52 protein-coding genes are annotated in these 54872 nt (G+C 68.6%); 29 read left to right on the forward strand and 23 right to left on the reverse strand.

What is annotated here, in order from left to right; all coding sequences use genetic code 11:
- Nucleotides 1-440 precede the first annotated feature (440 nt).
- The 5 genes from NNZ72_RS06380 (at nt 441) to NNZ72_RS06400 (ending at nt 5012) form a co-directional block, all read left to right on the forward strand.
- The gene (locus tag NNZ72_RS06380; RefSeq protein ID WP_257314237.1) at nt 441-1553 is read left to right on the forward strand and encodes an extensin-like domain-containing protein; all 1113 of its coding nucleotides are present in this window, start codon (nt 441-443) and stop codon (nt 1551-1553) included.
- Nucleotides 1541-2326, forward strand: coding sequence for an aminoglycoside adenylyltransferase domain-containing protein (locus tag NNZ72_RS06385; protein ID WP_257314238.1), 786 nt, complete (start codon nt 1541-1543; stop codon nt 2324-2326). Before NNZ72_RS06380 ends, NNZ72_RS06385 begins: the two co-directional genes overlap by 13 nt.
- An 88-nt stretch (nt 2327-2414) precedes the next feature.
- Nucleotides 2415-3236, forward strand: coding sequence for a sulfite exporter TauE/SafE family protein (locus tag NNZ72_RS06390; protein WP_257314241.1), 822 nt, complete (start codon nt 2415-2417; stop codon nt 3234-3236).
- Nucleotides 3237-3327: 91 nt separating this feature from the next.
- Nucleotides 3328-4254 carry an ABC transporter ATP-binding protein gene (locus NNZ72_RS06395; RefSeq protein WP_257314244.1) on the forward strand — a complete coding sequence of 309 codons (927 nt, stop codon included), beginning with the start codon at nt 3328-3330 and terminating at the stop codon, nt 4252-4254.
- A complete protein-coding gene (locus tag NNZ72_RS06400; protein ID WP_257314246.1) occupies nt 4251-5012 on the forward strand; it encodes an ABC transporter permease in 762 nt (253 codons plus the stop codon). The genes NNZ72_RS06395 and NNZ72_RS06400 overlap by 4 nt, the downstream gene beginning before the upstream one ends.
- Nucleotides 5013-5017: 5 nt before the next feature.
- Here NNZ72_RS06400 and NNZ72_RS06405 read toward each other — a convergent pair whose 3' ends face one another.
- The 6 genes from NNZ72_RS06405 to NNZ72_RS06430 form a co-directional block, all read right to left on the reverse strand.
- Entirely contained in the window at nt 5018-6445 is a 1428-nt protein-coding gene (locus NNZ72_RS06405; protein ID WP_257314248.1) for a glycosyltransferase family protein, read from the reverse strand.
- 25 nt (nt 6446-6470) lie between these two features.
- Complete coding sequence (locus NNZ72_RS06410) at nt 6471-7460, reverse strand: glycosyltransferase family 2 protein (protein ID WP_257314251.1); 990 nt, start codon at nt 7458-7460, stop codon at nt 6471-6473.
- Nucleotides 7457-7819, reverse strand: coding sequence for a GtrA family protein (locus NNZ72_RS06415; RefSeq protein WP_257314254.1), 363 nt, complete (start codon nt 7817-7819; stop codon nt 7457-7459). Before NNZ72_RS06415 ends, NNZ72_RS06410 begins: the two co-directional genes overlap by 4 nt.
- Nucleotides 7820-7990: 171 nt before the next feature.
- Nucleotides 7991-8692, reverse strand: coding sequence for a TIGR02281 family clan AA aspartic protease (locus NNZ72_RS06420; protein WP_257314257.1), 702 nt, complete (start codon nt 8690-8692; stop codon nt 7991-7993).
- Nucleotides 8689-8910, reverse strand: a complete 222-nt coding sequence (locus NNZ72_RS06425) for a DUF1289 domain-containing protein (protein WP_257314260.1) — start codon at nt 8908-8910, stop codon at nt 8689-8691. Before NNZ72_RS06425 ends, NNZ72_RS06420 begins: the two co-directional genes overlap by 4 nt.
- Nucleotides 8911-8976: 66 nt before the next feature.
- On the reverse strand, nt 8977-9759 hold the full coding sequence (locus tag NNZ72_RS06430) for an adenosylcobinamide-GDP ribazoletransferase (RefSeq protein WP_257314262.1): 783 nt from the start codon (nt 9757-9759) through the stop codon (nt 8977-8979).
- A 279-nt stretch (nt 9760-10038) separates the two neighbouring features.
- On the opposite strand from NNZ72_RS06430, the gene cobT reads away from it, so the two are divergent.
- Complete coding sequence (gene cobT, locus NNZ72_RS06435; protein ID WP_257314265.1) at nt 10039-11055, forward strand: nicotinate-nucleotide--dimethylbenzimidazole phosphoribosyltransferase; 1017 nt, start codon at nt 10039-10041, stop codon at nt 11053-11055.
- A 13-nt stretch (nt 11056-11068) separates the two neighbouring features.
- Complete coding sequence (locus tag NNZ72_RS06440; protein ID WP_257314269.1) at nt 11069-11452, forward strand: diacylglycerol kinase; 384 nt, start codon at nt 11069-11071, stop codon at nt 11450-11452.
- A gap of 7 nt (nt 11453-11459) precedes the next feature.
- Here NNZ72_RS06440 and NNZ72_RS06445 read toward each other — a convergent pair whose 3' ends face one another.
- A complete protein-coding gene (locus tag NNZ72_RS06445) occupies nt 11460-12995 on the reverse strand; it encodes a sensor histidine kinase (RefSeq protein WP_257314272.1) in 1536 nt (511 codons plus the stop codon).
- A 113-nt stretch (nt 12996-13108) separates the two neighbouring features.
- Here NNZ72_RS06445 and NNZ72_RS06450 point away from each other — a divergent pair, with 113 nt between their 5' ends.
- From NNZ72_RS06450 to NNZ72_RS06460, 3 genes are all read left to right on the forward strand, one after another.
- Complete coding sequence (locus tag NNZ72_RS06450; RefSeq protein WP_257314275.1) at nt 13109-13675, forward strand: thermonuclease family protein; 567 nt, start codon at nt 13109-13111, stop codon at nt 13673-13675.
- Nucleotides 13676-13688: 13 nt separating this feature from the next.
- Complete coding sequence (locus tag NNZ72_RS06455) at nt 13689-14309, forward strand: uracil-DNA glycosylase family protein (protein WP_257314277.1); 621 nt, start codon at nt 13689-13691, stop codon at nt 14307-14309.
- Nucleotides 14310-14374: 65 nt separating this feature from the next.
- Nucleotides 14375-14863, forward strand: coding sequence for an Lrp/AsnC family transcriptional regulator (locus NNZ72_RS06460; RefSeq protein ID WP_257314281.1), 489 nt, complete (start codon nt 14375-14377; stop codon nt 14861-14863).
- Nucleotides 14864-14871: 8 nt separating this feature from the next.
- On the opposite strand, the gene NNZ72_RS06465 is transcribed toward NNZ72_RS06460, so the two are convergent.
- The 3 genes from NNZ72_RS06465 to NNZ72_RS06475 all read right to left on the reverse strand — a co-directional run bounded on the left by NNZ72_RS06465 (nt 14872) and on the right by NNZ72_RS06475 (nt 17536).
- Nucleotides 14872-15558 (reverse strand): DNA alkylation repair protein, encoded by a 687-nt coding sequence (locus NNZ72_RS06465; protein WP_257314282.1) that lies wholly within the window; start codon nt 15556-15558, stop codon nt 14872-14874.
- Entirely contained in the window at nt 15555-16445 is an 891-nt protein-coding gene (locus NNZ72_RS06470) for an NAD(P)-dependent oxidoreductase (RefSeq protein WP_257314535.1), read from the reverse strand. The genes NNZ72_RS06465 and NNZ72_RS06470 overlap by 4 nt, the downstream gene beginning before the upstream one ends.
- 275 nt (nt 16446-16720) lie before the next feature.
- Nucleotides 16721-17536, reverse strand: a complete 816-nt coding sequence (locus tag NNZ72_RS06475; protein ID WP_257314284.1) for a class I SAM-dependent methyltransferase — start codon at nt 17534-17536, stop codon at nt 16721-16723.
- Nucleotides 17537-17663: 127 nt separating this feature from the next.
- Between NNZ72_RS06475 and NNZ72_RS06480 the strand changes: the two genes are divergently transcribed.
- On the forward strand, nt 17664-18392 hold the full coding sequence (locus NNZ72_RS06480; RefSeq protein ID WP_371747728.1) for a DUF2270 domain-containing protein: 729 nt from the start codon (nt 17664-17666) through the stop codon (nt 18390-18392).
- A 60-nt stretch (nt 18393-18452) separates the two neighbouring features.
- Here NNZ72_RS06480 and NNZ72_RS06485 read toward each other — a convergent pair whose 3' ends face one another.
- From NNZ72_RS06485 to NNZ72_RS06500, 4 genes are all read right to left on the reverse strand, one after another.
- The gene (locus NNZ72_RS06485) at nt 18453-18731 is read right to left on the reverse strand and encodes an usg protein (protein WP_257314289.1); all 279 of its coding nucleotides are present in this window, start codon (nt 18729-18731) and stop codon (nt 18453-18455) included.
- Between the two features lie 149 nt (nt 18732-18880).
- Nucleotides 18881-19711 (reverse strand): ABC transporter permease, encoded by an 831-nt coding sequence (locus NNZ72_RS06490; protein ID WP_257314290.1) that lies wholly within the window; start codon nt 19709-19711, stop codon nt 18881-18883.
- Nucleotides 19708-20511 (reverse strand): ABC transporter permease, encoded by an 804-nt coding sequence (locus NNZ72_RS06495; protein WP_257314291.1) that lies wholly within the window; start codon nt 20509-20511, stop codon nt 19708-19710. The genes NNZ72_RS06490 and NNZ72_RS06495 overlap by 4 nt, the downstream gene beginning before the upstream one ends.
- Nucleotides 20512-20672: 161 nt before the next feature.
- A complete protein-coding gene (locus NNZ72_RS06500; RefSeq protein WP_257314292.1) occupies nt 20673-21455 on the reverse strand; it encodes an ABC transporter substrate-binding protein in 783 nt (260 codons plus the stop codon).
- A gap of 282 nt (nt 21456-21737) precedes the next feature.
- Here NNZ72_RS06500 and NNZ72_RS06505 point away from each other — a divergent pair, with 282 nt between their 5' ends.
- Nucleotides 21738-23720: an OmpA family protein gene (locus NNZ72_RS06505; RefSeq protein ID WP_257314293.1), complete on the forward strand. Its 1983-nt coding sequence runs from the start codon at nt 21738-21740 to the stop codon at nt 23718-23720.
- Nucleotides 23721-23779: 59 nt separating this feature from the next.
- On the opposite strand, the gene NNZ72_RS06510 is transcribed toward NNZ72_RS06505, so the two are convergent.
- Together NNZ72_RS06510 and moaA are read right to left on the reverse strand one after the other, a co-directional pair.
- Nucleotides 23780-24421, reverse strand: a complete 642-nt coding sequence (locus NNZ72_RS06510; RefSeq protein WP_257314294.1) for a DUF1176 domain-containing protein — start codon at nt 24419-24421, stop codon at nt 23780-23782.
- 22 nt (nt 24422-24443) lie between these two features.
- Nucleotides 24444-25430 carry a GTP 3',8-cyclase MoaA gene (moaA, locus tag NNZ72_RS06515; protein WP_257314537.1) on the reverse strand — a complete coding sequence of 329 codons (987 nt, stop codon included), beginning with the start codon at nt 25428-25430 and terminating at the stop codon, nt 24444-24446.
- 182 nt (nt 25431-25612) lie between these two features.
- Here moaA and NNZ72_RS06520 point away from each other — a divergent pair, with 182 nt between their 5' ends.
- The 3 genes from NNZ72_RS06520 (at nt 25613) to NNZ72_RS06530 (ending at nt 27219) form a co-directional block, all read left to right on the forward strand.
- Nucleotides 25613-25987: a gamma-butyrobetaine hydroxylase family protein gene (locus NNZ72_RS06520; protein WP_257314295.1), complete on the forward strand. Its 375-nt coding sequence runs from the start codon at nt 25613-25615 to the stop codon at nt 25985-25987.
- A 64-nt stretch (nt 25988-26051) separates the two neighbouring features.
- Nucleotides 26052-26438, forward strand: coding sequence for a hypothetical protein (locus NNZ72_RS06525; RefSeq protein ID WP_257314296.1), 387 nt, complete (start codon nt 26052-26054; stop codon nt 26436-26438).
- Between the two features lie 118 nt (nt 26439-26556).
- Entirely contained in the window at nt 26557-27219 is a 663-nt protein-coding gene (locus NNZ72_RS06530) for a M15 family metallopeptidase (RefSeq protein ID WP_257314297.1), read from the forward strand.
- An 8-nt stretch (nt 27220-27227) separates the two neighbouring features.
- Here the strand turns inward: NNZ72_RS06530 and NNZ72_RS06535 are convergent, their stop codons facing one another.
- From NNZ72_RS06535 to fumC, 3 genes are all read right to left on the reverse strand, one after another.
- Entirely contained in the window at nt 27228-27863 is a 636-nt protein-coding gene (locus tag NNZ72_RS06535) for a L,D-transpeptidase (protein WP_257314298.1), read from the reverse strand.
- A gap of 168 nt (nt 27864-28031) precedes the next feature.
- The gene (locus NNZ72_RS06540) at nt 28032-29102 is read right to left on the reverse strand and encodes a GGDEF domain-containing protein (protein ID WP_257314299.1); all 1071 of its coding nucleotides are present in this window, start codon (nt 29100-29102) and stop codon (nt 28032-28034) included.
- Between the two features lie 167 nt (nt 29103-29269).
- Nucleotides 29270-30679 (reverse strand): class II fumarate hydratase, encoded by a 1410-nt coding sequence (fumC, locus tag NNZ72_RS06545; RefSeq protein ID WP_257314300.1) that lies wholly within the window; start codon nt 30677-30679, stop codon nt 29270-29272.
- Nucleotides 30680-31121: 442 nt separating this feature from the next.
- On the opposite strand from fumC, the gene NNZ72_RS06550 reads away from it, so the two are divergent.
- Nucleotides 31122-33014, forward strand: a complete 1893-nt coding sequence (locus NNZ72_RS06550; protein WP_257314301.1) for a L,D-transpeptidase family protein — start codon at nt 31122-31124, stop codon at nt 33012-33014.
- A gap of 147 nt (nt 33015-33161) precedes the next feature.
- Here NNZ72_RS06550 and NNZ72_RS06555 read toward each other — a convergent pair whose 3' ends face one another.
- Nucleotides 33162-33836 carry an HAD family hydrolase gene (locus tag NNZ72_RS06555; RefSeq protein ID WP_257314302.1) on the reverse strand — a complete coding sequence of 225 codons (675 nt, stop codon included), beginning with the start codon at nt 33834-33836 and terminating at the stop codon, nt 33162-33164.
- 201 nt (nt 33837-34037) lie between these two features.
- On the opposite strand from NNZ72_RS06555, the gene rpiA reads away from it, so the two are divergent.
- The 5 genes from rpiA to NNZ72_RS06580 all read left to right on the forward strand — a co-directional run bounded on the left by rpiA (nt 34038) and on the right by NNZ72_RS06580 (nt 38796).
- Complete coding sequence (rpiA, locus tag NNZ72_RS06560) at nt 34038-34736, forward strand: ribose-5-phosphate isomerase RpiA (RefSeq protein WP_257314305.1); 699 nt, start codon at nt 34038-34040, stop codon at nt 34734-34736.
- An 18-nt stretch (nt 34737-34754) separates the two neighbouring features.
- Nucleotides 34755-35291, forward strand: a complete 537-nt coding sequence (locus tag NNZ72_RS06565) for a DUF2059 domain-containing protein (RefSeq protein ID WP_257314306.1) — start codon at nt 34755-34757, stop codon at nt 35289-35291.
- 115 nt (nt 35292-35406) lie between these two features.
- Nucleotides 35407-36795: a glutathione-disulfide reductase gene (gene gor / locus NNZ72_RS06570; RefSeq protein ID WP_257314308.1), complete on the forward strand. Its 1389-nt coding sequence runs from the start codon at nt 35407-35409 to the stop codon at nt 36793-36795.
- 108 nt (nt 36796-36903) lie between these two features.
- Nucleotides 36904-38277, forward strand: coding sequence for a class II 3-deoxy-7-phosphoheptulonate synthase (locus tag NNZ72_RS06575; protein ID WP_257314309.1), 1374 nt, complete (start codon nt 36904-36906; stop codon nt 38275-38277).
- Between the two features lie 123 nt (nt 38278-38400).
- A complete protein-coding gene (locus NNZ72_RS06580) occupies nt 38401-38796 on the forward strand; it encodes a GFA family protein (protein WP_257314310.1) in 396 nt (131 codons plus the stop codon).
- Between the two features lie 9 nt (nt 38797-38805).
- Here NNZ72_RS06580 and NNZ72_RS06585 read toward each other — a convergent pair whose 3' ends face one another.
- Nucleotides 38806-40779, reverse strand: coding sequence for an LTA synthase family protein (locus NNZ72_RS06585; protein ID WP_257314311.1), 1974 nt, complete (start codon nt 40777-40779; stop codon nt 38806-38808).
- A gap of 183 nt (nt 40780-40962) precedes the next feature.
- Between NNZ72_RS06585 and NNZ72_RS06590 the strand changes: the two genes are divergently transcribed.
- Together NNZ72_RS06590 and NNZ72_RS06595 are read left to right on the forward strand one after the other, a co-directional pair.
- Nucleotides 40963-42642, forward strand: coding sequence for an NAD+ synthase (locus tag NNZ72_RS06590; RefSeq protein WP_257314313.1), 1680 nt, complete (start codon nt 40963-40965; stop codon nt 42640-42642).
- A 2-nt stretch (nt 42643-42644) separates the two neighbouring features.
- Nucleotides 42645-43472, forward strand: coding sequence for a TolB family protein (locus NNZ72_RS06595; RefSeq protein ID WP_257314314.1), 828 nt, complete (start codon nt 42645-42647; stop codon nt 43470-43472).
- Nucleotides 43473-43541: 69 nt separating this feature from the next.
- Here the strand turns inward: NNZ72_RS06595 and NNZ72_RS06600 are convergent, their stop codons facing one another.
- Nucleotides 43542-44684: a DUF2865 domain-containing protein gene (locus NNZ72_RS06600; RefSeq protein ID WP_257314315.1), complete on the reverse strand. Its 1143-nt coding sequence runs from the start codon at nt 44682-44684 to the stop codon at nt 43542-43544.
- A gap of 208 nt (nt 44685-44892) precedes the next feature.
- Here NNZ72_RS06600 and NNZ72_RS06605 point away from each other — a divergent pair, with 208 nt between their 5' ends.
- The gene (locus NNZ72_RS06605) at nt 44893-45954 is read left to right on the forward strand and encodes a phytanoyl-CoA dioxygenase family protein (RefSeq protein ID WP_257314317.1); all 1062 of its coding nucleotides are present in this window, start codon (nt 44893-44895) and stop codon (nt 45952-45954) included.
- A gap of 489 nt (nt 45955-46443) precedes the next feature.
- Here the strand turns inward: NNZ72_RS06605 and NNZ72_RS06610 are convergent, their stop codons facing one another.
- Nucleotides 46444-48756 (reverse strand): NADP-dependent malic enzyme, encoded by a 2313-nt coding sequence (locus NNZ72_RS06610; RefSeq protein ID WP_257314319.1) that lies wholly within the window; start codon nt 48754-48756, stop codon nt 46444-46446.
- Between the two features lie 199 nt (nt 48757-48955).
- Between NNZ72_RS06610 and NNZ72_RS06615 the strand changes: the two genes are divergently transcribed.
- The 5 genes from NNZ72_RS06615 to NNZ72_RS06635 all read left to right on the forward strand — a co-directional run bounded on the left by NNZ72_RS06615 (nt 48956) and on the right by NNZ72_RS06635 (nt 54309).
- Nucleotides 48956-50167 carry an MFS transporter gene (locus NNZ72_RS06615; protein WP_257314324.1) on the forward strand — a complete coding sequence of 404 codons (1212 nt, stop codon included), beginning with the start codon at nt 48956-48958 and terminating at the stop codon, nt 50165-50167.
- A 144-nt stretch (nt 50168-50311) separates the two neighbouring features.
- Nucleotides 50312-51433, forward strand: a complete 1122-nt coding sequence (locus NNZ72_RS06620; protein WP_257314538.1) for an ABC transporter permease — start codon at nt 50312-50314, stop codon at nt 51431-51433.
- 8 nt (nt 51434-51441) lie between these two features.
- Nucleotides 51442-52227, forward strand: a complete 786-nt coding sequence (locus NNZ72_RS06625) for an ABC transporter ATP-binding protein (RefSeq protein ID WP_257314326.1) — start codon at nt 51442-51444, stop codon at nt 52225-52227.
- Nucleotides 52228-52248: 21 nt separating this feature from the next.
- Nucleotides 52249-53619: an MlaD family protein gene (locus NNZ72_RS06630; RefSeq protein WP_257314328.1), complete on the forward strand. Its 1371-nt coding sequence runs from the start codon at nt 52249-52251 to the stop codon at nt 53617-53619.
- Between the two features lie 72 nt (nt 53620-53691).
- On the forward strand, nt 53692-54309 hold the full coding sequence (locus tag NNZ72_RS06635) for an ABC-type transport auxiliary lipoprotein family protein (protein WP_257314329.1): 618 nt from the start codon (nt 53692-53694) through the stop codon (nt 54307-54309).
- Nucleotides 54310-54872: the final 563 nt, after the last annotated feature.

Raw genomic sequence — 54872 nt, forward strand, 5'->3', positions numbered from 1 at the left:
AACCACCACAATGACAAGAGGCCGGAACATCGTAACCGATGTTCCGGCCTTCCAATGTATAAGGCCCCGGCGCGGCAAGCGCCGGGGCCTTTCCTTGCCCCTCGCCCTAACCCTCCCTCCGCAAGCGGGGAGAGGGGACCTGCCTTGCATGCGCGTTGAGGATCGAGGGAAACGGTACGGCAGGTTTCCTTCTCCCTGCCCGCGGGGAGAAGGTGCCGGCAGGCGGATGAGGGGCGTGGCATCCCGCGCGCCATCCTTCCCCGCACCGGCGGGCCGGGCGACAACCGTTCGTTTACCTTGTTCCCGTAAATTCCTCCGTATTTGCAAGGCCATGGCCGAAAGGCCGTGCAGGCGCCCGGCGCGGTCCGAATGCGGCCGGATGCGGCGTGCACCATGGCGGCACATCGCGCCGGATCTCCCGGCCGGAAGCGGAAGTGACAATGGGTATTGCGTCTGTTCCTCGTCTGTTGAGGCCGCTCGGGCTGCTCGCGCTGCCCTTCCTGCTTTCCACCTGCTCCGGCGGCATGATCCCGCCCGACGACATCGACGGCGCGGGCGTCGGCGCGATCCAGCCGGTGCGCGAGACGGCCGTCGCCCGGACGGCGGACGCCCGGCCGGCCGAGAGCCAGCCGCTGCCGCGGATCGACAGCGACGAGGCGATGGGGATCGGCGAGCCGGTGCAGGCCTCGATGGGCGTGCTCGCCGTGCCGGAGGGCGGGGTGAACATGGACGAGGGGCTCGGTGTCGGCCGCGTGCAGGGCCTCGCCGAGGCTGAGGCCGAGGAGATCGCCGAGGGCGGCGCGACGCAGGTCGTGGTCGATGGCATCGGCACCGACACGCCGCGCCAGGTCGGCGAGCCGGTCTCCATCCCGATGACCGAGGCGGGAAGCGAGGGCTACCTGCGCGTTCCGGACAAGGCGGGGGGCGGCGGCGAGCAGGTCGCCTTCATCCCGCGCCTTTCCGACCCGATGCAGGTGCCCGAGGGCATGGGCGGCATGCCGGCGTCGGAAAAGGCCTGCCGGCAGCGGCTGCGCCAGCTCGGCGTGGTGTTTCGCGACGTGCCGCGCATCGCGCGCGGGAAATCCTGCGGCATCGACTGGCCGGTGGAGCTCTCCGGCCTGTCGGGCGGCATCAGGATCAAGCCGGCGGCGCAGGTGAACTGCCAGATCACGGAGGCCTTCGCGCGCTGGGTGAAGCAGGAGCTCGTGCCGGCGACGCGGCTGCGCTATCTCTCCGGCGTCGGCGCCATCCACCAGATGTCGTCCTATTCCTGCCGGACCATGAACTCGCGCCGCGGTGCGGCCATGTCGGAGCATGCCAGGGGCAACGCCATCGACGTCGGCAAGATCGTGCTGAAGAACGGCAAGGCCATCGCCATCGAGCCCAAGGGCTTCTTCGCCTTCCGCGAGAAGGGCCTCCTGAAGTCGGTGCGCGGCGACAGCTGCAAGTATTTCTCCACCGTGCTCGGTCCCGGCAGCGACCGCTACCACAAGGACCATTTCCACTTCGACCTGAGGGTGCGCAAGTCGGGATACCGGCATTGCAGCCTGTAGACGGGGCAGGGGAGATTCCCGAGCAGGCGCAGGCCGCGTCGGAAACCCTGCGCGGCCTGTTCGGCGATGCGCTGCGCGCAGTCTACCTGCACGGCTCCGCCGTCTCCGGCGGGCTGCGGCCCGGCAGCGACGTCGACCTCCTCGCCGTCCTCGACCGGCCCATGGCGGAGGCCGAGCGCGAAAGCCTTCTTTCCGCCCTGCTGCGGCTTTCCGGCCGCCATCCCGCCCCGCGCGGCGGCCCGCGCTGCATCGAGGTGATGGTGTTCCTGACGGCGGACCTCGCGGCGGCGGATTATCCGGCGCGCGTCGAGTTCCTCTACGGCGAATGGCTGCGGCAGGCCTTCGCGGCCGGGCAGCGTCCCGTGCCCGTTCGCGATCCGGAAAACACGCTCGTGCTGGCGCAGGCGCGGCGGCAGGCCCGGCCGCTGATCGGCCCTGCGGCCGGAACGCTCCTGCCGGACATCCCGGCCGGGCAGGTCCGCCGGGCGATGCGCGACGCGCTTCCCGCGCTTCTCGCCGGCCTCGAGGACGACGCGCGCAACGTGCTGCTGACGCTCGCGCGGATGTGGCGGACCGCCGAGACGGGCGCCTTCGTCGCCAAGGGCGACGCCGCGGCGTGGGCGGCGGCGCGGATGCCGGCCGGCGAGGCGGAGACGCTGGCCGCCGCGCGCGCGGCCTATCTCGGCGGGACCGCGGACGAGCGGGCGGACCGGCAGGCCGCGGTGCGGGCGACGGCGGCCTATCTGCAGCGGCGCGTGACGGCGCTTCTGTGATCGCCGGTTGAAATCGGCCGCGGTTTGATGACAGTTGCCGCGCGCCCCCGCGAAATTCCTCGCGAGTCGCCCGCCTTCCGGAGTTCCCATGCCGCCCGTCGCCGATCTCGTCCTGTTCGCGCTCGCGCTTGCCGCCGCGGGCGTCGTCTCCGGCCTGCTCGCCGGCATCTTCGGCATCGGCGGCGGGGCGATCCTCGTGCCGGTGTTCTACCAGGTGTTCGGCTATCTCGACGTGCCGGAGGCGGTGCGCATGCATCTGTCCGTCGGCACCTCGATCGCCATCATCGTGCCGACCTCGCTGCGCTCCTTCACCGCGCACCGCCAGCGCGGCGCCGTCGACACCGGCCTGCTGAAGAGCTGGATCGTGGCGCTGCCGGCGGGCGCGATCCTCGCCTCGGTGATCGCGGCGATGATCTCCAGCGTGGGCCTGCGCCTCGTCTTCGTCGCCGTCGCGCTTCTCGTGGCGTTGCGCATGCTGTTCAACCGCGACCACTGGCGCGTCGGCGACCATTTGCCGACCGGTCTCGCCAACCAGGCCGCCGGCGTCGTCATCGGCACGCTCTCCGGGCTGATGGGCATCGGCGGCGGCGTGCTCAACAACACCTACATGACCGCCTTCGGCCGGCCGATCCACCAGGCGGTGGCGACCTCGTCGGGCGTCGGCGTGCTGATCTCGATCCCCGGCATCTTCGGCTATATCTGGGCCGGCTGGGGGCTTGCCGGCCTGCCGCCGTTCTCGACCGGCTTCATCAACTGGGCGGCCGTGGCGCTGATCATCCCGATCGCGCTCGTCGTCACGCCCTGGGGCGTGCGGCTCGCGCATGCGCTGAGCAAGCGGCAACTGGAGGTCGGCTTCGGCGTCTTCCTGATCTTCGTGTCGATCCGCTTCCTCGTCAGCATCTATGCCTGAGCTTTTTCTGCGGGGAAGGGTGCAATCGCCGGCGGGATGGACCATATAGGGTGTCCTTCCGCATGACTTTCCTCAATTTTGGACCCGTCCCATGGCGCCCATCGTCTCCATCCGCAACCTCACGAAAAGCTACGCCACGGGCTTCACGGCGCTGAAGGGCGTCGACCTCGACATCGAGGAGGGCGAGATCCTCGCGCTGCTCGGGCCGAACGGCGCCGGCAAGACGACGATGATCTCCATCGTCTGCGGCATCGTCACGCCGAGCGGCGGCACGGTGACGGTGGCCGGCAACGACGTGATCCGCGACTTCCGCAAGACGCGCTCGATCATCGGCCTCGTGCCGCAGGAGCTGACGCTCGACGCCTTCGAGACGGTGTGGAACACCGTCGCCTTCTCGCGCGGCCTGCACGGCTGCCGGCCGGACCCGGCGCTGATCGAGAGGATCCTGCGCGACCTCTCGCTTTACGACAAGAAGGACACGATGCTGCGGCACCTGTCCGGCGGCATGCGCCGGCGCGTGCTGATCGCCAAGGCGCTCTCCTACGAGCCGAAGGTGCTGTTCCTCGACGAGCCGACGGCGGGCGTCGACGTCTCGCTGCGCAAGGACATGTGGCAGCTCGTGGAGCGGCTGCGCGCCTCCGGCGTCACGATCATCCTGACGACCCACTATATCGAGGAGGCCGAGGAGATCGCCGACCGCATCGGCGTCATCAACCACGGCGAGATCCTGCTGGTCGAGGACAAGAGGGCGCTGATGGCCAAGCTCGGCCGCAAGCAGCTGACCGTCGAGCTCGCCGAGCCGGTGGCGGCCGTGCCGGAGGCGCTGTCGCCCTACGGCGTCGCGCTGCGCGACGACGGCACGCGGCTCGTCTACGAGTTCGACAGGGCGGGCGAGCGCACCGGCATCGCCTCGCTGCTGTCGGCGCTGTCGCAGGCGGGGCTCCGGGTCAGGGACGTCTCCACCGAGCAGAGCTCGCTTGAGGATATTTTCGTGGCGCTGGTGGGAGAAGGCAAATGAACCTCGAGGCGATCCGGTCCATCTACATGTTCGAGATGGCGCGCATGCGCCGCACGCTGCTGCAGAGCGTCGTCTCGCCGGTCATCACGACCTCGCTCTACTTCGTCGTCTTCGGCGCGGCGATCGGCTCGCGCATGCAGGAGGTCGAGGGCGTCTCCTACGGCGCCTTCATCGCGCCGGGCCTGATCATGCTGACGCTGCTCAACCAGTGCATCGGCAACGGCTCCTTCGGCATCTACTTCCCGAAGTTCACGGGCACGATCTACGAGATCCTGTCGGCGCCGGTGTCGATGATCGAGATCGTCATCGGCTATGTCGGCGCGGCGGCGACCAAGGGGCTGATCGTCGGCGCGATCATCCTCGCCACGGCCTCGTTCTTCGTCGACATCTCGATCGCGCACCCGTTCGTGATGGTGCTGTTCTTCGTGCTGACGGCGGTGAGCTTCAGCCTGTTCGGCTTCATGATCGGCATCTGGGCGAAGGACTTCGAGCAGCTCAACCTGTTCCCGATGCTGATCATCCCGCCGCTCGTCTTCCTCGGCGGCAGCTTCTACTCGATCAGCATGCTGCCGCCCTTCTGGCAGGCGGTGAGCCATTTCAACCCGGTGCTCTACCTCGTCTCCGGCTTCCGCTGGAGCTTCTACGAGATCGCCGACGTGAGCCCGGTGGTGAGCTTCCTGACGGTGCTCGCCTTCCTCGCCGTCTGTCTTGCCATCACGGCCTGGATCTTCAAGACCGGCTACAAGCTGAAGAACTGAGCTGCCTATTCGGCTCCGGCCGGCTGCGCGTTGCGCCGGTAGAGCTCGTAGCCCGTCTGCAGTCCTCCGTCGCCGGCGGAGCGCAGCACCCGGGCGTAGCCGTCGGCGAGCGCCTCGCAGGACGCCCAGTCCCGCCCGCCGGCCGCGCACCAGCCGTCATCGGTCATGACGAAGGCCGGCGCCTCCGCCAGCCGGGCGCGGTAGTAGCCGTCCTCTCCCGCGCCGTGGATGATTTCCGCATGGTCCATCCAGACCAGCGGCTGGAACGGGGTCGCGCCGGAATAGTAGAGAGGCTCGATCGGCGCGCGCATCGACATCACCTTCTCCGTGCCGACGATGTCCGAGATCTGCAGGTAGGGTCGCAGAAAGTCGTCCATCACATAGGCCTCGCCGCCGCGATAGGAGACGAATTTCGCGACATAGGCGAGGGATACGAGGGTGACGGCGACGCAGAGAAGCCCGTACCGCAGGTTCGACCGGTAATCCACCATCAGGACGATGACGGCGGCCGGTGCGGCGAGCGTGTAGAGATAGTGCGGGAAGAACTTGCCGCTGAGGAAGAGCGTCGCGGCCGATCCGAGCAGGAGCAGCGCCAGCGCCCTGGCCGCGTCGCGTCTTGCCGGCTCGAAGACCGGAAACAGCGCGAGGAGCCCGGGCGCGGCCAGGATGGCGAGCTTGGCGAGGTAGACCGCGTCCGGCGCGCCCGTCTCGCTCGCATAGCCCGTCAGGAAGCGCCGCTGCAGATCGAAGTACCGCGCCACGTCCATTCCGCCGATGAAGGCGGCGAGAAGCAGGGCGCCCATCAGGAGGATGCAGGCGAGGCCGTAGGCGGCCAGCCGGGCGGCGAAGGCGGGGACCGACCGCAACGACGTCCAGAGGGAGAAGACGAGCGCCGGAAACAGCGCGACGCCGCAGACGTAGTTGATGTTGAAGGCCGCGACCGCGGCCATGGCGGAAAGCAGGAGGTATCCGGAGCGGTCCCGGGAGCGGAGCGCGAAATGGATGGCGACGAGCTCGAAGGGGACGAAGAGAAGCTCGGAATTGCCGCTGTAGCCGACGCTGCCGACGGCGAAGGCGGCGACGACGAACAGGACGAGCGGCAGGCCGAGGGAGCGGTCGAGAAACAGGCGCCAGACGAGGAGCGCGCTGAGGGCGAGCAGGACGGCCGATGCGGCCTGGAAGACGTAGAGGTGCACGTCCAGGAAGGAAAGGAGGCCGTAGAAGAAGTAGATCAGCAGCGGCTTGTGGTCGAACGCGAAATCGTACGGCAGGAGCCCGTGCTGGTAGATGCCCTTCCCGACGAGGACATAGATCAGCGGGTCGTGGTCCTTGAGGGGCGCGTTGAACTGGGCCGCGAAATAGAGCGCGAGCGCGAGGCAGAGCCACGTGGCGAAAAGCCGGCCGCGGGCGAACTGGCAGAGGATCGTGGGCACGGCGGGTTTCCCGGTTGCGAGGGTGTCAGCGTGCGATTTCGACCGGACGCAGATGCCTCTTGGAGGCGTTCCGGCGGGCCGGCTGGATGTCCTGGCAGCCGATGACCTCGCGGATCAGGTAGCGGGGCCTGCGCTTGCTCTCGATGTAGATGCGGCCGATATATTCGCCGATTACGCCGATGCCGATGATCTGCACGCCGCCGAGGAACAGGATCGCGGTGATCAGCGAGGGATAGCCGGGCACCGGATTGCCGTTGACCAGCTTGTCGGCGGCCATCCAGAAGGCATAGGCGATGCTGACCAGGGAGATCGAAAGACCGATATAGGTCCAGATGCGCAGCGGCAGGGTGGAGAAGCTGGTGATGCCTTCCAGCGCCAGGTTCCACAGTTTCCAGCCGTTGAACTTGCTGGCCCCGGCCACGCGCGCCGGGCGCGAATATTCGACGATCTCCGTCCTGCCGCCGACCCAGGAGAGGATGCCCTTCATGAAGATGTTCCGCTCGGGCATCTGCTTGATGCACTCCACGGTCTGCCTCGACAGGAGCCTGAAGTCGCCGACGTTCTCCTCGATGCGCGGATGGCTGATGGCGTTGTGGAACTTGTAGAACAGCGACGCGGTGCCCCGCTTCAGCCGGCTGTCCGAGCTCCGTTCGCGGCGCTTGCCGAGAACGACGTCGGCGCCGGCGAGCCAGCGGCCGATCATCAGCGGAATGACCTCGATCGGGTCCTGCAGGTCGACGTCGATCGGGATCACGGCGTCGCCGCCGGCGATCTCCAGCCCGGCGAAGAGCGCCGCCTCCTTGCCGAAGTTGCGGGTGAGGTCGACGGCCACCACGAGGGGGTCGACATGGGCGAGCCGGTCGATGATCGCGAGCGTCTCGTCCCGGCTGCCGTCGTTGACGAAGACGATCTCGACCTCGTGGTCGTGCAAGGGCGCAAAGCCGCGCACGCGCTCGTAAAAGACCGGGATCGCCTCCTGCTCGTTGAAGACCGGCACGACCAGCGAGATTTTCATTTTTCGGCTCCGAAGACGAGAAATTTCGAGGTGATGAAACCAACTGCGAGGCTGACGGACGAGAACACGACCAGCGTCACGAGAGGCGGGAGATCGTACCGCTCCGAGATCGCGCCGGTCGCCGCCGCCAGTCCCCCCAAAATCGCGATGAACAGGGCATACCGGCCGACGCGCATCCTGGACTTGAAGGTGAATGCCGCATTCGCGAAGTAGCTGAACGTCACCGCGAAGGCGAATGCCGCTATATTGGAGGCGGCCTGGCTGAAACCGTAGAATTTTAATAAAATAAGAAATATTATCCAGTGTATTAAGGTGTTCAGCAGCCCTATCAGATTGTATGAAACGAATTGAAGAAGCACTTCGATATCCCGCGCCGATATCCTTAATGCTTTATTGCTAGGTTATATTCCGGCCGCTGTCATGCGCGATCGATCGTCAAGGTTAATCCGGCCGCCGGCGGGTCCGCTCCGTCTCTTTGTTTCCACGCAATTGCGGACGCAAAACCGCTACGCACTTTTGCTGGAATTGCTCTAATCCCTCAGCCGCAGCTCGTCGCGGGTGATCTCGATCGCGCCCAATGTCTCCAGGAAGCTCATGCCGAGCAGGCTCTGGTCGAGCCGGCCTTCCTCGGCCACCATGGCGCGGACGTTGCGCCGCACGATCGGGCCGATCGCCACCTCGCCGAGACGGACCGGGGCGGCGCGGGCGCGGCCGTTGGCGGTGGAGACGGAAATCGAATAGGTGAGGCCGGACAGGTCGATGCCGACGCGGGCGGCATCCTCCTGCGAGAGGACGACGGCGCTGGCGCCGGTGTCGACCAGCATGCGCAGCACCGTGCCGTCGATCGCGGCGTCGGCCTGGAAATGGCCGCCGAGGCCCTTGTGGACGACGAGGATGCTGCTGCCGTCGGCCCCGCTCGTCACCGTGGCGCGGCCGGGCACGAGGCCCGCCGTCATGCGGCCGGCGAAATCCTGCAGGTCGGCGCGGTAGAGATAGCCGGCGGCGAGCGCGAGGATGATCACCAGCCAGAGGGCGGCCTGCCGGGCCGTCTCGCCGAGGCCGCGGCGGCCGGCGACGAGGAGGCCGCTGCCGATCAGCGCGGCGATCGCGGAAAGCTGCACGAGGCGGCCGAAATCGTCGTTGTCCATGCCGAGCGTGCGACCGCCCTCGTGGTTGAGCACGAGCAGGGCGAGGCCGGCGCCGAGGATGGCAAGAAGCAGATAGAACCTCATGCCTCGCCGCGCTCCCGCGCCATGCGGGCGCGGCGGGTCTCGCGCCGGGGCTTGCGCTCGACGGTGGCGAGGCGGGCGGGAAGCTCGGCCATGATCGCCCTCCGCTCGTCGGACGTGTAGAGCGTCCAGGCGCCGATCTCGTCGCGCGTGCGGCCGCAGCCGAAACAGTAGCCGGTCACCATGTCGATGGAACAGACGAGGATGCAGGGGGATTCCATGACGCCGCCGCTTTCCTTCCTTTCGTCCTCATGCAAGATTTGCCGGACGTGCTCTATATCGGCGCGTCAGAGCGTCAGCGCAAGGGCGAAGAGCAGGGCCGCCTCGGCGAGCTGCTGGGTGGCGCCGATCGTGTCGCCGGTATGGCCGCCGATCTTGCCCATCACGACGCGGTTGAAGCCGAGGACGGCGGCGAGCGCGCCGGCGAGCGCGAGCACGAGCGAAAACAGCGTGGCATGCGGCAGGAGCAGGACGACGGCGAGCGCCGTGCCGGAAGCGAGCGCCAGACGCGTCGCCGCCGGCTGCGGCTCGCCGACGGAGGCGGCCACGCCGTCACGGCGGGCCGGCGGCAGCAGCGACCAGTGCCAGACCATCGCCGTGCGGCTCGCCGCCGCGACGGCGACGAGCGCCATGCCGAGGCCGGACGGCGTGAGCGCCGCCGCGAGCCCGGCGATGGCGGCGGCGCGCAGGCCGAAGGAGAGCACGAGCGCGACGACGCCGTAGGCGCCGGCACGGCTGTCCTTCATGATGGCGAGCGCGCCCTCCCGGTCCCTGCCGCCGCCGATGCCGTCGGCGCTGTCGGAGAGGCCGTCCTCGTGCAGCGCGCCGGTGACGAGCGTGGCGAGCGCGAGCGTGGCGAAGGCGAGGAGGGCCGGCGGGGCACCGACGGCGGCGAGGATCGCGGCAAAGGCCGCGGCCGGCAGCGCGATCAGCGCGCCGGCGAGCGGGAAGGCGCGCACCGCCCGGCTCAGCCGCCCGTCATGGCCGGCGAAATGGCGCTCCGGCACCGGCAGGCGCGACAGGAAGGCGACGGAGCGGGCGGTGTCGTCGATGAAAGAGGGGATGTCCACGTTCGAGGGTCCTTCTGATGTCGCGCGATGGCGGGTGCCTTCGCCGCGTCGTCCGCTCCCCGACGGGGAGGCCGCCGCGACGTGGCGGGTGGTGCGATCCGCCGGCGTGCACGGGTCCGGGCCGCCCGCCCGGGCCTTCCCCGCCGAGGGGAGGGCAAGGCGGGCGGGAGGCATCCGACATCGCATGGCGCAAATGCGGTTGTCGGACTCGCGCCCGGCCTCTATTAGGAGACACCAAATGCCTGCCTTTGAAAGCCCGAACCCGAGGAATTCCCCAAGATGAGTGCCAGCGGCCTGCCGTTCGATGACTTCCGTGAATTGCTGCGCAACCTGCCGGGGCCGGATTCGGCGGCGCTTTCGGCCGCGCGCGCGCGCGACGCCGAGCTCACCAAGCCGCCGGGCGCGCTCGGCCGGCTGGAGGAGATCGCCTTCTGGCTCGCCGCCTGGACCGGGCGCAAGCCCGCCGTCACGCGCCCGCTCGTCGCCATCTTCGCCGGCAACCACGGCGTCACCAAGCAGGCCATCACGCCCTTCCCGCCGTCGGTGACGGCGCAGATGGTGGAGAATTTCGCCGCCGGCGGTGCGGCGATCAACCAGATCTGCATCGCCCACGACCTCGGCCTCAAGGTCTTCGACCTCGCGCTCGACTATCCGACCGCCGACATCACCGAGGCGCCGGCGCTGTCGGAGCGCGACTGCGCGGCGACCATGGCCTTCGGCATGGAGGCGGTGGCCGGCGGCACGGATCTGCTCTGCATCGGCGAGATGGGCATCGGCAACACGACGATCGCCGCGGCGATCAACCTCGCGCTCTACGGCGGCACGGCCGAGGAGTGGGTCGGGCCCGGCACCGGCTCCACCGGCCCGCTCCTGGAGCGCAAGATCGCCGCCGTCGAGAAGGCGGTGGCGCTTCACCGCGCGCATCTCGCCGACCCGCTGGAGGTGCTGCGCCGGCTCGGCGGGCGCGAGCTCGCGGCCATGGCCGGCGCGATCCTGGCCGCGCGCATGCAGAAGATCCCCGTCATCATCGACGGCTACGTGGCGACTGCGGCGGGCGCGGTCCTGCGCGCCGCCAATCCGTCCGCCCTCGACCATTGCCTGATCGGCCACGTCTCGGCCGAGCCCGGCCACCTGAAATCGATCGAGAAGCTCGGCAAGACGCCGCTGCTCGCCCTCGGCATGCGGCTCGGCGAGGGCACGGGGGCCGCACTTGCCGCCGGCATCGTCAAGGCGGCGGCGGCCTGCCATTCCGGCATGGCGACCTTCGCGCAGGCCGGCGTCAGCAACCAGGCGTGAGCGGGCGGCACCGATGCAGGAGGGACCGATCCGCAAGAAGACCGGCTTCAGGCATTTCCTGGCCGCCGCCACCTATTCGGCCGGCGGCGCGCGGCGGCTGATCGGCGAGGCGGCCTTCCGCCAGGAGGTCGCGGCCTTCCTCGCGACGCTCGCCGTCTTCGCGCTCGTCGGCGCAACCGCGCTGCACTATGCGGCGATGACCCTGCTGTTCCTGCTGATGATGGCCTTCGAGGCGATCAACACGGCGATCGAGGAGATCGTCGACCGGCTTTCGCCGGAGATCTCCGACATGGCGCGGCACGCCAAGGACCTCGGCTCCTTCGCCTGCTTCTGCATGATCCTCGCCAACGGCGGCTGGGCCGCCTATGTGGTGATCGTCTCGCTATTCTTCCAATGACAAGGGATCAGGCGAAGCTCTTCCTGCGCGGCTTGACCGCCCGGGTCTCCTCGACGGCGGGCAGGCTCTGCAGCACGCGCTTGGCGGGCAGGATGGCGATCGCCTCGGTGCCCTCGCGCAGCTTCGATTTGAGGATGAACTCGCCGTTGTGCTTGGCGAGGATGGCCTGGACGATCGGCAGGCCGAGGCCGGTGCCCTGCTCGGCGCTCTTGATGGCGATCGAGCCCTGGCCGAAGGCGGAGAGCACGACGGGGATCTCGTCCTCGGGGATGCCGGGGCCGTTGTCCCTGATCGAGACATATTGCCCGCCGCCGGCCGTCCAGCCCGCCTTGACGAGGATCTCGCCGCCCTGCGGGGTGAACTTGACGGCGTTCGACAGCAGGTTCAGCACGACCTGGCGCAGCGCCTTCTCGTCGGCCCAGAGCGCCGGCATGCCGGTCTCGAACTGCTGGGTGATGGCGATGTTCTTCTGGCGCGCGCGCAGCTGCACCATGCCGATGCAGTCGTCGGCGATGTCGACGAGGCTCACCGTCTCCTCCGACAGGTCGTACTTGCCGGCCTCGATGCGCGAGAGGTCGAGTATCTCGTTGATGAGGTTGAGGAGATGCTGGCCGGAGCGGTGGATGTCGGTCGTGTATTCCTTGTAGGTCGGGTTGTCGAGCGGGCCGAGCACCTCCGTCGACATCACCTCGGAGAAGCCGAGGATGGCGTTGAGCGGCGTGCGCAGCTCGTGCGACATGGAGGCGAGGAAGCGCGACTTGGCGAGGTTCGCCTCCTCCGCGCGCCGGCGCGCCTCGTCGGACATGGACTTGGCGACCTCCAGCTCGGCGATCAGGTCGTCCTTCTCCGACTGCGAGGAGAGGAGCTGGGCGCTGGTGTGGCGCAGGCGGTGGGTCATGAAGACGAGGAAGATCAGCGCGGCGGCGACGATCGCCGCCATGCCGATCGCCGCCGGGTCGGGCCGCAGCACCGCGACGGCGGCGAGCGCCGCCACCGTCGGCGCGAAGGCGTAGAGCACGGCGTGGCGCAGCATCAGCGTGCCCATCGCGGTCACGGCGAGCGCGACGAGCAGCGCCGAGCCCTTGTAGAGCTCGAAGGTCGAGCCGGTGCAGGCGTCGCAGCTCTGCACCGCGAAGACCGCCCAGGCGAGGCCCATGCCGACCTGCGCGGCGATGAAGCGGCGCTGCCAGCGGCGGGCGTTGTCGGGGGTGATCTCCTGGCCGCGGGCGCGGCGCGTGACGATGAGCCCGAGCGCGTGGACGCTGAGCGCCAGGATCGCCCAGGCGACGAGCCCGGTCTCCTGCGTCAGGTAGACGCCGACGACGGCCACCAGCAGCACCACGACCGGCACGGCGAGCGCGCTCTGGACGGCGGAGGCGATGTGGAGCTGCAGCATCTCGCGCTCGAAGCCGGGCGAGATCCCCGTGGCGGTCTGCAGGCGGTCGCGGGTCGCACGGACGGCGCGCGAGACAGCCTTGTTCCTGTGGCTGCGCGACTTGTCGACGATGATCTTGTCGGTCGAGGTACTGACGCCGGTACTCATCACGGATTGCAACGGTTGCGATACCGTTGAATTCTAGGGTGGAATCCTTAAGAAGATGCTGCCGCGAATAAACCATTCGCGAACCATTCCGATGTTTTCCGAGGACCGATGCCATGGGCCTTTCGAGGCGCGCCCGCGACGCCGGTGTCGCCATCGCCATCCTGGCGCTGACCGGGCTCGTCGTGCTGCGCGTCTCCGGCGGGCAGGGCGAGGCGGTGACGGGCATCGCGCGCGCCGTCGACGGCGACACGCTGACGCTCGGCCGCCACCGCATCCGCCTCGTCGGCATCGACGCGCCGGAGCTGGCGCAGACCTGCCGGCGCGACGGCGCCGAATGGCGCTGCGGGGCGGCCGCGCGCGGCCGGCTCGGCGAGTTGCTGCGGGCAGGGCCCGTCACCTGCGAGGCGCGGCGCAACGACCGCTACGGCCGCATGCTCGCCCGCTGCACGACGGCCGGCGGCGACCTCGGTGCACGGCTGGTGCGCGAGGGGCTCGCCGTCGCCTATGGCGGCTACGAGGAGGAGGAGGCGCTGGCGCAGGCCGAGCGCGGCGGGCTGTGGGGTGCCGAGTTCGAGCGGCCGCAGGACTGGCGCCGCCTCACCGGCCGGCCCTCCGAGGAGCGGCACCCGGCGGAGCCGGGAGTCCTCGACAGGATGCGCGGGGTCCTCGGGCTGGAATGAACGGACGGACGCCATGACGGAGGACATCGCCGCGCTGAGCGCCGCCATCGCCGCCTGCCGCCTCTGTCGCGACGCGCCGGCGCGCGGGGACCCGCTGCCGCACGAGCCGCGGCCGGTGGCGGTGCTGTCGGCCACCGCGCGCATCCTGATCGCCGGGCAGGCGCCGGGGCTCAGGGTGCACGAGAGCGGCCTGCCCTTCAACGACGCCTCGGGCGACCGGCTGCGCGACTGGCTCGGCGTGACGCGCGAGGCGTTCTACGATCCCTCGAAATTCGCCATCGTGCCGATGGGATTCTGCTTTCCCGGCTACGACGCCAAGGGCAGCGACCTGTCGCCCCGGCGCGAATGCGCGCCGCTCTGGCGGGCGCGGGTGATGGCGGCCATGCCGCAGGTCGAGCTGGTGCTGGCGATCGGCCAGTACGCGCAGGCCTGGCACCTCGGCAGCGCGCGGGCGAAGGGCATGACGGAGACGGTGCGCGACTGGCGCCGGCATCTTTTCGGCGACGATCCGCCGGCCGTGCTGGCGCTGCCCCACCCGAGCTGGCGCAACACCGCCTGGCTGAAGCGCAATCCGTGGTTTGCCGACGAAGTGCTGCCGGAACTGCGAAAGCGGGTGAAAACTCTGGCCTTCTGAAACGTATTTCTTTCATTTCCCGTCTTTCCGGGTATATGAGAAAAATAAATTTCGTGAGGAGACCCATGGACCGCCTGGACCGCAAGATCCTGCGCCTGCTGCAGGAAGATTCCACCCTCGCCGTCGCCGACGTCGCCAAGAAGGTCGGCCTGTCGACCACGCCCTGCTGGCGGCGCATCCAGAAGATGGAGGAGGACGGCGTCATCCGCAAGCGGGTGGCGCTGCTCGACCCGGTCAAGGTCAACACGCGCGTCACGGTCTTCGTGTCGATCCGCACCAATGCCCATTCGATCGAGTGGCTGAAGCGCTTCTCCGAGGTGGTCGGCGAGTTCCCCGAGGTGGTCGAGTTCTACCGCATGAGCGGCGACGTCGACTACCTGCTGCGCGTCGTCGTGCCGGACATCGCCGCCTACGACGCTTTCTACAAGCGGCTGATCGCCCGCATCGAGATCCGCGACGTCTCCTCCGCCTTCGCCATGGAGCAGATCAAGTACACGACCGAGCTGCCGCTCGACTACATGGTGGTGGACAACCAGAAGAGCGGCGAGGAATAGGCCGTCGCTCAGCGTTTGATCCGGGCGATCCGCTTCTCGTCCGTCAGCGCGCGCAGCGCGTCGCGGCCGATCCAGCGCGCGGTGCGGTCCTCGCTTCCGGCGAGTTTTTGCGCGAGCGCCAGCGCCGGGGCGTGACAGGCACGGGAGCGCTTGCCGACGTTGCGCAGCGCCCAGTTGACCGCCTTGCGGACGAAGTTGCGCGGGTCGGTCGCGTGCCGCGCGACGAGATCGAGCCAGCCGATCAGCGTGGCGTCCGGTTCTTGTTTCAGGTGGACGGCGGCGCCGGCGATCATCGCGAAGGCGGTGCGCCGCACGAATTCGCGCTCGTCCTCCGCGAATTCGGCGATCAGCCCGGTGAGGCCGGCCGAAACGAAGATGTCGGCCGCGCCGTCGACGATCTCCCAGGAATCGAAATCGCCGGCGAGGCGGCGTGCCTCGTCCGGCGTCAGCTTTTTCGGCTCCAGCGTGTAGAGCGCGAGCATGCGCGCCTCGCGCACGTCCGTCTCCCAGAGGCGGAAGGCGCGGGCATGGTCCCTGCCGACGGTGCGGGCGATCCGGGCGAGATTCGGGTTGGAAATGCCGAGCGCCGTGTCGGTGACGATGCCGTAGCGCCCCATGCCGGCGACGGTCTCCTCCGAGCGCAGGCTGCGCAGATGCGCCAGGATCTCGCCGGCGCCGGAGGAGGGGCCGATCATCTGCGTTCCAGCCGCGCCAGCAGCGAGGACGTGTCCCAGCGGCTGCCGCCCATCTCCTGCACGTCGGCATAGAACTGGTCGACCAGCGCGGTGACGGGGAGCTTGGCGCCGTTGCGGCGGGCCTCGGAAAGCACGATGTCGAGGTCCTTGCGCATCCAGTCGACGGCGAAGCCGTGGTCGTATTTGCCGGCGTTCATCGTCTTGTGGCGGTTCTCCATCTGCCAGGAGCCGGCGGCCCCCTTGGAGATCACCTCGACCACCTTCTCGATGTCGAGGCCGGCCTTCTTGCCGAAATGGATGCCTTCTGCGAGGCCCTGGACGAGGCCGGCGATGCAGATCTGGTTGATCATCTTGGTGAGCTGGCCGGCGCCCGCCGGGCCCATCAGGCCGACCATGCGGGCATAGGCGTCGATCACCGGCCGCGCCTTTTCAAACGTCGCCTCGTCGCCGCCGCACATGACGGTGAGCACGCCGTTCTCCGCCCCCGCCTGGCCGCCGGAGACCGGGGCGTCGACGAAGCCGCAGCCCTTCTCCTTCGCCGCCGCGTCGAGCTCGCGGGCGACCTCGGCCGAGGCGGTGGTGTTGTCGACGAGGATCGCGCCGGGCTTCATGCCTTCCAGCACGCCGCCCTTCGCGACCGTCACCGAGCGCAGGTCGTCGTCGTTGCCGACGCAGGTGAAGACGAAATCGGCGTCCTTCGCGGCCTCCGCCGGCGTGCGGAACGCCTTGCCGCCGAATTCGGCGGCCCATTTCTCCGCCTTGGCGAAGGTGCGGTTGTAGACCGCGACGTCATGGCCGCCCTTGACCTTCAGATGACCCGCCATGGGATAGCCCATGACGCCGAGACCGATGAATGCGACTTTTGCCATGCCGTAACCTCCTGCAATGCGATGGCGAAGGTGTAGCGGATCGGCGGCAGAGTCGGAAGGGTTGTTGTGTCGGGAAGGATGTTACGCCGTCATACCCCCCTCTGCCCTGCCGGGCATCTCCCCCTCAAGGGGGGAGATCGGATGGAGCGCCGTCTCGCCCGTCTTGGGCGATGCAATTTGAGCGAGGTTTCCGCCACTTGCCGATCTCCCCCCTTGAGGGGAGATGGCCGGCAGGGCAGAGGGGGGTAACAAGACCGGGACGCGTCCCGTGTTCTCTACAAGCCGAGGGTCTGTCAGCCGCGATATTTCGCGATCACCAGATGGCCGGCGATCGGCTCGCCTTCCTCCATGCGCACGGTGATGCCGGTCATCTCCACGAGGTCGAAGCCGGTCTCGTCGAGGCGCTGGCGGACATAGGCCGCGGCATGGGCGAAGCGCTGGTGCGGGCCGACCATGAAGGGGCGGCCGCCGAAGGTCTCTTCGGGCAGCGTCTCCGAGGAAAAGGCGAAGAGGCCGCCGGGCACGAGATTGTCGGCGGCGCCGAAGAACAGCGGCTCCAGCGCGCCGAGATAGGGCAGCACGTCGGTCGCGGTGACGAGGTCGAAGGGCTCGTCCTCGTTGTCGTCGAGGAAGTCGACGGCCTCGGCGACGTAGAGCGTCTCGTAGAGGTCCTTGTCGTGAGCGACCTCGACCATGTTCTCCGAGAGGTCGACGCCGGTGATGTCGTCGGCCATGTCGCGCAGCGCCCCGCCGGTGAGCCCCGTGCCGCAGCCGAGGTCGAGCACGCGCGCGAACGGGCCGAGGCCGAGCGCCTGCAGGCGCTGGCGCAGAAGCAGCGGCACGCAGTAGCCGAGCTGGTCGACCAGCACGGTGTCGAAGACCTCGGCATGCTGGTCGAAGAGCGTGGCGACATAGGCGTCGGGCGCCTTTTCCGGCGTGTCGCCGCGGCCCATCGAGGCGAGCCGGACGGCCGCGCCGCCGTGGTCCTCGGGGTCGATGGCGAGAACCTCCGCATAGGCGCGGGCGGCGGCGTCGAAATCGCCGGCCTTTTCCAGGGCAAGCGCGCGGTTGTAGGCGTCGGCGAGCGCCTCTTCGTCGATCTTCTTCATGGGGGCGTCTCATAGGCCTGGACACGCGCTTTGGCAATGGCGGCGCGCGCGGCCGAATTAGACGTTTATCAATCGATGAAAGAGGCGCATGATCGCCGCAAGACCAAAAAGACCAGGGAGGAATGCCATGCCCGCCGATATGCCCCCGCTGCCGCTTCCCGCCGAGGCGATGCGGCGGGGAAGTCCGTCGCTGCCGGCGACGCCGGTCGAGACGATCAATACGATGGTGCACTACTACCGCGGCGAGCTCGGCCGGATGGCCGGCTGGCGCGACCGCATCGACCGCACGACCAACTGGGCGATCACCGTCGTCGCGGCGCTGCTCTCCGTCTCGCTGTCGACGCCGACCTCGCATCACGGCGTGCTGCTCTTCGCCATGCTGCTCGTGACCCTGCTGCTCCTGATCGAGGCGCGGCGCTACCGCTTCTTCGACGTCTACCGGGCGCGGGTGCGCCAGCTCGAGCGGGTCTATTTCGCGGAGATCCTCAACCCGCGCGGCGGGCTTGCGGCGGACTGGGCGGCGCCGATCGCGGCAAGCCTGCGCGAGCCGGAGTTCCTGATCAGCTACCGCGACGCGGCCTGCCGGCGGCTCCGGCGCAACTATTGCTGGATGTACCTCATCCTGCTGCTCGCCTGGGGCCTGAAGATCTCGTCCACCAGCATGCAGACGTCCGTGGCGCCGGGCCGGGACATGGCGATCGCCTTCGAGCACGTCGTCGCCAATGCCGCGCTGGGGCCGATCGGCGGCGGCGTGGTGCTCGTCCTCATCGCGCTGTTCTACGCGCTGATCGCCTACGGCTCGCTCAGGGTCGACCTGTCGGACACCGAGCTCGCGCACGGCTCCGTGCATGTGTGAGCGTTTTGCGCCAGTCCGGACGGAAAGCCGCTTCGCACGTTTCCCGGACCTGCCTGCCGCTCAGTTGATGACGAACTCGCCCTTCAGCGCGCGCCATTCCGTCGCCGAGATCAGGCGGCGGTGGACGTAGCGCACCGAATGCAGCGGGCCGTCGAGCTTCTCCTGCCAGAACTTCAGGAAGCTCTTCATCTCCGGGAAATCGGGGGCGATGTCGTAGTGCTGCCAGATATAGGTCTGCAGGAGCTTCGGATGGTCGGGCATGCGGTAGAGGATCTGCGCCGTGGTCATGCCGTAGCCCCTGAGCTGCAGGGCCATGTCGCCTGTCGTCGTCTGTGTCATCGCGGGACCTCATCCGTTGCCAGTGATGGTCCCTCGGATTGAAAGGCCGACAGGGTTAATCGAGTCTTGACGTTTTCCCGGAAGCGGAAATATTTCTTTGAAATCAGGGTGTTGGCAGCACCCTTCGCCGAGTGCTGCCAGATTTGCGCCTAGCGCTTCAGGTGGCGGGTGAGGCGGGCCTCGAGCCAGGCCCAGAGATTGCGCAGCAGCTCGACGATCAGCAGGTAGAGCAGCGCCGCCCAGAGATAGGCCTGGTAGTCGAAGGTGCGCGAGAAGGCGCGGCGCGTCTCGCCCATCAGGTCGAAGACCGTGACGATGGCGACGATGGCCGAGCCCTTGATCATCAGGATGATCTCGTTGCCGTAGGGCCTGAGCGCGACGATGAGCGCCTGCGGCAGGATCACCTTGAAGAAGGCGACGCGGGCGGGAAGGCCGAGGGCCGCCGCGCCCTCGTGCTGGCCGCGCGGCACGCTCTCGATCGCGCCGCGCAGGATCTCGGCCTGGTAGGCGGCGGTGTTGAGCGTGAAGGTGAGCAGCGCGCAGTTCCAGGCGTCGCGGAAGAACCACCAGAGCCCGAGCGCCTTCAGCTCGCTGGAGAAGCTGCCGAGCCCGTAATAGACGAGGAAGAGCTGGGTGAGCAGCGGCGTGCCGCGGAAGAAGTAGACATAGGCGTAGGCGAACCAGGAGAAGACCGGGTTCTTCGACATGCGCGCGAAGGCGAGCGGCAGGGAGAGCACGCCGCCGAGCACGACCGAAAGGCCGACGAGCAGCAGCGTCACGCCGAGGCCGGAGAGGTAGCTTGGCCCGTAGCGGGAAAATTTCTCCGGGTCCCAGCCGTTGACGACCATCATGAAGATGCCGATCGACAGCGCCAGCCACACGCCCAGGAAGACGTTGCCGAAGAAGCGGCCGGCGGTGAAGGCGCGGGGCGGGGCGGGCGGCGGCGCCTGCGGTGCGATGAGGGTGGTGACGTGGCTCATCGGGCGGCCTCCGAACGCTTCGTCCAGCCCTCGATGCCGGAGAAGACCAGCGAGGAGAGGAAGGCCAGCACGAGGAAGAGCAGGCAGGCGATGGCGTAGAACTCGAAGGCCTGCTTGGTGACGCGGGCGGCGACGCCCGTCTGGCGCAGGATGTCGGGCAGGCCGATGACGGAGACGAGCGCGGTGTCCTTGAGCAGGACCATCCAGAGATTGCCGAGGCCGGGAAGGGCGATGCGGATCAGCTGCGGCAGGACGATGAGGCGCATGGTGCGGCCGTGGTGCAGGCCGAGCGCGTAGCCCGCCTCGTACTGGCCGCGCGGGATCGCCTTGAAGGCCGACAGCAGCACCTCCGAGCAATAGGCGGAGAAGACCACGCCGAGCGCGATCATGCCGGCGAAGAAGGCGTTGATCTCGACGGCGCCCGGATAGCCGACGGCGCTCATCAGGTTCTGCACGAGGATCTGCAGGCCGTAATAGATGATGAAGAGGGTGAGCAGCTCCGGCAGACCGCGGAAGAGCGTGGTGTAGATGTTGGCGGAAAGCCTGAGCGAGCGCTCCTCCGACTGCTTGGCGAGCGCGATGAAGAAGCCCGCCACCAGGCCGACCGGCAGCGTCGCCAGCGCCAGGCTGGCGGTGACGAGGAAGCCGAGCGCGATCTCGTCGCCCCATCCGGTGTCGCCGCAGGCCAACAGCGTATTCTTGGCGAAGAGTGAGAAGATGCCGACCGGCCCGCACAGGGGATCGATGATCCCGAGGAATGCGGATGCCGCCTCGGCGATGGCGGCGAAAAGTCCGCTCATGCCAGAAGAACCCCCGATGCGCGTTGCGCTTCTTATATGTCCCGGCGCTTGCCGCGCGCGGTTTATCGCGGAGTTTTCGGGCAAAAAAGGCGGGAGGGCAAGCCCTTCCGCCTTTGCATTCTGCTGATGGGGTCAGAAAAACCCCGCATGAAGCGGGACGATCAGTCGCCGTAGACGTCGAAGTCGAAATACTTGGCGTTGATTTCCTGGTACTTGCCGCTGGCGCGGATGGCGGCGATCGCCGCGGTGAACTTGTCGGCGAGCTCCGTCTCGCCCTTGCGCACCGCGATCCCCGCGCCCTCGCCGTTGATGACCGGGTCGACCGGCAGCGTGCCGAGCAGCTTGCAGCAGGCGCCGTCGTCGGACTTCAGCCATTCCGACAGCACCACCACGTCGTCGATCACGCCGTCGACGCGGCCGTTGGCGACGTCGAGCTTGTATTCGTCGGCGGTCGGGTAGAGCTTGATCTCGGCGCCCTTCAGGTGCGCCTCGGCATAGTTGGCGTGGGTCGTCGAGCCCTGCGCGCCGAGCGTCTTGCCGTCGAAGGCCTCGTAGGTCGCCTCGGTCAGCTCCGAATCCTTCGGCACGACGATCGCCGGCGGGGTGTTGTAGTACTTCTTGGAGAAGTCCACCTGCTGCTTGCGCTCGTCGGTGATCGACATGGAGGCGATGATGGCGTCGAACTTCTTGGCGATCAGCGCCGGGATGATGCCGTCCCAGTCCTGCGTCACGAAGGTGCACTCGGCCTTCATCTCCTCGCACAGCGCCTTGGCGATGTCGATGTCGAAGCCGGTCAGCGTGCCGTCGGCCTCCAGGTTGTTGAAGGGCGGGTAGGCGCCTTCGGTGCCGATCACGATCTTCTCGCCCTCGGCCATCGCGGCGGTGGAAAAGAGCGCGACGACGGCCGCCGAGGCGGCGAGCGTGAGACGTTTGGAAATACGCATTTCGGTCCTCTCTGTTGCAGGCTCTCCGGTCTTTTGTTGTTTTCCGGGCCTTGGTTCCAAGCGGGCAGGGCTGCCCGCCTGACGGCGATAATCGTCCGTTTTTCTCCGGAAAATCAACCGTGTTGCGCCGTTTCGTCCGGAACTTTCGCATTCATCGTGAATTCATATGCGGATTGCTAGTTTGGCGGCACGATGAACGGGCCCGACGGCGGAATCACAAAACCGCCCCGAAGACCTGATCGAACTGCGGACATCTCTTTTCGAGCAAACGAGGAAAGCTCCATGGGTAAACGAACGAGACTTCTGGCCACGGTGGCGCTGCCGATCGCGTCCCTCGTCTGGCAGCCGGTGCAGGCGGCGCCGGTCCGCCCGGTCGTGGCGATCGACCATGCGTCCGCTGTCGTCACGGTGCAGGCGGAAGGCGGGGCCAGCGAGGAGGAGCTCCTGCGCAAGCGCAAGAAGCAGCGCGAGGAGCGGCAGGACGATCGCCAGAAGACGCGCGAGGAGCGCCGCCAGAAGCAGCGTGATTCCGCCGAGGGCGAGCAGCGCCAGCAGGATCGCCAGAAGGCGCGCGAGGAACGGCGCGAGAGGCAGCGCGACGCCGCCGAGGGCGAGCAGCGCCAGAAGACGCGCGAGGAGCGGCGCGAGAAACAGCGCGACGCCGCCGAGCAGGAGCAGCGCCAGCAGGATCGCCAGAAGGCGCGCGAGGAACGGCGCGAGAAGCAGCGCGGTGCCGCCGAGAAGGAGCAGCGGCAGGACGATCGCCAGAAGGCGCGCCAGGAACGGCGCGAGAAGCAGCGCGACGCCGCCGAGAAGGAGCAGCGCCAGGAAGAGCAGCGCCAGAAGGCCCGCGACGAAAAGCGCCAGAAGGAGCGCGACGCGGCCGAGAAGGCGAAGGAACGCGACGCCAAGCGCGACGCCGCCGAGAAGCGGGAGCGGCAGGAGGACCGGAAGGCCCAGGACGCCAAGAGCAAGCGCGACCGCACGACGGCCATCAAGGAAGAGGAACAGCGCAAGGCCGAGGAGGCCAAGCGCAAGAAGGAGCGCGAGGCCGCCGAGGCGGACAGGAAGCGTGGCGAGGAGGACGCCGGCAACCGGCCGCGCCGCAAGCGCGACGTCGAGCGCGAGCGCATCGCCCGCGACCCGAGCAAGACGTCCGACACGATCGAGCTGCCCTACGAGCGCGGGACCGCCGTGCTCGACAGCGACAAGGACGCCGACAACCGCCGCGACAGGTCGCGCGACGAGACGCGCCGCAAGCGCGCCGAGGAGCGCGCCAAGGTGCGGGTGCGCGTGCCGCGCTCCGACGCCGACGCGCAGATCGGCCGCAGGGCCGAGCGCTACGAATCGGTCGAGCGCGAGCGCGGCGAACGCCGGGACCGCCGTCCGGAATTCGAGAACCGCGGCGGCTGGCGCGTCGAGCGCCGCGTGGACGACCGCCAAGTGATCAACTTCAACGACCGCATCATCGTGCGGTCCGACGACAGCCGGCGGCTGTCGCGCCAGGCGCGCGAGACCTATTACGAGGAGCTGCCGCGCGGCCGCGTCCGCGAGGTGATCGTGCGGCCGAACGGCGACCGCGTCGTGACGATCCGCGACCGCTACGGCGAGATCATCCAGCGTTCGCGCATCGATCGCTCGGGCCGTGAATACGTGATGTTCTACGCCCCGGAGATCGACCGCGAGAGCCGGCCGACCTTCGTCGATCCGGGCCTGCGCCTGCCGCCGATGCGGCTCGCCGTTCCGCTCGACGACTACATCGCCGACACGTCCTCCGAGGCGCCGCGCGACTATCGCGAGTTTCTCGAGCGGCCGCCGGTGGAGGAGGTGGAGCGCGTCTACACGCTGGACGAGGTCAAGTATTCGGCCCGCATCCGCGACAAGGTGCGGCGCATCGACCTCGACACCATCACCTTTGCGACCGGCAGCGCGGACGTTTCGATGAACCAGGCGGCGACGCTGCGCAAGGTGGCCGACGCGATCAACCAGATCCTCGACGAGGATCCGGGCGAGACCTTCCTAATCGAGGGGCATACCGATGCCGTCGGCTCGGAGGAATCGAACCTGGTGCTCTCCGATGAGCGGGCGGAATCGGTCGCCGACATCCTGACCGACGCCTACGGCATCCCGCCGGAGAACCTCGCCACGCAGGGCTACGGCGAGCGCTTCCTGAAGATCGCGACGGACGGGCCGGAACAGCTCAACCGCCGCGTGACGATCCGCCGCGTGACGCCGCTGGTCAAGCCGGTCGCGATGGCGCAGTAGGAAGGGGCGTCGCCCCGGGACACGAAGGCCGCCGGAGCGATCCGGCGGCCTTTTTCGCGTCACTCCGCGGCGTCGTAGACCACGTGGCCCCTGGCGCCGTCCGCCGGCGATCCGTCATAGGTCGGGTCGACCTCGAAGCGGGTCAGCACGAAGCCGCCGTCGCGGAAGGTCCAGGTGCCGCTGTCCCAGGCGTCGCCGAGGCCCCGCCAGGCGCCGACGCTCGTGACCGTCAGGGTCCTCTCGTCGAAGCGGGAGTTCACGAGCTGCAGCGCCGCGCCGAATCCCTTCACGCCGGGCGGTGCCTTCAGCGTCGTCATCTCTTCGTCGGCATAAGCGTAGTCGAGCTCCGGCCGGGCGAAGGCGAGGAGCCTCAGGCCCTCCTCGTCGCTCGTCTTCAGCACGAAGGCGTGGCGGACGTTGTAGGCGCCGGCGACGCAGAAGAGCTGGTAGAGCTCCGCCTCGATCTCCGGCTCGTCGGCGGACTGACGGGCCGCGCGGTAGGTGAAGCGGTGGAAGAAATGGCCGAAGCCGTCGTCGTCGGGGCCGGCCATCGGCACCTCGGCCATGTCGTTCATCGTGCATTCCGGGCCGAGCGCGGCCCTGGCGAGCGCTTCGGCCGCGGCAAGGCCCGCCGGCCGTTCCGCGGCGGCGGCAAGCGCGGGGAGGGTCGAGACGAGGGCGGCAAGCAGGATGGTCTTCATGGCGGTCCCCGCGTCCGGAAGGTCAGCCGCCGGTGACGCTCATGTGGCGGGCGACGGCCGGGCGGTTCTGCCGGCCGATGACGAAGTCGTGGCCCTTCGGCTTGCGGCCGATCGCCTCGTCGATCGCCCGGTGCAGCAGCGCGTCGTCGTCCGAGGCGCGCAGCGGCAGGCGCAGGTCGGCCGCGTCCTCCTGGCCGAGGCACATGTAGAGCGTTCCCGTGCAGGTGAGGCGGACGCGGTTGCAGCTTTCGCAGAAATTGTGCGTCATCGGCGTGATGAAGCCGAGCCGCCCGCCGGTCTCGGCGACGTGGACGTAGCGGGCGGGGCCGCCGGTGCGCCAGGCGTCGTCCGTCAGCGTGAAGTCCTCGGCGAGGCGCGCGCGCATTTCGGAGAGCGGCAGGTAGCGGTCGGTGCGGTCCTCCTCGATCTCGCCCATCGGCATGGTCTCGATCAGCGTCAGGTCCATGCCGCGCCCGTGCGCCCAGCGCATCAGGTCGGGGATCTCGCGGTCGTTGAAGTCCTTGAGGGCGACGGCGTTGATCTTGACGCTGAGGCCCGCGGCCTGCGCCGCGTCGAGGCCCTCCATGACCTTCGAGAGGTCGCCCCAGCGGGTGACCGTCCGGAATTTCTCGGGATCGAGCGTGTCGAGCGAGACGTTGATGCGGCGCACGCCGCAATCGGCGAGCTCGGCGGCGTACCGCGAGAGCTGCGAGCCGTTGGTCGTCAGCGTCAGCTCGTCGAGGCGGCCCTCTTCGACATGGCGACCGAGCTCGCGCACGAGGTAGAGGATGTTCTTGCGCACCAGCGGCTCGCCGCCGGTCAGCCGCAGCTTGCGCACGCCGCGGGCGATGAAGGCGGAACAGAGCCGGTTCAGTTCCTCCAGCGTCAGCAGGTCCTTCTTCGGCAGGAAGGTCATGTTCTCCGCCATGCAATAGGTGCAGCGGAAGTCGCAGCGGTCCGTCACGGAGACGCGCAGATAGGTGATCGCCCGGCCGAAGGGGTCGATCATCGGGCCGGCGGAGGGCGTCAGGGCGCCGGCCTGGCGAAATTGTCCCGCATGGGTGTTCACGCTTCATCCTCCGTTCCGGCCGCGTCGGACAGCCTCGCAGCCGATTATGGCATCAATTTCACGCTTGCACATCCCCGGCCTGCGGCATAGTCCTTCGCTGGGAAGCAAGGGAATGCGGGACGATGAGCGATCTGTGGCCGACGGAACTCAGGGTGTCGAAGGACCGCCAGCGCCTCGTCGTCACCTTCAACGACGGCGCGAGCTTCGATCTCTCCGCCGAGCTCCTGCGCGTGCTGTCGCCCTCGGCCGAGGTGCAGGGCCACGGGCCGGGCCAGAAGGTGACGGTGCCGGGCAAGCGCAACGTCGCGATCATCTCGATGACGCCGACCGGCAATTATGCGGTGCGCATCGGCTTCGACGACATGCACGACACCGGCATCTACACCTGGGCCTACCTGCGCGAGCTCGGCGAGAAGGGCGCGGAACTCTTCGCCGCCTACGAGCGCGAGCTTGCCGAGAAGGGCATGAGCCGCGACCGCTCGGAAAGGCCGCGCTAGGATGGTGCGAATAGGCGGCGGCCGCCGGCCGTCTTCCGTTGGGACGCATTGCAAGGAGCATGTCATGCGGAGAGGGATTTTGGCGGCGGCGCTCGCCGCCGGGCTCGGGCTTGCCGGGGGCGCGGCGCGGGCCGACGATCTGATCGAGACCTACAATGCCTATATCGGCCAGGACGATCTCTACAATTCCGGCAACCAGCGCCTGAGGGAGCCCTGGCAGGTCATCCGCCAGGACCGCGCCAACGTGCACCGGTTCGGCATCCGCCAGCCCGGCGACGACGTCGACGGCTTCTTCGGCTCGGCCCGCAACCGCGAACTCGCCGAGCGGATGATCCGCCGCGGCCGGATCGAGCGGTCCGCGGCGCGCCGCCTGCTCCAGGGCGACGTGCGGGTCTACGTGGAAATCTGGCGCGGGCCGGGAGGCGACTATCTCAACATCACGGTGGATTGAGCGGGCCGGCCTGCTCGGGCTTCTTCTGCTCGCCGCTCTGCCGCTGCGCGCGGCGGAGCCGGACCTCGCGGCGCGCCTGCGGCTGCTGGCCGACGCCTATCCGGAGACGATCGCCGGCGTGGAGGGCGGGAGCCTCGTCTTCCGCGACGGCGGGCCGGCGATGGCGATAGACGACGGCAGGGCGAAGAGCCACCAGGAGGCGCTCGCCGCCGGCGATATCGAGGACAGCCTTTCCCAGCTCTACCCGCTCGGCGCCTGCGAGCGGGCGCCGGAGGTCGATTTCGACCCGGGCCGCATCCGCAGCGACGCGCTGATGATGCGGCTCTACGGCCGCTCGGCGCGCGCCGTCGAGGCGGACCTCGTGCCGGTGACGTGGTTCGGCGGCACCGTGCGCGTCACCAGGCGGCAGGGTGCGGCGGCGGCGCTGGAGCGGGTGCGCGACGCGCTCGCGGGGCGGCCGGCGCTGGCGCGCTATCTCGCGCCGTCGGCCGGCACCTTCAACTGGCGCAAGGTGGCGGGGGCGGCCAACATGTCGGTGCACAGCTTCGGCGCGGCGATCGACCTCAACACGAAATTCGCCGACTACTGGGTCTGGGCCGGCGGCAAGCCCGGCAACGTGCCGTCCCACCGCAACAGGTATCCGCTCGAGATCGTCGCGGCCTTCGAGGCGGAGGGCTTCATCTGGGGCGGGCGCTGGTACCACTACGACACCATGCATTTCGAATACCGCCCCGAGCTGATCGCGATCGCCAGGGCGGCGGGCGCTTCCGCCTGCCGCTGATCCCGCCGTCAGTCGCGGACGATCACCGTCGCGCCGATCCGGACCTGGGCGTAGAGGTGCTCGACGTCCTCGTTGGCCATGCGGATGCAGCCGGAGGACTGCGCCTTGCCGAGCGAGGAGGGCTGGTTGGTGCCGTGGATGCGGTAGATGGTCGAGCCGAGGTAGAGGGCGCGCGCGCCGAGCGGGTTGTCGAGGCCGCCGTCCATCGACACCGGCAGGATCTTGCCCTTCCTCGCCTCGCGGGCGCGCATGTCCTCCGGCGGCGTCCAGGTCGGCCATTCGACCTTGCGCGTGACCTTCTGCGAGCCGGTCCAGACGAAGCCCTCGCGGCCGATGCTGACGGCGTACTTCATCGCGATGCCGTGGCCGAGCACGTGGTAGAGGCGGCGCTCGGAATTGTCGACGACGATCGTGCCGGGCGCGAGCGTCTCCGGGAAGGCGACGAGCTCGCGGGCGATCGGCGCGCGGCTGACGGCGGCGAGTTTTCTCGCGGAGGCGACCGGCTTCCCGCCGGACAGCACCTGCAGCCATCCGGTCTTCTGCGCGGTCGCGGCGAGTGCGGCGACTTCGATCGGCCGGTCGGCCGATGCCGCCGCGGTGGCGGACAGGAGGCCGGCGAGGAGGGCGAGGGCGATGGTCTTCATGGCGTTGATCCCCGTTTCTTGCGCCGGCGCGGTCATGCCCGGCTTTCGTCTTCCGATGGGGATCTTGTAGGAGACGCCGCCCGGCGGCGGTGTTCCGGCGGGAACAGGCACCGGAAAGCGGAACGGCGCCCCGCGGGCGCCGTTCCGGAAAAGGGGGAAGAGGGGTGTCTATTTGCGGTAGATGAGCCAGCTCTTGGAAAAGTCCTTCTTCATGCCCTCCTCGAAGGCCATGGTGCGGTTGCGCCCGCCGTTCTTGGCGCAGTAGAGGGCGATGTCGGCCTTGGAATAGAGCTCGCCCGGGCCTTCCGCCTCGGAGGCCATGCACAGGCCGAGCGAGATGGTGATCGGGCCGTAGTTGACGCCGGTCCTGGAATTCTTGAAGGGCGTGTTCTCGAGCGCGATGCGGATGCGCTCGGCGATCGTCATCGCCTCCTCCTCGGTGTTGCCCTCGATCACCAGCGCGAACTCCTCGCCGCCGGCGCGGGCGACGAAGATGTCCTTGCGCACGTTGGCGCGGATGAGGCTCGCCACCGAGGCGAGGATCTTGTCGCCGACGGGATGGCCGTAGGTGTCGTTGATCTTCTTGAAATGGTCGATGTCGGCGAGGATCAGCGCGGTGACGTTGCGCGTCATCGAGGTGTTGTAGATCGCCGAGAGCTTGTCGTCGAAGGCGCGGCGGTTGGAGAGCTGGGTCAGCGAATCGGTGTTGGCGATGCGCTTGTACTCGTCGAGCTCCTTGCGCACGACGTCCATCTCGCGCGACTTCTGCACGACGTTCTCCACCATCTCCTTGCCCTGCGAGATGGTGTCGCCCGTCGCCTCCGTCAGCACGCCGATGACGCTCTTCAGGATGTCGACGCTCGCCGTGTTCTTGCTGGTGATGCGCAGGAAGGTCTCGTCGAGCAGCTTGGTGTAGCTTTCGAGCGAGGTCTGCTCCTGCTTGAGCAGGCGCAGCAGCCCTTCGAGCTCGCCGACGAGCTTGGTGTGGGCGCCGTCGATGGCCTCCGTGCGGTGGTGATGGCCGAAATACTGCGCGCCGATCGCGTCGAGCTCCTCCTGCGAGGCCTTGCTGCCGAGGGCCGCCAGTTCGCGCGTCAGCTTGGGATTGGAGCCGATATAGGCCTCGTAGAACAGCTCGTAGTTGCGCGGAATGGGCGAGACACCCATGATGCGCATGGCATACGTCACCTGTGCCGCGATGTCCGGCACCTGTACCCTCTGCGCGACTGCCGTGTTCATGTCGGCTGCTCCTGACCGCTCTCGTTTGCTCGCGGACCCCAAAATATAAGTAAAATGCTTTGGGAAGTATTAACGAAACGCACTTCCGTAACGTAATGCGAGAGATGCGAAAGGCCGCGAAACCAGGGGGTCGCGGCCTTTCGCATGGTGAAGGGCGGGAGAGGGGATCAGCCCGGCATGATCATCTTTTCCGGCCGGACGACCTCGTCGAATTCCGCGTCGGTGACGTAGCCGCCGCCGACGGCCTCCTCGCGCAGCGTCGTGCCGTTCCTGTGGGCGGTCTTGGCGATCTTCGCGGCGTTGTCGTAGCCGATCTTCGGCGCGAGCGCGGTGACGAGCATCAGCGAGCGGTCGAGCGCGGCCTTGATGTTGTCCTCGCGCGCCTCGATGCCGGTCACGCAATTGTCGGTGAAGGAGACCGCCGCGTCGGAAAGGAGCTGCACGGACTGCAGGAAGTTGTAGGCCATCAGCGGGTTGTAGACGTTGAGCTCGAAATGGCCCTGGCTGCCGGCGAAGGTCAGCGCCGCATGGTTGCCGAAGACCTGCACGCAGACCTGCGTCAGCGCCTCGCACTGGGTCGGGTTGACCTTGCCCGGCATGATCGAGGAACCGGGCTCGTTCTCCGGCAGCGCCAGCTCGCCGAGCCCCGAGCGCGGGCCGGAGCCGAGGAAGCGGATATCGTTGGCGATCTTGAAGAGGGCGGCGGCGGCGGCGTTGATCGCGCCGTGCGAGAAGACCATCGAATCATGGGCGGCGAGCGCCTCGAACTTGTTCGGCGCGGTCTTGAAGGCGATGCCGGTGATGGCGGCGATATGCTCGGCCACCTTCTCGGCGAAGCCGACCGGGGCGTTGAGGCCCGTGCCGACGGCGGTGCCGCCCTGGGCGAGCTCGCACAGCCCCGGCAGCGTCAGCTCGATGCGGGCGATCGAGGAGGCGACCTGCGCGGCGTAGCCGGAGAATTCCTGGCCCAGCGTCAGCGGGGTCGCGTCCTGCGTGTGCGTGCGGCCGATCTTGATGATGTGGTCGAAGGCCTTGACCTTGGCTTCCAGCGCGGCGTGCAGGTGCTTCAGCGCCGGGATGAGGTCGTGGACGATGCGCTCGGCGCAGGCGATGTGCATGGCCGTCGGATAGGTGTCGTTCGACGACTGGCTCATGTTGACGTGGTCGTTCGGATGCACCGGCTTCTTCGAGCCCATGGTGCCGCCGAGCATCTCGATCGCCCGGTTGGAGATGACCTCGTTGGCGTTCATGTTGGACTGGGTGCCGGAGCCCGTCTGCCAGACGACGAGCGGGAAGTGGTCGTCCAGCTTGCCGTCGATCACCTCCTGCGCGGCGGCGACGATCGCCTCGCCGAGCTTCGGGTCGAGGCGGCCGAGCTCCATGTTGGCACGCGCGGCGGCCTGCTTGACGATGCCGAGCGCCCGGACGACCGACAGCGGCTGCTTCTCCCAGCCGATCCTGAAATTGCCGCGCGAGCGCTCGGCCTGCGCGCCCCAGTAGCGGCTGCCGTCCACCTCGATTTCGCCGAATGTATCCGTTTCCGTGCGCGTCGTCATCGTGCCTTCCGCCTTGCCCATGCCCTTGCGTCCTGCCGCCGGCCCGTCGCCGCATGGTGGGACGGCCGGCGCGAAATCGGCCTTTCTCTGGCCCATCTGCGACCCGCTTGTAAAGGGGAGCGGGGGCGCTTGCGGGCGAGACTTTCGGTTAAAATCGATTAGCGGCCGCCTGCCGCCCGACGCTGCGGCGGCTGTGCCTTTTGCGTCACAAGCGTCCGCCGGTTTTGCGCAGGCCGCGGGCGGCGCGTCGGGGATTTCCGCCGGCCGCCGCGAAAAATCGCGATCGAAATCAAATTTTTACCGGCCGTCATCCGTGTCCGGCACAGCGGTCCGCGCGGCGGTCGCCGCAGGGATGGGGGATGGGGCGTTTTCTTTTCATTCACCATCCTTTCCTATAACTTCCCGGCCTGCTGGTTCGGGCGCCGTCACGGAATCGGGTTTCCCGTCGGGGATTGGAATACAGATGAGATTGACCAAGACTGCGGCCATGGCCGCGCTGGCGCTTTCCTGCGCCTTCGCCACGTTCGACGCGACGCCGGCCTCCGCAAGCTCGCTGACCCTGATGGACATCCTGCGCGGCAAGCGCCAGCAGAAGGCCGAGCCGCTGCCCGGCGTCTCGCAGGGCATCGGACTGCCCGGCCAGAAGGGCGAGACGAAGCGCACGGCCGAGCCGCCGCGCGTCACCGGCCCGCGCTACTACACCTACAAGGCCGACGGGCTGAAGCGCATCGCCGTCGAGAAGCTCGCCGACCCGGTGGTGACGGCCTCGATCGCCAGCGAAGGCCAGTCGTCGATCCGCCATCCGGACGACGCGGGCGTGCGCGCCGCGTTCGCGAGCGTCGACGTGCGCGCGCCGGCCGAAAGCGCCAAGGCCGTCGAGACCTTCTATGCCGACAACCGCAAGCCGCTCTGGGTCGGGGGCACGGCCGTCAACGCCCGGGCGCGCGCCGCGCTCGCCGTGCTCGCCGACGCGGCCGCCGTCGGGCTCGACCCGGCGGACTACGCCGTCGCCGTTCCGGACGACACGTTCGACGCGGCCGACATGGCGAGCCGCCACCGCGCGCTCGCGACGTTCGAGCTGCGCCTGTCGGCGGCGGTCGCGACCTATGTGCTCGACGCCGTGCGCGGGCGGATCGACCCGAACCGCATCTCCGGCTACCACGACTTCAAGCGCAAGGAGGTGAACCTCGTCGCGGCGCTGCGCAACGTCGCGCTGAGCAACGACGTCGCCGCCTATCTCGAAAGCCGCTCGCCGGCGGGCGCCCATTTCCAGGCGCTGAAGGCGGAGCTGGCGCGGCTGAAGGCCGCCTCGGGCGCGGAGGACCGCATCACCATCGCCGAGGGCACGCTGCTGAAGCCCGGCCAGTCGAGCCCGGAGCTCGCCAATGTCGTCAAGGGCATCGTCCGGCACGGCTCCGAGGCGCTGAAGGCCGAGCATGCGGCGACGATCGCCGGCTACGGCGGCACGCCCGACTACACGCCCGAGCTCGTGGCGCTGGTCGAGGCGTTCCAGAAGGAGAAGGGGCTGAAGCCGGACGGCATCGTCGGCAAGGCGTCGATCCGCCTCCTGACGGGCGGCGATTCGCTCGAAGGCAGGATCGCCAAGCTGGAGGTGGCGATGGAGCAGGCGCGCTGGCTGCCGGCCGATCTCGGCCCGCGCCACGTCTTCATCAACCAGCCGGCCTACACGGTCTACTACCACGAGAACGGCGCCGAGCAGTTCTCGATGCGCGTGGTCGTCGGCTCGAAGGCGAACCAGACCTATTTCTTCGAGGACCGCATCCGCACCGTCGAGTTCAACCCGTCCTGGGGCGTGCCGCAGTCGATCATCATCAACGAGATGCTGCCGAAGCTGCGCTCCGACCCGTCCTATCTCGACCGGATGGGCTACGAGGTGTCGGTCGGCGGGCGCGCGGTCTCCTCCTCGGCGGTCGACTGGTACGGCTCGACGGCGGGCGTCTCCGTGCGCCAGCCGCCGAGCAGCGACAACGCGCTCGGCGAACTGAAGATCCTGTTCCCGAACAGCCACGCCATCTACATGCACGACACGCCGTCGAAGAGCTTCTTCAAACGGGACATGCGGGCGCTGAGCCACGGCTGCGTGCGGCTTGCCGAGCCGCGCCGGATGGCGGCGGCCGTGCTCGGCACGACGGTGGAGGCGGTCGGCGCGGAGATCGCCGGCGGCCGCAACAAGGCGGTGGGCGTCAAGGCCGACATCCCGATCTACATCGCCTATTTCACCGCCTGGCCGGACAAGGACGGCACGGTCGAGTATTTCGACGACGTCTACGGCCGCGACGACTACATGCGCAAGGCCTTCGCCGCGACGAAGGCGGCGCGGCAGGTGGAAGGGTGAGGTAGGCGGAAGCATTCGGAAATTCCCCCCGCATCCGCCTGCCGGCACCTTCTCCCCGGCGGGGAGAAGGGCGGAAACGAGACGTCGGCGGCTATTTCCTTCTCCCCCCGGGGAGAAGGTCGCCCGAAGGGCCGGATGAGGGGGCTTTCAGCGCGACAGCAGCCGGTCGACGAGGTCGGGCGTCAGTTCGTCGAAATGGGAGATCACGTGCGTCGGGTCGAGCTCGGCGACGGGCACGTCCGAATAGCCGAAGGGCACGCCGATCGACGGCACGCCGGCATTGCGGGCGACCAGGACGTCGTTGAGGCTGTCGCCGACCATGACGGTGCGGGCGGGATCGCCCTCCGCCCGCCGCACCGTGCCGAGCAGGTGCTCGGCGTCGGGCTTGCGGACGGTGAACGTGTCGCCGCCGGTGATCGCCGAGAAGCGCGGCGACAGCCCCAGCTCGTCGATCAGCCGGCGGGCGAGCATCTCCATCTTGTTGGTGCAGACGGCGAGCCGGAAGCCGGCGCCGGAGAGCCGGTCCATGGCCGCGACGAGACCCGGATAGGGGGCGGAGACGCCCGGCATCGCCCCGGCATAGTGCTCGACGAAGACGCCCAGCATGCGCTCCAGGTCGCCTTCGGCGAGCTCGCGGCCGCGCAGCGAGAAGGCGCGGCGGATCATCACCTGGCCGCCGTGGCCGACGAGCCAGGTGAGGTCGTCGAGGCCGACCGGCTCGAGTCCTTCGAGCGAGATCGTGTGGTTTAGGCTCGCCACCAGGTCCTGGGCGGTGTCGATGAGCGTACCGTCGAGATCGAAGACGACAAGGGGAGCGGACATGCGGGCGGACCTTTGCGGATGAGGGACGGGCGGGATTTCCCGGTAAGGGATGGGGGCCGCTTTTGCAATCCTTTCCCCGCCGCGGGCCGGCGCGGTCGCCCGTTTAGGGCTTTCGTTTGCGGCGGAGGGCGTGTAAGTGTCGGATCGCAATCCGCGGCCGGCCCGTCCGGCCGCAGACGACCCTCAGGGAGCTTTCGGCGCATGGACGCCCGGGAAATGAAGATCAAGGCGGCCGAAGCCGCGCTTGCCCATGTGGAAGACGGCATGCGTCTCGGCATCGGCACCGGCTCGACCGCGGAGGAATTCGTGCGGCTGCTCGCCGAACGGGTCGCCGACGGGCTGAAGGTGGAGGGCGTTCCGACCTCCGAGCGCACCGCGCGACTCTGCGTCGAGCTCGGCGTGCCGCTGAAATCGCTCGACGAGCTGCCGGAGCTCGATCTCACCGTCGACGGCGCCGACGAGGTGGACGGGAGCCTGCGGCTGATCAAGGGCGGCGGCGGCGCGCTGCTGCGCGAGAAGATCGTCGCGGCGGCCTCCGCCCGCATGATCGTGATCGCCGACGAGAGCAAGGTGGTCGACACGCTCGGCGCCTTCAAGCTGCCGATCGAGGTCAATCCCTTCGGCCTCGTCGCCACCCGCATCGCCATCGAGAAGACGGCCGCACGGCTCGGCCTTTCCGGCCCGCTCGAGCTGCGCATGGCCGGCCGCGACCCGTTCACGACGGACGGCGGACACTACATTCTCGACGCATCTTTTGGCCGCATTCCTGATGCAGATGCGCTGGCCGGAAGCCTCAATTTCATTCCCGGTGTCGTGGAAAACGGGTTGTTCATCAACATGGCGTCGCTTGCCATCATCGCCGGTCCGGCCGGCGCGCGCACGCTGACGGCGAAAGACTAGACAGGAGCACTGACCAACATGATCAACATCGCTGGTTTCGGCCGGACCCTTGCCGCAACGCTCGTCGTCACGGCCGGGCTCACCGGCGCGGTCAAGGCGCAGGACGTGACGGAAGACCAGATCAAGGTCGCCCGCGCCGCGATCGACGCGCTCGGCGCGACGGTGAACTTCGACAACATCCTGCCGGGGCTGGCCGAGCGCCTCAAGGCCTCGCTGATCCAGGCCTCGCCGAATCACGAGCCCGAGATCAACGCCGTCGTCGACGAGCAGGCGCTGGCGCTGGCGCCGCGCCGCGCCGACCTCGAGCGCGAGGCCGCGACGATCTACGCCAAGACCTTCAGCCAGGAGGAATTGAAGGCGATCGCCGACTTCTACTCCTCGCCGGTCGGCAAGAAGCTGCTCAAGGACGGACCGATCGCCACGCGCGAGCTGGTGCGCGCCGCCGAGATCTGGGCGTCCGGCATCCAGCGCGACCTCGCCGACGAGAGCGGCAAGAAGCTGCAGACCGTCGTCGGCGCCGCGCCGGAAGGCGGCGAAGCCCAGCCGCAGCAGTAACACCGCTTCCTCCGGCGGCACCTGTCGCCGGAGCCCCGCCTGCCTTCGCTTCACGCAGTTCCGGACGCAAAGCCGCTTGCACATTTTTGCTGGAATTGCATTCGGGAGACCGTCCATGCCGGCATTCGACTACGATCTCTTCGTCATCGGCGGGGGCTCGGGCGGCGTGCGCAGCGCGCGGCTCGCGGCGGCGATGGGCAGGAAGGTGGCGATCGCCGAGGAATACCGCTACGGCGGCACCTGCGTCATCCGCGGCTGCGTGCCGAAGAAGCTCTACGTCTACGCCTCGCAGTTCCCCGAGCATTTCGAGGATGCCGCCGGCTTCGGCTGGCAGGTGGGCGAGACCCGCTTCGACTGGCAGGCGCTCGTCGCCGCCAAGGAGAAGGAGATCACCCGGCTCGAGGGGCTCTACCGCAAGGGGCTCGAGAATGCCGGCGCGAGCCTCCTCGACACCCGCGCCGAGCTGACCGGCCCGAACGGCGTGCGGCTCTGCGCGACGGGCGAGGAGGTGACGGCCGAGCGCATCGTGATTGCCGTCGGCGGCCGGCCGACGCCGCATGTCGACCTGCCGGGCCACGAGCTCTGCATCACCTCCAACGAGGCCTTCGACCTTCCGGAACTGCCGAAGTCGATCCTGATCGCCGGCGGCGGCTACATCGCCGTCGAATTCGCCAACATCTTCCACGGCCTCGGCGTCGAGACGACGCTGATCTATCGCGGCAAGGAGATCCTCTCGCGCTTCGACCAGGACATGCGCCGCGGCCTGCATGCGGCGATGGAGGCGAAGGGCATCCGCGTGCTCTGCGAGGACCTGATCCTCGCGGTGAGCGCGACGGAGGACGGCCGCCGCGCCGCGACCACGAAGAACAACGGCACGCTCACCGTCGACCGGGTGATGCTGGCGCTCGGCCGCACGCCGAACACCGAGGGCCTCGGCCTGGACAAGGCCGGCGTCGAGACGGACGCCAGGGGCGCGATCGTCGTCGATCCCTATTCGCGCACCAGCGTGGCGAGCATCTTCGCGCTCGGCGACGTGACGGACCGGGTGCAGCTCACCCCCGTGGCGATCCACGAGGCGATGTGCTTCGTCGAGACGGAACTGCGCGGCAATCCCGTCTCGCCCGACCACGACCTGATCGCCACCGCCGTCTTCTCGCAGCCCGAGATCGGCACCGTGGGCATGAGCGAGGAGGCGGCGGCGAAGGCCTTCCCGGCGATCGAGGTCTATCGCGCCGAGTTCCGGCCGATGAAGGCGACGCTGTCGGGCCGCGCCGAGCGGACGATCATGAAGCTCATCGTCAACGCCGCCGACCGCAAGGTCGTGGGCGCGCATATCCTCGGCCACGAGGCGGGCGAGATGGCGCAGCTTCTCGGCATCCCGCTCAAGGCCGGCTGCACCAAGGACGACTTCGACCGCACCATGGCCGTGCACCCGACGGCGGCGGAGGAGCTGGTGACCATGTACCAGCCGAGCTACCGCGTGGTGAACGGCGAGCGGGCCTGACGGTCCGGGGCTGGAACGGCGGCTATGCAAGGACCATGTAACGGTTTATAAGCCCGCATCTTTCAATGCAGGGGCGCTCCCCGGGGCGTCCGAGGACAGGTGAGTACCATGGCACAGAATTGGACGCCGAGCAGCTGGAGGCAGAAGCCCATCCAGCAGGTTCCGGACTATCCCGATCTCGCCGCGCTGGCGGCGACCGAAGAGCGCCTTGCGAAGTTTCCGCCGCTCGTCTTCGCCGGCGAGGCGCGCCGCCTGAAGAGCGCGCTCGCCAACGTCGCCGAGGGCAAGGGCTTCCTGCTGCAGGGCGGCGACTGCGCCGAGAGCTTCGCCGAGCACGGCGCCGACACGATCCGCGACTTCTTCCGCGCCTTCCTGCAGATGGCCGTCGTGCTGACCTTCGGCGCCCAGCAGCCCGTCGTGAAGGTCGGCCGCATCGCCGGCCAGTTCGCCAAGCCGCGCTCCTCGGGCGTCGAGAAGCAGGGGGACGTGACGCTGCCCTCCTATCGCGGCGACATCATCAACGGCATCGAGTTCACGGAAGAGGCGCGCATCCCCAATCCGGAACGGCAGATCATGGCCTACCGCCAGTCGGCCGCGACGCTGAACCTTCTGCGCGCCTTCGCGATGGGCGGCTACGCCAACCTGGAGAACGTGCACCAGTGGATGCTCGGCTTCGTCAAGGACTCGCCGCAGGCCGAGCGCTACCGCAAGCTCGCCGACCGGATCTCCGAGACGATGGACTTCATGAAGGCGATCGGCATCTCGGCGGAGAACAACCCGTCGCTGCGCGAGACCGACTTCTTCACCAGCCACGAGGCGCTGCTGCTCGGCTACGAGCAGGCGCTGACGCGCGTCGATTCCACCTCCGGCGACTGGTACGCCACCTCTGGCCACATGATCTGGATCGGCGACCGCACGCGCCAGCCCGACCACGCCCACGTCGAATATTGCCGCGGCATCAAGAACCCGATCGGCCTCAAGTGCGGCCCGTCGCTCTCCGGCGACGGCCTCCTGGAGCTGATCGACCTCCTGAACCCCGCCAACGAGCCGGGCCGGCTGACGCTGATCTGCCGCTTCGGCCACGACAAGGTCGCCGACAACCTGCCGCGCCTCATCCGCGCGGTCGAGCGCGAGGGCAAGAAGGTCGTCTGGTCCTGCGACCCGATGCACGGCAACACGATCACGCTCAACAACTACAAGACGCGGCCGTTCGAGCGGGTCCTGTCGGAGGTCGAGAGCTTCTTCCAGATCCACCGCGCCGAGGGCACGCATCCGGGCGGCATCCATGTCGAGATGACCGGCAACGACGTGACCGAGTGCACGGGCGGCGCGCGCGCGCTGTCGGGCGACGACCTCGCCGACCGCTACCACACCCATTGCGACCCGCGCCTCAACGCCGACCAGGCGCTGGAGCTCGCCTTCCTTCTCGCCGAGCGCATGAAGGGCGGCCGCGACGAGAAGCGCATGGTGGTGAACGCCTGATCGCCTTTCGTTCGCGCTTCGGTTCCGTCCATCAGCGGAACTGATGCCTGCATTCAGAAAGCTGCATTTGACAGGACCGGGCCGGCTGGCAAAGCTGGCCCGATCTTTGTTCGGGAGGATGCGATGGGCGAGGAGCATACGGGGCGGTGCCTGTGCGGCGCGGTGCGGTTCCGCACGACGGGGCCGCTGCGCGACGTGATCGCCTGCCACTGCGGCCAGTGCCGCAGGCAGAGCGGCCATCACTACGCCGCGACGAACGTGCGCGACGACGCCTTCTTCCTCGAAGGCGGGGAGAACCTCACCTGGTACCGGGCGAGCGACACCGCGTCGCGGGGCTTCTGCCGCACCTGCGGCTCGGCGCTGTTTTGGAAGGGCGACGGGCTCGACTACACCTCGATCATGGCGGGCAGCCTCGACAAGCCGACCGGCCTTGCGATCGGCTACCACATCTTCTGCGACGACAAGGGCGACTATTACGAGATCGCCGACGACGCGCCGCGCTATCCGCAGGGGCGCTGAGCCGCCCGCTCAGAAGCCCGCGGCCATCATGTCGGCGTGGGATTCGAAGAAGCGCTCCAGGCCGCGCTGCCGGCCGAACATCATGTCGTGCTGGAGCAGGCGGAAATCCTTCAGCAGCGGATCGACCGACTTGCCGCGCGACCATTCCGTCGTCGCCCTGCCGGCGGTGTCGACCAGCATGTAGCGGTCGATCACGCTCAGCTTCTCGCGCACGTCGCCGAGGAAGCCGGTGTAGTAGGGGTGCTCGTAGCCCGCTTCCTTGAGGATGTGGTAGGAGAGGAAGGCGGGGCTCACCGTGCCGATGTCCTTGCGCGGGCCGGTCTTGTTCGACCAGATGACGAGGGGCGTCTCGTGCTCCTTCTTCATCTGCTCGACCGTGCCCTTGCGCGAGGCGGTGACGCCCGGCATGTAGCCGGAATTCCTGTAGACGGTGTTGAGCGGCGGCAGGTGGTCGCCGAAGACGACGATGATCGTCTCGCGGTCGCGCGCGCTCGCCCAGTCCATCAGCACCTTCAGGCTGTCGTCGGCCTCCTTGACGCCCTGCGTGTAGGTGGCGAGCACCTGCGTGTCGCGCGCATCGAGGCCGCCCTCGACGCCGATCGTGTTCTTCGCGTAGCGGCCGACCTCGTAGGGGCCGTGGCCCTGCAGCGTCACGGCGAAGAAGAAGAACGGGCCGCTCTGCGTGTCCGCCTGGCGCATGATCTCCTTCGTCAGCGCCATGTCGGAGGTGAAGTTGCCGCGCCTGGCGAGCGGCGGCATGGCCTCCACGTCCTTGAACGTGTCGAAGCCGAAGGCCTGGTAGACGTTGGTGCGGTTCCAGAACCAGCCGCTGAACGGGTGGATCGCCCGCGTCGCATAGCCCTCGGCGCGGAAGAAGGTCGCAAGCGAGGGGATCGGCTTGCGGACATATTGCTGGTAGGGGATGGAGCCCGTCGGCAGGAAGGCGTTGGAGAAGCCCGTCAGCGCCTCGAACTCGATATTGGCGGTGAGCCCGCCGAATTCCGGCGAGAAGACGTGGCCGCCCATGTTCTCGCGGATGACCGGCATCGGGTCGGCGGACAGCTTCACGCTCTCGATGCGGGTCGGGTCCCACAGCGACTCGCTCATGACGACGATGACGTCGGGCTTGCCGCGGTGGCTGGTGCCGGCCGGCAGCACCTTGGTCGGGATGCGGTCGATGGCGTCCGCCGTGTAGCCCGCCGGCGCCTTGACGTTCGCCATCGGCAGGTTGATGGCGAAGGCCATCGTGAAGCCGTTGTGGCGGTAGTTCTCGGCCTGGTCCCAGAGGATCGGGTAGATCTTCAGCCGGTCGCGCACCCAGGAGAAGTCGTTGTAGTCCATGATCGACGCGAAGCCCGCAAGCAGCGGCAGCGCGACCAGGAGCCGGGAGAGGCGTTCCCTGCGGGTCAGCGGCCGGAAGCGGCGCCAGGCGAAGATCCAGAGGCCGACGAGCGCCGCGACGGCGGCGAGCGCGCCGAGGCCAAGGCCGACGGCCGTCCAGGGCCGGTCCTGCACCAGCACGGGCATCAGCTCCATGATCTGGCGGCCGAAGAGAAGGTCCGTCGGGTAGAGCGGGTCGGTGAGGAAGACCTGCTTCTGCTGCGAGATCACGCCCATCAGCAGCATCAGCGGCGAGACGATCAGCACCGCCTTGTGCTGCCGGCCGATCAGCGCGTCGATGGCGAGATAGGCGAGGAAGAAGACGCCGAGCGTCGCCCAGCCCGGCTGCTCGGCATTGGTGAGGAACGCGTAGGTCGCCTCGACCGAGCCGCGGGTGAGGAGCTCGACGGCGGCGACCGTCGCAAGCGCCAGCAGGAGGGAGACGGCGAGCGAGCCGGCGACGGCGGCGAGCACCCGCACCGGGCGCGCGAGCGCGTCCGCGCCGGCCTGCAGGCCCTCGGTTGCGGGTATCGCCGTCGCGCTGGTATTCCAAAGGGCCAAGGCCGTCTCCAAACTTTCATGAAAGTTTCGTACCCCTGTCATAGAAGTGTCATGTTGAACAGGGGATGAATGGATTGGCCAACGCGGCCCCACCGTTTTGGTTCCCCCTGTTGCGATGAGGCAATCGCCGGCCGGTTCATTCCCAAACGGTGCCGCATGCTCTAAAGAGCTTGTTCGGCGTCCGCCGCGGCGGCGCGCAGGGCAGCAGGAGACGGATCGGCTGAGATGAATTCGAAGACGGAAAAGGCGACGCTGCGCATCGCGGTCGCACAACTGAACCCGATCGTCGGCGACGTCGCCGGCAACCTCGCCAAGGCGCGCGCCGCGCGCGCCGACGCCGCCTCGCAGGGCGCCGACCTCCTGCTTTTGACGGAGCTGTTCCTGTCCGGCTATCCGCCGGAGGACCTCGTGCTCAAGCCCGCCTTCCTGAAGGCCTGCCGGCGCGCCGTCGAGGCGCTCGCCGCCGACACGGCCGACGGCGGCCCCGGCGTCATCGTCGGCTTCCCGCGCCAGGACGAGACCGGCCGCTACAATTCCGCGGCGGTGCTCGACGCGGGCAGGGTGCTTGCCGTGCGCGACAAGGTGGACCTGCCGAACTACGGCGAGTTCGACGAGAAGCGCGTCTTCGACCAGGGCGCGATGCCGGGCCCGGTGAATTTCCGCGGCGTGCGCCTCGGCATCCCGATCTGCGAGGACATCTGGGGCGAGCTCGGCGTCTGCGAGACGCTCGCCGAGAGCGGCGCGGAGATCCTGCTGTCGCCGAACGGCTCGCCCTACTATCGCGGCAAGGTCGACGTCCGCCACCAGGTCGTGCTGAAGCAGGTGATCGAGACCGGCCTGCCGATGCTCTACGCCAACCAGCTCGGCGGCCAGGACGAGCTCGTCTTCGACGGCGCGAGCTTCGCCTTCAACGCCGACAAGACGCTCGCCTTCCAGATGAGCCAGTTCGAGGAGACGATCGCGCTCACCACCTGGCGCCGGTGCCGCGACGGCTGGGCGTGCGATGCCGGGCCGATGTCGAAGATCCCCGAGCGCGAGGAGGCGGACTACCGCGCCTGCATGCTGGGCTTCCGCGACTACGTCAACAAGAACGGCTTCAAGACGGTCGTGCTCGGGCTTTCGGGCGGCATCGACTCGGCGATCTGCGCGGCGATCGCCGTCGACGCGCTCGGCGAGGAGCGGGTGCGCTGCGTCATGCTGCCCTACCGCTACACCTCGGCCGAATCGCTGGTGGACGCGTCGGCCTGCGCACGCGCGCTCGGCTGCCGCTACGACATCGTGCCGATCGAGGCGCCGGTGGGCGGCTTCCTCTCGGCGCTGTCGGAGCTCTTCGAGGGCACGGAGGCCGGCATTACGGAGGAGAACCTGCAGAGCCGCGCGCGCGGCACGATCCTGATGGCGATCTCCAACAAGTTCGGCGCGATGGTGGTGACGACCGGCAACAAGTCGGAGATGTCGGTCGGCTACGCCACGCTCTACGGCGACATGAACGGCGGCTTCAACCCGATCAAGGACCTCTACAAGATGCAGGTCTACGCGCTGTCGCGCTGGCGCAACGCCCACGTGCCGCCGGGCGCGCTCGGGCCCTCCGGCGAGGTGATCCCCGCCAACATCATCGACAAGGCGCCGTCGGCGGAGCTCCGCCCCAACCAGACCGACCAGGATTCGCTGCCGCCCTATCCGGTGCTCGACGACATCCTCGAATGCCTGGTGGAGCTGGAGATGGGCACGGAGGAGATCGTCGCGCGCGGCCATGATGAGGCGACCGTGCACCGGGTCGAGCACCTGCTCTACATCGCCGAGTACAAGCGCCGCCAGTCCGCCCCCGGCGTGAAGATCACCAGGAAGAATTTCGGCCGCGACCGCCGCTACCCGATCACCAACCGCTTCCGCGACCGGGGATGAGGATGCGCAGCTCCGTCGAGATCTTCGACGTCGTCACGGGTGAGACGCGCGTCGTCTGGCAGACGGAGCGGCTGGTGGAGGCGCCGAATTTTTCGCGCGACGGGCGGTTCCTCGTCATCAACGGCGACGGGCTGCTCTACCGGCTGTCGCTCGACGGCGGGGAGCCGGTGCGCATCGACACGGGCTTCGCCACCCGCTGCAACAACGACCACGGGCTGTCGCCGGACGGACGCCTGCTGGCGATCAGCGACAAGACGGAATTCGGCAGGTCGGCGATCTACGTGCTGCCGGCGGAGGGCGGCACGCCGCGGCTCGTCACGACCAGGCTGCCGTCCTACTGGCACGGCTGGTCGCCGGACGGGCGCGAGCTCGCCTATTGCGGCATCCGCGACGATCTCTTCGACATCTACACGATCTCCGTCGCGGGCGGCGAGGAGCGGCGGCTCACCTCCGGCGAGGGCCGCAACGACGGGCCGGACTGGTCGCCGGACGGCGAATGGATCTACTTCAACTCCAGCCGCACCGGCCGCATGCAGATCTGGCGCATCCGCCCGGACGGCAGCGAGCCGACGCGCATCACCGACAGTCCCTACGGCGACTGGTTCCCGCATCCCTCGCCGGACGGGCGGCACCTGCTGGTGCTCTCCTACGACGGCGACGTGTTCGACCATCCGCGCGACCGCGACGTGCGGCTGCGGCTGATGGACATGGACGGCGGCGATGCCCGCGTGCTCTTCGCGCTGTTCGGCGGGCAGGGGACGATCAACGTGCCGAACTGGGCGCCGGACGGCCGCCGCTTCGCCTTCGTGCGCTATGCGCCGGAAGCCTGAAAGGCCTTTTCGCACAGGCCGCAAGGCGTGGAGGCTCGCAGATCGGATCGTGTCGGGGGACCGTCGCGGTCAGTTGACGCCGGCATCGGCGGGGCGGCCGAGGTCGATGGCCGATTCGTCGGCCGGCAGGAAAAGCGGGCCGACGACGCGCACCTTGCTGGAGGCCGGATCGTAGACGCGCTCCGCGCGCACGGGCGCCTTGGCGGTCACCGCCTCCCCGAGGGGAAGCGTGTCGCGGGGCAGGGTGCGGATGTCGGTGATCGAGCCGGAGGCGGCCCGGTCCCGATCCTTGCCGCCGTCGATGCGCGCGGTCGCCTCGTCGGTCGCCGCCAGCGCCTTCTCGCGGCGGATCATCTCCTGGTAATAGGCCGAGAGGTCGCAGCCGCAGGTCCCGGGCTTCGACAGGTCGCGGGTGCGGTAGGCGAAGGCGTTCGGCAGGGTGGAATAGGGCCGGCCGGTCACGGTCGAGGTCATGTCGCCGGTTTCCTGCCCGCCGGTCAGCGAATGATAGAACAGCTCCGTCTCGGTCTGCGGGCACATCATCGCGCAGACCTTCTGGTCGCGGCGGAAATCGAGCGGCGTGGCGCCGGAGGAGATCGGGAAGAAGCCGCCGTCGCAGGTGCGCACGCAGACGGTCCTGAGGTTGCCGTGGCCGCCCCTGCCGGGCGAGAGCAGCCCGAGGCGCTCGCCGCCCTCCGGCAGCACGCCCTGGAACAGGCCGGAGCGTTCCTCGTCGCTCAGCGTGCGCAGCGTCTCCGTCGCCGCCGCCGGCATGACCTGTGCCGGATCCTCGCCGTTGCAGCCGTTGGCGTCGAGCGCGGCGTGCAGCCGGTTGCGCGCGCCGTGGGTCGAGACTCCGGCGGCGTATTGCCGCCGCTTCTGGTCGAGGATTTTCAGGTTGCGCTCCATCTTGCCGATCACGGCGGCAAGCGTGCCGCAGGCCTCCGCGTTGCGGCCGCCGATGACCGTCACGCTGCGGCTGCCGCAGCCGAAGCGGTTCATGTCGCTCCGCGCCTTGCGCAGCTGGATGTTCTGGCTGGCGATGGCGCCGGCATATTTGCGGGCGCTCGCCGTGTCGGCGACGATGCGCGGCAGGTTGGCAAGCTCCGCCCGCAGGCGCTCGCACGTGCCGGACGCCGCAGCGGCGCTGCCCGCCGACAGGAACGGCAGGCCGGCCAGAACGGCGATGAATAGGCGAGCGCGCGGTCTCACGTCCCTGAATCCCGACGGTACGGATTGATCGAGCGGCCATGGCCGGCCGGTTCGCCCCTATCATAGGCCGGCGGCGCGCGAGCGCAACGTTCTCCCGCATTTGTGATTAACGCGCCTTCGCCATCCGGCCGTTGATCCGCAACCGCCGATGGGGCAGAGTGGCGAACTTCCGATTGCACGATCGCGGATTCCATCACAGGCAGGTACCATGCGGATTTCGTCCATTCTATTGAGCCCCCTCTATGCGCTTCAGCTCGCCTCCGGCGCCAAGTCCTTCGCGGACAATCCCGTCATCGGCAGCAAATGGCTGAACGGCAAGGGGCTGCACGAGAAACGCGTGGCGCTCGCCATGCGCATGGCGGCGTGGCGGCGGCGCAGGCTCGAGCACCTCGCCGCGCCCGAGCACCGGCGCCAGTATGCCGAGAAGGGCTACGTGCAGATCGACGACTTCCTGCCGCCGGAGGTCTTCGCCGCCGTGACCCGGGAGGTCGCCGAGCGCGATTTCGACCGCTACGACATGGTGCAGGGGGCGACGGCCACCCGCCGGGCGACCATCGACGACCGCGATATCGAGGGCCTGCCGGGCTTCAAGGCGGCGCGCAACGATCCGCGGCTCGCCAACCTGATCCGCTACGTCTCCTCCCATGCCGGCCAGCCGCTGCTCGTCGTGCAGGTGGTGATGGCGCTGCCCTCGGCCGTCGAGAAGGGCTCGACCGATCCGCAGACCGTGCTGCACAGCGACACGTTCCATCCGACGGCGAAGGCCTGGCTGTTCCTGCGCGACGTCGGCGAGGAGGACGGCCCCTTCGCCTACGTGCCGGGCTCGCACGAGATGACGCCGCAGCGCTTCGCCTGGGAGCGGAAGATCAGCGAGAACGCCGACCATATCGACAACAAGTATTCCGCCCGCGGCTCGCTGCGCATCCGCGCCGACGAGCTCGCCGCGCTCGGCTACGGCGATCCGGTCAAGATGACCGTCAGGGCCAACACGCTGATCGTCGCCGACACGCACGGTTTCCATGCGCGCAGCCCGAGCTACAAGGCGACGACGCGCATCGAGATCTACGGCTCGCACCGGCGCAACCCGTTCCTGCCGTTCACCGGCCTGCATCTCGCCTCGCTGCCCTTCGTGGCCGGCAACATGCACCGCGTCGCCCTGTCGCTCGAACGGCTCAGCGGCCGGCTCGGCCTCAAGGGCTCGCCTTGGAAGCCGGTGGGGGCGGGCAGGCTCGACGAGTGGTCGACGCGGCTGAAGAAGCCGGAGTCGTAGGCCCCTCCGGCCTGCCGGCCATCTTCCCCTCGAGGGCAAGGCAATCGCATATGGAATTATGAGGGCGCTTCTTGCCCTTCTCCCCGCCGGGGAGAGTCGTAGGCCCCTCCGGCCTGCCGGCCATCTTCCCCTCGAGGGCAAGGCAATCGCATATGGAATTATGAGGGCGCTTCTTGCCCTTCTCCCCGCCGGGGAGAGTCGTAGGCCCCTCCGGCCTGCCGGCCATCTTCCCCTCGAGGGCAAGGCAATCGCATATGGAATTATGAGGGCGCTTCTTGCCCTTCTCCCCGCCGGGGAGAAGGTCGCGGCAGCGGGATGAGGGGGCGCACCGAGCAAAATCATGTTCGTGCCGGCGTATTGCCCCCTCATCCGGCCCTTCGGGCCACCTTCTCCCCGCCGGGGAGAAGGGGAAGCGGAGACGCCGCATTCCACATGCGATTGCCTTGCCCTTGAGGGGGAGAGCCCGGCAGGGCAGAGGGGGCAGGCCACTCAATCCGGGTAGGAGGCCTCCACCACCGCCAAGGCCGCCATGTTGACGACGCCGCGCGAGGTCACCGACGGCGACAGGATGTGGGCGGGAAGGGCCGCCCCCAGCAGGATCGGGCCGACATGCAGGCCGTCCGTCATCGTCTTGACGACGCCGAGCGTGATGTTGGCGGCGTCGAGGCTCGGGAAGACGAGGAGGTTCGCCTCGCCGGTCAGCGTCGAGTTCGGCATGACGCGCTGGCGCAAAAGCTCCGAGATCGCCGAATCGCCGTGCATCTCGCCGTCGGCCTCCAGCTCGGGCGCCATCTCGCGCACCAGCTCCATGGCGCGGCGCATCTTGAAGGCGCTCTCCGAATCGCGCGAGCCGAAGTTCGAATGCGAGACGAGGGCGGCGCGCGGCGTGATGCCGAAGCGGCGGATCTCCTGCGCGGCCATCACCGTCATCTGCGCCACCTCCTCGGCCGTCGGGTCGAAGGAGACGTAGGTGTCGGTGAAGAAGGTCGCGCCGCGCTGCGAGATCAGGAGGCTGAGGGCGAAGAAGTCGAGCACGCCCTCGCGCTTGCCGATGATCTGGCCGACGTCGCGCAGGTGCTTGGCGTAGCGTCCCTCGACGCCGCAGATCAGCGCGTCGGCCTCGCCGCGGCGCACGGCGAGCGCGCCGATGACGGTGGCGTTGGTGCGCACGATGGTGCGGGCGGCCTCGGGGATGACGCCGCGCCGGCCGACGAGGCCGAGATAGTCCTCGACATAGTCGCGGTAGCGCGGGTCGCCCTCGGGGTTGACCACCTCGAAGTCGGCGTCGGGGCGGATGCGCAGGCCGTAGCGCTTCAGCCGCGCCTCGATGATCTGCGGTCGGCCGATCAGGATCGGCTGGGCGATCTCCTCCTCCAGCAGCACCTGGGCGGCGCGCAGCACGCGCTCGTCCTCGCCCTCGGCGAAGACGACGCGCTTCTTCGCGGCCTTCTTGGCGGCGGCGAAGATCGGCTTCATCAGCAGGCCCGAGCGCCAGACGAAGCGGCTCAGCTGGTCGAGATAGGCGTCGAAATCGGCGATCGGGCGGGCCGCGACGCCGGTCTCGGCCGCCGCGCGGGCGACGGCGGGGGCGATCCGGAGGATCAGCCGCTGGTCGAAGGGCGAGGGGATGAGATAGTTCGGCCCGAACACCGGCGTGTCGCCGGAATAGGCGCGCGCGGCGACGTCGGAGACTTCTTCGCGGGCAAGCGCGGCGATCGCCCGGACCGCCGCCATCTTCATCTCCTCGTTGATCGTGCGCGCGCCGCAATCGAGCGCGCCGCGGAAGATGTAGGGGAAGCAGATGACGTTGTTGACCTGGTTGGGGAAGTCGGAGCGGCCGGTGCAGATCATCGCGTCCGGCCGGGCGGCGCGCGCCTCCTCGGGCATGATCTCCGGCGTCGGGTTGGCGAGCGCCATGATCAGCGGCTTCTCCGCCATGCGCTGGAGCAGCTCGGGCTTGAGCACGCCCGCCGCCGACAGGCCGAGGAAGACGTCGGCGCCGTCGATCGTCTCGGAGAGCTGGCGCTTGTCGGAGGCCTGGGCGTAGACCGCCTTCCATTCGTCCATCAGCGCCTCGCGGCCCGCGTAGACGAGGCCCTCGATGTCGTGGACCCAGATGTTCTCGCGCCGGGCGCCGAGCACCACGAGCTGGTTGAGGCAGGCAAGCGCGGCCGCGCCGGCGCCGGAGGCGACGATCTTCGCATCGGCGAGCGACTTGCCCGCGAGCTCCAGCCCGTTCAGGACGGCGGCGGCGACGATGATCGCGGTGCCGTGCTGGTCGTCGTGGAAGACGGGGATGTCCATCTTCTCGCGCAGGCGCCGCTCGACCTCGAAACATTCCGGCGCCTTGATGTCTTCGAGATTGATGCCGCCGAAGGTCGGCTCCAGCGCCGAGATGACGGTCACCATCTCCTCGACCGTCGGCGCGTCGATCTCGACGTCGAAGACGTCGATGCCGGCGAACTTCTTGAAGAGCACGGCCTTGCCCTCCATCACCGGCTTGGAGGCGAGCGGGCCGATATTGCCGAGGCCGAGCACCGCCGTGCCGTTGGAGACGACGGCGACGAGGTTGGCGCGCGCCGTGTAGTCGGCCGCGCACGCCGGATCGTCGCGAATCGCAAGACAGGGGGCCGCGACGCCCGGCGAATAGGCGAGCGCGAGGTCGCGCTGGTTGCCGAGCGGCTTGGTGGCGTTGATCTCCAGCTTTCCGGGACGGGGATGGCGGTGGAAGAACAGCGCCTGCTGGTCGATGTCGCCGCTCACGGGTCCGTTGTGTGTCCTCGGTTTGTCGCCGGTGCTCATGTCTCTCCCGCCCATCATGCGATTTGCTTCGGCCCTTCCTTGCATGAAAGTGCCGCCGCGTGAAGGTTCCGCCCCGTTTAAAGTCCTGTGACGGGACGTTGCGGGAAGGGCCGGCGCGCGGACCCGCAGATCTGGCGAGTTGGCGTACGTACGTCGGCATGATAGAACCGCCGACGTTCCAGCATGCAGGTCTCCCGTCATGAACGCCCCTCCCGGGTTCGTCCTCACCGCCGGCGCGCCGCGATTCTTCGCCGTGCGCATGGCGCTCGTCTTCTCGGCGCCGATGATGGTCAACGGCGTCGCGCTGCCCTTCTTCCCGGTCTGGCTGGAAACCCTGTCGATCAGCGATTTCCAGATCGGCATCGTGCTCGCCGTGCCGCTGTTCGTGCGCGTCTTCACGGCGCCGGCGGCCGGCGCCCATGCCGACCGGCTCAACGACCGGGCGACGGTGCTCGTCTGGTCGGGCCTGCTGTCGCTCGCGACGGCGCTCGCGCTCTTTTCCACGCAGGCCTTCTGGCCGATCCTGCTGCTCTACTCGCTGCAGGGCATCGTCTACGCGCCCTACATGCCGATCGCCGACGCGGTGGCGCTGAGCGGGGTGCGGCGCTGGAACGTCGACTACGGACGGATCCGCGTGTGGGGCTCGCTCGCCTTCATCCTCGCCACGATGGCCGGCGGCTGGCTGTCCGAGGTCCACGGCGGGGCGATCGTGCTGCCGGCCATGGCCTTCTGCTTCGCGCTGACGGTGCTCGCCGCGCTGATCGCGCCCAGGATCGGCCGGCCGCGCCGGCCCTCGCCGATCGCCGCGCTCGCCGTCTCCCCGGCCGGAACGCTGCGCCAGCGCGACATCCAGCTGATGCTGGTCGGCGTGGCGCTGGTCAATGCCAGCCACGCCATGCTCTACGCCTTCTCGGCGATCTACTGGAGCAAGCGCGGCTTCAGCGGCACGGAGATCGGGCTGCTGTGGAGCGCCGGCGTCTTCGCCGAGGTGCTGCTCTTCGTCTTCGCCGCCAGCCTGCGGCGGCGATTCGACCTCTGGACGATGATGATCTTCGGCTGTCTCGTGACGATCGGGCGCTGGCTGCTGTTTCCGGCCGACATGGGCTTTGCCGGCTATTTCGCGCTGCAATGCCTGCACGCCTTCACCTTCGCCATCCTGCACATCGCCGTGCAGAGCCGCCTCGTCGAGCGCGTCGCCGAGGAGAGGGAGGGGGCGGCGCAGGGGGTCTATTTCTTCTACAACGGCATCTTCATGGCCCTCGTCACCTTCGCCTCCGGCTATATCTACGCCTGGTACGGCGTCGACGGCTTCTACCTGATGGCGCTCGTCGCCGCGGCGGGGCTCGCCTGCGTCGTCGCCGGGCGGCTCGCCGCGCCGCGCGACAGGGCGGCGCTGCTCGGCCCCGAATAGCGGCGGCCCCGTGACAGAACGCAAGCGAGCCGGTATGACAGGACGCATGTTGTCCCAGAACCGGAAGATGCAAGAGACTTGAGCGGCGCGACCCAGGCACCGGGCCAGGCACAGGGCCAGACACAGGGCCAGACATCGGCGGAGATCGCGACGGAGCGCCTGGCGGACGGTGGCGAGGCCTGGCGCCTTTCCGGCGAGTGGATCAACATGACGGCGGTCGCCGCCAGCAAGCGGCTTTCCGACCTCGGCCGCGGGCAGGGCGGGGCGCTGGAGATCGACCTCAGCAAGGTGGCGGCGATGGACACGGCCGGCGCCTGGCTGCTGCGCCGCGCCATCACGGACCGCCGGTCGGCCGGCGGCGAGGTGCGCGTCACCGACGGCCGCGACGCGCGCTATTCCGACCTCATCGCCGCCCTGCCGGAGCGGCTCGCCGAGCCCCGCCGCGATCCGGGCAGGCCCGCGACCCTCTTCCAGCGCGTCTTCGCGCCCCTCGGCAAGCAGATGGTCGACATCTGGCAGGACGTCGTCGCCGCCATGTTCATCCTCGGCTCGACGGTGCGCGGCGCGCAGTTGAAGCTCGGCCGCAAGAGCGGCGTGTCGCCGGCGGCGGTCGTCCACCAGATCGACCGGATGGGCGTGCGCGCCGTGCCGATCATCATGCTGATGTCCTTCCTGATCGGCGCGATCATCGCCCAGCAGGGCGCCTTCCAGCTCCGCTACTTCGGGGCGGAGATCTTCGTCGTCGACCTCGTCGGCATCCTTCAGCTGCGCGAGGTGGGCGTGCTGCTCACCGCCATCATGATCGCCGGCCGCTCCGGCAGCGCGATCACCGCCGAGATCGGCTCGATGAAGATGCGCGAGGAGGTGGACGCGCTGAAGGTGATGGGGCTCAGCCCCGTCGGCGTGCTCGTCTTCCCGCGGCTGGTGGCCCTGACGGTGGCGCTGCCGCTGCTGACCGTCATCGCCAATTTCTCCGCGCTCTTCGGCGCGGCACTCGTCGCCTGGTCCTATTCCGGCATCACCTTCGACACGTTCCTGTCGCGCCTCAAGGAGGCGATCGACCTGTCGACGGTCGTCTCCGGCATGATCAAGGCGCCCTTCATGGCGCTGATCATCGGCATCGTCGCCTCGGTGGAGGGGCTGAAGGTCGGCGGCAGCGCCGAATCGCTCGGCCGCCGCGTCACGGCCTCGGTGGTCAAGGCGATCTTCGTCGTCATCCTGGTCGACGGCCTCTTCGCCATGTTCTACGCCGCGATCGACTTCTAGGAGAGCCAATGGACAAGGCGGTCGCGGTGCAGAAGGAGGTGGTGCTGTCGGTCGAGGGCCTGACGGTCGGCTTCGGCAGCAACATCGTGCTCGACAAGCTCGACCTCGACATCTACCGCGGCGAGATCCTCGGCTTCGTCGGCGCGTCGGGGTCCGGCAAGTCGGTGCTGATGCGCACGGTGCTGCGCCTGCTGCCGCGCCGGGCCGGGCGCATCCGCATCTTCGGCGTCGACGTCGACGAGACGAGCGAGGAGGAGCGCCTCCGGCTCGACATGAAGCTCGGCGTGCTCTTCCAGCACGGCGCGCTGTTCTCCTCGCTGACCGTGCGCGAGAACATCCAGGTGCCGATGCGCGAATATCTCGACCTGCCGCAGGCGATGATGGACGAGCTGGCGCGGCTGAAGGTCGAGCTGGTGGGGCTCGCGCCGGAGGCGGCCGACAAGTACCCGTCGGAACTGTCGGGCGGCATGATCAAGCGCGCCGCGCTCGCCCGGGCGCTCGCCCTCGACCCGGCGCTCGTCTTCCTCGACGAGCCGACCTCGGGGCTCGACCCGGTCGGCGCGGCCGAGTTCGACGAGCTGATCGCCAAACTGCGCGACACCCTGGGATTGACCGTGTATATGGTGACTCACGACCTCGACAGCCTGTTCTCGGTCTGCGACCGCATCGCCGTGCTCGGCAACAAGCGGGTGCTGGTCGAGGGAACCATCGAGGACATGCTGGCCTGCGACGACCCGTGGGTACAGTCCTATTTCAGGGGCAAGCGCGCGCGCTCCATCGTGCGCGAGGCCTAGAGCAGGATAGCCGGAGCCGTCATGGAAACGAAAGCCAACTACGCCCTCGTCGGCTTCTTCACCATCTTCGTGATCGCGGCCGCCTTCGGCTTCGTCTACTGGATGTCGCAATTCGGCCGCAGCGGCGAGATGGCGCCGCTCGCCATCCGCATCCCGGGCTCGGCCAACGGGCTGTCGATCGGCTCGCCCGTGCGCTTCAACGGCATTCCCGTCGGCTCGGTGCGCAGCCTCGCCATCGACCAGGACGACCCGAAATTCTCGGTGGCGCTGACGGAGGTCTCGACCAGCGCGCCGGTCAAGCGCTCCACCAATGCCGTGCTCGAGGTGCAGGGCCTGACGGGGGCCGCCTATATCGAGCTCGGCGGCGGCGATCCCGGCGACCCGAACATCCTGAAGGAGGCGATCGAGAACGACTCGACGGCGGTGCTCGACGCGCAGCAGTCGAGCGTCACCAACATCCTGTCGACCGCCGACCGCATCCTCAAGAAGGTCGACGGCACGATCGACGACATCCAGGGCTTCGTCACCGAGGCGCGCGGACCGCTCACCAACACGATCCGCAACGCCGAGAAATTCTCCGACGCGCTGACGCGCAACGCCGACAACATCGACACCTTCCTCCAGAGCGTCGGCGGGCTGTCGGACACGTTCCGCAACCTGTCCGGCCGGCTCGACAGCACGCTCGCCTCGATCGAATCGCTCGTCAAGGCGGTCGACACGCAGAAGGTGGACAACGTCGTGTCGAGCATCGACAAGGTGACGACGGACCTCGCCGCCGCCTCCGGCGACGTCAAGGACACCGTCGCGGCGGTCCGCCGGACGGCCGACACGTTCGACGCCTTCGGCAAGAACGCCACGGCGACGCTCGACAAGGTGGACGAGCTGATCGCGTCGGTCGACGCGCAGAAGGTGAAGGGCGTGGTCGACAACATCTCCGTCGCCAGCGCCGACGCGCGCAAGGCGATCTCCTCCGTCACGGGCGTGGCCGACCGGATCGGCCGGCGCGAGGAGGACATCGACCAGATCATCACCGACGTGCAGCAGATGGCCAACAAGCTCAACAACGCCTCCACCCGCGTCGACGGCGTGCTCGCCAAGCTCGACGGCTTCCTGGGCGAGGGCGATTCGGAATCGCTCTTCGCCGAGGCGAGGGCGACGCTGCAGTCGATCCGCACCGCCGCCGACACGCTCGGCGCGCGGATAGGCCCCATCGCCGACAACCTGCAGCGCTTCTCCGGCAGCGGGCTTCGCGACGTGGAGGCGCTCGTCTCCGATACGCGCCGCACGGTGCAGGGCCTCGAGAACGCCATTTCCGGCTTCGAGCGCAATCCGCAACGCCTGATTTTCGGCGGCGAGACCGTCAAGCAGTACGACGGCCGCACGCGGCGCTGATTTCCTGCGCCGACGCGGTGACAGGAGCGTGTGCCGCTGCTACACATGCTTGCAGAACGGGTTCGAGGGACTATGACGGCATCGGGTGCGGAGTTGTTGCGAAACGGGACGGCGGGACGCGCCGTGCTTGCCGTTCTGGTCTCGGGCCTGCTCGCCGCCTGCGGCAGCGCGCAGGCGACGAACGACACGTTCGGGTTGTCGGCCGCCGCCACCGTCGAGGGCCCGTCGGCCCGCAACCGGCAGATCCTCGTGCCGCAGCCCTCGGCGCTGAAGGCGCTCGACAGCGAGCAGATCGTCGTGCGCCCCTCGGCCTCCGAGATCCAGTACCTCGCCAAGTCGCAGTGGAGCGACAGCCTGTCGAAGATGGTGCAGGCGAGGCTCGTCCAGACCTTCGAGAACAGCGGCCGGGTCGGCGGCGTCGGCAAGCCGGGCGAGGGGCTGGCGATCGACTACCAGGTCGTCACCGACATCCGCGCCTTCGAGGTGCAGACGGGCGGCGCGGACACGGCGATCGTCGAGATCTCCGCGAAGCTCCTCAACGACCGCAACGGCACCGTGCGCGCGCAGAAGGTTTTTCGCGCGACGGCGCCGGTGGCGGGCTCGGCCAACACCGCCTTCGTCAAGGCGCTCGACACCGCCTTCAAGGCGGTCGCCGCCGACATCGTCGGCTGGACGCTGGGGAACATCTGATTCCCTGGAGGGCAGCGGCCGGAGCGCGCGGCTGTCCACCGGGTCGCCTCCGTCGCGGAGGCGCGGGTCGAAACACCACCTTCGCCACGCTTCGCACCGACGAGCGAGTCGCCCCCCTCGCGAGGCGCGGATCGAAACAGATAGTGGCCAAAAGCGTCGCCGGGCGTGAGAATGTCGCCTCCTCACGGAGGCATGGATCGAAACGTGCTGCACCAAGCACTCCACGCCGAGCATGAGGGTCGTCTCCTCACGGAGGTGTGGATCGAAACTGGTACGACGTGGAGACGGAATACTACGAACAGCGTCGCCTCTCACGCTGAGACGTGGATTGAAACCTGGCGAAGATGACGAGCGAACCCAACAAGCCGGGGTCGCCTCCGCGCGGAGGCGTGGATCGAAACACGGTGACATCGCGTCGGCTCTGCCGACGTCGGCCGTCGCCTCCCTTGCGGAGGCGTGGATCGCAACGACCTGATCTGCTGGGGCCTCTCACACAAAGGGCGTTGCCTCCCGCGGGGCGTGGGATTGAAACCAGCCTCAGCTCGGGCAGCCTTGGTTCGAGC

Origin of the sequence: Shinella pollutisoli, assembly GCF_024609765.1 — a bacterium.
GTDB lineage: Bacteria > Pseudomonadota > Alphaproteobacteria > Rhizobiales > Rhizobiaceae > Shinella > Shinella pollutisoli.

Excerpts from the sequence above, each read along its gene's own strand:
- cobT (WP_257314265.1), top strand. The coding sequence starts at position 10,039 with ATGAGTGCCAGCGGCCTGCCGTTCGATGACTTCCGTGAATTGCTGCGC.
- NNZ72_RS06390 (WP_257314241.1), top strand. The coding sequence starts at position 2,415 with ATGCCGCCCGTCGCCGATCTCGTCCTGTTCGCGCTCGCGCTTGCCGCC.
- NNZ72_RS06505 (WP_257314293.1), top strand. The coding sequence starts at position 21,738 with ATGGGTAAACGAACGAGACTTCTGGCCACGGTGGCGCTGCCGATCGCG.
- NNZ72_RS06615 (WP_257314324.1), top strand. The coding sequence starts at position 48,956 with ATGAACGCCCCTCCCGGGTTCGTCCTCACCGCCGGCGCGCCGCGATTC.
- NNZ72_RS06400 (WP_257314246.1), top strand. The coding sequence starts at position 4,251 with ATGAACCTCGAGGCGATCCGGTCCATCTACATGTTCGAGATGGCGCGC.
- NNZ72_RS06580 (WP_257314310.1), top strand. The coding sequence starts at position 38,401 with ATGGGCGAGGAGCATACGGGGCGGTGCCTGTGCGGCGCGGTGCGGTTC.
- NNZ72_RS06490 (WP_257314290.1), bottom strand. The coding sequence starts at position 19,711 with ATGAGCCACGTCACCACCCTCATCGCACCGCAGGCGCCGCCGCCCGCC.
- NNZ72_RS06630 (WP_257314328.1), top strand. The coding sequence starts at position 52,249 with ATGGAAACGAAAGCCAACTACGCCCTCGTCGGCTTCTTCACCATCTTC.
- gor (WP_257314308.1), top strand. The coding sequence starts at position 35,407 with ATGCCGGCATTCGACTACGATCTCTTCGTCATCGGCGGGGGCTCGGGC.
- NNZ72_RS06550 (WP_257314301.1), top strand. The coding sequence starts at position 31,122 with ATGAGATTGACCAAGACTGCGGCCATGGCCGCGCTGGCGCTTTCCTGC.
- NNZ72_RS06605 (WP_257314317.1), top strand. The coding sequence starts at position 44,893 with ATGCGGATTTCGTCCATTCTATTGAGCCCCCTCTATGCGCTTCAGCTC.
- NNZ72_RS06585 (WP_257314311.1), bottom strand. The coding sequence starts at position 40,779 with ATGACAGGGGTACGAAACTTTCATGAAAGTTTGGAGACGGCCTTGGCC.
- NNZ72_RS06475 (WP_257314284.1), bottom strand. The coding sequence starts at position 17,536 with ATGAAGAAGATCGACGAAGAGGCGCTCGCCGACGCCTACAACCGCGCG.
- NNZ72_RS06425 (WP_257314260.1), bottom strand. The coding sequence starts at position 8,910 with ATGGAATCCCCCTGCATCCTCGTCTGTTCCATCGACATGGTGACCGGC.
- NNZ72_RS06555 (WP_257314302.1), bottom strand. The coding sequence starts at position 33,836 with ATGTCCGCTCCCCTTGTCGTCTTCGATCTCGACGGTACGCTCATCGAC.
- NNZ72_RS06420 (WP_257314257.1), bottom strand. The coding sequence starts at position 8,692 with ATGAGGTTCTATCTGCTTCTTGCCATCCTCGGCGCCGGCCTCGCCCTG.
- NNZ72_RS06480 (WP_371747728.1), top strand. The coding sequence starts at position 17,664 with ATGCCCGCCGATATGCCCCCGCTGCCGCTTCCCGCCGAGGCGATGCGG.
- NNZ72_RS06540 (WP_257314299.1), bottom strand. The coding sequence starts at position 29,102 with ATGAACACGGCAGTCGCGCAGAGGGTACAGGTGCCGGACATCGCGGCA.
- NNZ72_RS06460 (WP_257314281.1), top strand. The coding sequence starts at position 14,375 with ATGGACCGCCTGGACCGCAAGATCCTGCGCCTGCTGCAGGAAGATTCC.
- fumC (WP_257314300.1), bottom strand. The coding sequence starts at position 30,679 with ATGGGCAAGGCGGAAGGCACGATGACGACGCGCACGGAAACGGATACA.
- NNZ72_RS06525 (WP_257314296.1), top strand. The coding sequence starts at position 26,052 with ATGCGGAGAGGGATTTTGGCGGCGGCGCTCGCCGCCGGGCTCGGGCTT.
- NNZ72_RS06380 (WP_257314237.1), top strand. The coding sequence starts at position 441 with ATGGGTATTGCGTCTGTTCCTCGTCTGTTGAGGCCGCTCGGGCTGCTC.
- NNZ72_RS06410 (WP_257314251.1), bottom strand. The coding sequence starts at position 7,460 with ATGAAAATCTCGCTGGTCGTGCCGGTCTTCAACGAGCAGGAGGCGATC.
- NNZ72_RS06465 (WP_257314282.1), bottom strand. The coding sequence starts at position 15,558 with ATGATCGGCCCCTCCTCCGGCGCCGGCGAGATCCTGGCGCATCTGCGC.
- NNZ72_RS06510 (WP_257314294.1), bottom strand. The coding sequence starts at position 24,421 with ATGAAGACCATCCTGCTTGCCGCCCTCGTCTCGACCCTCCCCGCGCTT.
- NNZ72_RS06520 (WP_257314295.1), top strand. The coding sequence starts at position 25,613 with ATGAGCGATCTGTGGCCGACGGAACTCAGGGTGTCGAAGGACCGCCAG.
- NNZ72_RS06495 (WP_257314291.1), bottom strand. The coding sequence starts at position 20,511 with ATGAGCGGACTTTTCGCCGCCATCGCCGAGGCGGCATCCGCATTCCTC.
- rpiA (WP_257314305.1), top strand. The coding sequence starts at position 34,038 with ATGGACGCCCGGGAAATGAAGATCAAGGCGGCCGAAGCCGCGCTTGCC.
- moaA (WP_257314537.1), bottom strand. The coding sequence starts at position 25,430 with ATGATCGACCCCTTCGGCCGGGCGATCACCTATCTGCGCGTCTCCGTG.
- NNZ72_RS06440 (WP_257314269.1), top strand. The coding sequence starts at position 11,069 with ATGCAGGAGGGACCGATCCGCAAGAAGACCGGCTTCAGGCATTTCCTG.
- NNZ72_RS06500 (WP_257314292.1), bottom strand. The coding sequence starts at position 21,455 with ATGCGTATTTCCAAACGTCTCACGCTCGCCGCCTCGGCGGCCGTCGTC.
- NNZ72_RS06450 (WP_257314275.1), top strand. The coding sequence starts at position 13,109 with ATGGGCCTTTCGAGGCGCGCCCGCGACGCCGGTGTCGCCATCGCCATC.
- NNZ72_RS06455 (WP_257314277.1), top strand. The coding sequence starts at position 13,689 with ATGACGGAGGACATCGCCGCGCTGAGCGCCGCCATCGCCGCCTGCCGC.
- NNZ72_RS06625 (WP_257314326.1), top strand. The coding sequence starts at position 51,442 with ATGGACAAGGCGGTCGCGGTGCAGAAGGAGGTGGTGCTGTCGGTCGAG.
- NNZ72_RS06575 (WP_257314309.1), top strand. The coding sequence starts at position 36,904 with ATGGCACAGAATTGGACGCCGAGCAGCTGGAGGCAGAAGCCCATCCAG.
- NNZ72_RS06590 (WP_257314313.1), top strand. The coding sequence starts at position 40,963 with ATGAATTCGAAGACGGAAAAGGCGACGCTGCGCATCGCGGTCGCACAA.
- NNZ72_RS06535 (WP_257314298.1), bottom strand. The coding sequence starts at position 27,863 with ATGAAGACCATCGCCCTCGCCCTCCTCGCCGGCCTCCTGTCCGCCACC.
- NNZ72_RS06485 (WP_257314289.1), bottom strand. The coding sequence starts at position 18,731 with ATGACACAGACGACGACAGGCGACATGGCCCTGCAGCTCAGGGGCTAC.
- NNZ72_RS06565 (WP_257314306.1), top strand. The coding sequence starts at position 34,755 with ATGATCAACATCGCTGGTTTCGGCCGGACCCTTGCCGCAACGCTCGTC.
- NNZ72_RS06635 (WP_257314329.1), top strand. The coding sequence starts at position 53,692 with ATGACGGCATCGGGTGCGGAGTTGTTGCGAAACGGGACGGCGGGACGC.
- NNZ72_RS06610 (WP_257314319.1), bottom strand. The coding sequence starts at position 48,756 with ATGAGCACCGGCGACAAACCGAGGACACACAACGGACCCGTGAGCGGC.
- NNZ72_RS06395 (WP_257314244.1), top strand. The coding sequence starts at position 3,328 with ATGGCGCCCATCGTCTCCATCCGCAACCTCACGAAAAGCTACGCCACG.
- NNZ72_RS06595 (WP_257314314.1), top strand. The coding sequence starts at position 42,645 with ATGCGCAGCTCCGTCGAGATCTTCGACGTCGTCACGGGTGAGACGCGC.
- NNZ72_RS06445 (WP_257314272.1), bottom strand. The coding sequence starts at position 12,995 with ATGAGTACCGGCGTCAGTACCTCGACCGACAAGATCATCGTCGACAAG.